Annotated in this window: 51 protein-coding genes, 4 tRNA genes and 1 pseudogene (1 of these 56 only partly in view); 24 read left to right on the plus strand and 32 right to left on the minus strand. The window is 61.9% G+C overall.

Annotated features, from left to right (window positions below; translation table 11 throughout):
- The 9 genes from M1D88_RS12960 to M1D88_RS13000 all read right to left on the minus strand — a co-directional run.
- On the minus strand, nt 1-429 hold the beginning of the coding sequence (locus M1D88_RS12960) for a GTPase (RefSeq protein WP_458111235.1). 1188 nt of this gene lie to the left of the window's left edge; the window shows 429 of its 1617 coding nt (coding positions 1-429); its start codon is at nt 427-429; its stop codon lies beyond the left edge, outside the window.
- A complete protein-coding gene (locus tag M1D88_RS12965; RefSeq protein ID WP_458111236.1) occupies nt 426-2216 on the minus strand; it encodes a dynamin family protein in 1791 nt (596 codons plus the stop codon). The genes M1D88_RS12960 and M1D88_RS12965 overlap by 4 nt, the downstream gene beginning before the upstream one ends.
- 158 nt (nt 2217-2374) lie before the next feature.
- A tRNA-Glu gene (locus M1D88_RS12970) sits at nt 2375-2450 on the minus strand.
- Nucleotides 2451-2574: 124 nt separating this feature from the next.
- Nucleotides 2575-2646: transfer RNA gene (locus M1D88_RS12975), tRNA-Gln, on the minus strand.
- Between the two features lie 136 nt (nt 2647-2782).
- Nucleotides 2783-3511, minus strand: coding sequence for an HAD family hydrolase (locus M1D88_RS12980; protein WP_458111237.1), 729 nt, complete (start codon nt 3509-3511; stop codon nt 2783-2785).
- The gene (gene gltX, locus M1D88_RS12985; protein ID WP_458111238.1) at nt 3511-5034 is read right to left on the minus strand and encodes a glutamate--tRNA ligase; all 1524 of its coding nucleotides are present in this window, start codon (nt 5032-5034) and stop codon (nt 3511-3513) included. Before gltX ends, M1D88_RS12980 begins: the two co-directional genes overlap by 1 nt.
- A gap of 136 nt (nt 5035-5170) precedes the next feature.
- Nucleotides 5171-5947 (minus strand): fumarylacetoacetate hydrolase family protein, encoded by a 777-nt coding sequence (locus tag M1D88_RS12990; protein ID WP_458111239.1) that lies wholly within the window; start codon nt 5945-5947, stop codon nt 5171-5173.
- Nucleotides 5948-5986: 39 nt separating this feature from the next.
- Complete coding sequence (locus M1D88_RS12995; protein ID WP_458111240.1) at nt 5987-6790, minus strand: MBL fold metallo-hydrolase; 804 nt, start codon at nt 6788-6790, stop codon at nt 5987-5989.
- Nucleotides 6784-6921 carry a hypothetical protein gene (locus M1D88_RS13000; protein WP_458111241.1) on the minus strand — a complete coding sequence of 46 codons (138 nt, stop codon included), beginning with the start codon at nt 6919-6921 and terminating at the stop codon, nt 6784-6786. Before M1D88_RS13000 ends, M1D88_RS12995 begins: the two co-directional genes overlap by 7 nt.
- Here M1D88_RS13000 and M1D88_RS13005 point away from each other — a divergent pair.
- On the plus strand, nt 6908-7501 hold the full coding sequence (locus M1D88_RS13005; protein ID WP_458111242.1) for a hypothetical protein: 594 nt from the start codon (nt 6908-6910) through the stop codon (nt 7499-7501). The two genes, M1D88_RS13000 and M1D88_RS13005, sit on opposite strands and share 14 nt — an antisense overlap.
- A 135-nt stretch (nt 7502-7636) precedes the next feature.
- On the opposite strand, the gene M1D88_RS13010 is transcribed toward M1D88_RS13005, so the two are convergent.
- The 4 genes from M1D88_RS13010 to M1D88_RS13025 form a co-directional block, all read right to left on the minus strand.
- Nucleotides 7637-8749 (minus strand): branched-chain amino acid aminotransferase, encoded by a 1113-nt coding sequence (locus tag M1D88_RS13010; RefSeq protein ID WP_458111243.1) that lies wholly within the window; start codon nt 8747-8749, stop codon nt 7637-7639.
- A gap of 109 nt (nt 8750-8858) precedes the next feature.
- Nucleotides 8859-9911 (minus strand): 3-isopropylmalate dehydrogenase, encoded by a 1053-nt coding sequence (locus M1D88_RS13015; protein ID WP_458111244.1) that lies wholly within the window; start codon nt 9909-9911, stop codon nt 8859-8861.
- Between the two features lie 73 nt (nt 9912-9984).
- Nucleotides 9985-10701 (minus strand): class F sortase, encoded by a 717-nt coding sequence (locus M1D88_RS13020; RefSeq protein WP_458111245.1) that lies wholly within the window; start codon nt 10699-10701, stop codon nt 9985-9987.
- A 158-nt stretch (nt 10702-10859) separates the two neighbouring features.
- Nucleotides 10860-11564 carry a hypothetical protein gene (locus M1D88_RS13025; protein ID WP_458111246.1) on the minus strand — a complete coding sequence of 235 codons (705 nt, stop codon included), beginning with the start codon at nt 11562-11564 and terminating at the stop codon, nt 10860-10862.
- A gap of 760 nt (nt 11565-12324) precedes the next feature.
- Between M1D88_RS13025 and M1D88_RS13030 the strand changes: the two genes are divergently transcribed.
- Nucleotides 12325-12900 (plus strand): FtsX-like permease family protein, encoded by a 576-nt coding sequence (locus tag M1D88_RS13030; RefSeq protein WP_458111247.1) that lies wholly within the window; start codon nt 12325-12327, stop codon nt 12898-12900.
- A 209-nt stretch (nt 12901-13109) separates the two neighbouring features.
- Here M1D88_RS13030 and metG read toward each other — a convergent pair whose 3' ends face one another.
- The 8 genes from metG to ilvD all read right to left on the minus strand — a co-directional run bounded on the left by metG (nt 13110) and on the right by ilvD (nt 25844).
- On the minus strand, nt 13110-14669 hold the full coding sequence (gene metG / locus M1D88_RS13035; protein ID WP_458111248.1) for a methionine--tRNA ligase: 1560 nt from the start codon (nt 14667-14669) through the stop codon (nt 13110-13112).
- Nucleotides 14670-14733: 64 nt separating this feature from the next.
- Nucleotides 14734-15492 carry an ABC transporter ATP-binding protein gene (locus M1D88_RS13040; protein WP_458111249.1) on the minus strand — a complete coding sequence of 253 codons (759 nt, stop codon included), beginning with the start codon at nt 15490-15492 and terminating at the stop codon, nt 14734-14736.
- Nucleotides 15489-18284: an FtsX-like permease family protein gene (locus M1D88_RS13045; protein WP_458111250.1), complete on the minus strand. Its 2796-nt coding sequence runs from the start codon at nt 18282-18284 to the stop codon at nt 15489-15491. The genes M1D88_RS13040 and M1D88_RS13045 overlap by 4 nt, the downstream gene beginning before the upstream one ends.
- A gap of 207 nt (nt 18285-18491) precedes the next feature.
- The gene (gene serA / locus M1D88_RS13050; protein WP_458111251.1) at nt 18492-20081 is read right to left on the minus strand and encodes a phosphoglycerate dehydrogenase; all 1590 of its coding nucleotides are present in this window, start codon (nt 20079-20081) and stop codon (nt 18492-18494) included.
- Nucleotides 20082-20205: 124 nt separating this feature from the next.
- Nucleotides 20206-21231 carry a ketol-acid reductoisomerase gene (gene ilvC / locus M1D88_RS13055; RefSeq protein ID WP_458111252.1) on the minus strand — a complete coding sequence of 342 codons (1026 nt, stop codon included), beginning with the start codon at nt 21229-21231 and terminating at the stop codon, nt 20206-20208.
- A gap of 83 nt (nt 21232-21314) precedes the next feature.
- Entirely contained in the window at nt 21315-21827 is a 513-nt protein-coding gene (gene ilvN / locus M1D88_RS13060; RefSeq protein ID WP_247043049.1) for an acetolactate synthase small subunit, read from the minus strand.
- A gap of 2 nt (nt 21828-21829) precedes the next feature.
- Nucleotides 21830-23731 (minus strand): acetolactate synthase large subunit, encoded by a 1902-nt coding sequence (locus tag M1D88_RS13065; RefSeq protein WP_458111253.1) that lies wholly within the window; start codon nt 23729-23731, stop codon nt 21830-21832.
- 391 nt (nt 23732-24122) lie between these two features.
- Complete coding sequence (gene ilvD / locus M1D88_RS13070; protein ID WP_309105487.1) at nt 24123-25844, minus strand: dihydroxy-acid dehydratase; 1722 nt, start codon at nt 25842-25844, stop codon at nt 24123-24125.
- Nucleotides 25845-26158: 314 nt separating this feature from the next.
- Between ilvD and M1D88_RS13075 the strand changes: the two genes are divergently transcribed.
- From M1D88_RS13075 to M1D88_RS13085, 3 genes are all read left to right on the plus strand, one after another.
- A complete protein-coding gene (locus tag M1D88_RS13075; protein ID WP_458111254.1) occupies nt 26159-27205 on the plus strand; it encodes a sunset domain-containing protein in 1047 nt (348 codons plus the stop codon).
- A 123-nt stretch (nt 27206-27328) separates the two neighbouring features.
- Nucleotides 27329-28450, plus strand: a complete 1122-nt coding sequence (locus M1D88_RS13080; protein ID WP_458111255.1) for a PQQ-dependent sugar dehydrogenase — start codon at nt 27329-27331, stop codon at nt 28448-28450.
- Between the two features lie 141 nt (nt 28451-28591).
- Nucleotides 28592-28667, plus strand: a tRNA-Lys gene (locus M1D88_RS13085).
- 142 nt (nt 28668-28809) lie between these two features.
- Here the strand turns inward: M1D88_RS13085 and M1D88_RS13090 are convergent.
- Both M1D88_RS13090 and M1D88_RS13095 read right to left on the minus strand, forming a co-directional pair.
- The gene (locus tag M1D88_RS13090; RefSeq protein WP_458111256.1) at nt 28810-29190 is read right to left on the minus strand and encodes a DUF5655 domain-containing protein; all 381 of its coding nucleotides are present in this window, start codon (nt 29188-29190) and stop codon (nt 28810-28812) included.
- Between the two features lie 82 nt (nt 29191-29272).
- Nucleotides 29273-29755 (minus strand): MarR family winged helix-turn-helix transcriptional regulator, encoded by a 483-nt coding sequence (locus tag M1D88_RS13095; protein ID WP_458114522.1) that lies wholly within the window; start codon nt 29753-29755, stop codon nt 29273-29275.
- A 97-nt stretch (nt 29756-29852) separates the two neighbouring features.
- Between M1D88_RS13095 and bcp the strand changes: the two genes are divergently transcribed.
- From bcp to M1D88_RS13135, 8 genes are all read left to right on the plus strand, one after another.
- The gene (gene bcp, locus M1D88_RS13100) at nt 29853-30326 is read left to right on the plus strand and encodes a thioredoxin-dependent thiol peroxidase (protein WP_458111257.1); all 474 of its coding nucleotides are present in this window, start codon (nt 29853-29855) and stop codon (nt 30324-30326) included.
- A gap of 77 nt (nt 30327-30403) precedes the next feature.
- Nucleotides 30404-30485 (plus strand) — tRNA-Leu (locus M1D88_RS13105).
- A gap of 244 nt (nt 30486-30729) precedes the next feature.
- Nucleotides 30730-31404: a fasciclin domain-containing protein gene (locus M1D88_RS13110; protein WP_458111258.1), complete on the plus strand. Its 675-nt coding sequence runs from the start codon at nt 30730-30732 to the stop codon at nt 31402-31404.
- A gap of 252 nt (nt 31405-31656) precedes the next feature.
- Nucleotides 31657-33333, plus strand: a complete 1677-nt coding sequence (locus tag M1D88_RS13115; RefSeq protein WP_458111259.1) for an ABC transporter substrate-binding protein — start codon at nt 31657-31659, stop codon at nt 33331-33333.
- 79 nt (nt 33334-33412) lie between these two features.
- A complete protein-coding gene (locus M1D88_RS13120; protein ID WP_458111260.1) occupies nt 33413-34918 on the plus strand; it encodes a malate:quinone oxidoreductase in 1506 nt (501 codons plus the stop codon).
- A gap of 66 nt (nt 34919-34984) precedes the next feature.
- Nucleotides 34985-38188: an efflux RND transporter permease subunit gene (locus M1D88_RS13125; protein WP_458111261.1), complete on the plus strand. Its 3204-nt coding sequence runs from the start codon at nt 34985-34987 to the stop codon at nt 38186-38188.
- A 134-nt stretch (nt 38189-38322) separates the two neighbouring features.
- The gene (locus M1D88_RS13130; protein WP_458111262.1) at nt 38323-39480 is read left to right on the plus strand and encodes an LLM class flavin-dependent oxidoreductase; all 1158 of its coding nucleotides are present in this window, start codon (nt 38323-38325) and stop codon (nt 39478-39480) included.
- Nucleotides 39480-39941 (plus strand): MarR family winged helix-turn-helix transcriptional regulator, encoded by a 462-nt coding sequence (locus tag M1D88_RS13135; RefSeq protein ID WP_458111263.1) that lies wholly within the window; start codon nt 39480-39482, stop codon nt 39939-39941. The genes M1D88_RS13130 and M1D88_RS13135 overlap by 1 nt, the downstream gene beginning before the upstream one ends.
- 16 nt (nt 39942-39957) lie before the next feature.
- Here the strand turns inward: M1D88_RS13135 and M1D88_RS13140 are convergent, their stop codons facing one another.
- Nucleotides 39958-40764, minus strand: coding sequence for a transglutaminase-like domain-containing protein (locus tag M1D88_RS13140; RefSeq protein WP_458111264.1), 807 nt, complete (start codon nt 40762-40764; stop codon nt 39958-39960).
- Between the two features lie 73 nt (nt 40765-40837).
- A complete protein-coding gene (locus tag M1D88_RS13145; RefSeq protein WP_458111265.1) occupies nt 40838-41656 on the minus strand; it encodes a hypothetical protein in 819 nt (272 codons plus the stop codon).
- Between the two features lie 89 nt (nt 41657-41745).
- Here M1D88_RS13145 and M1D88_RS13150 point away from each other — a divergent pair, with 89 nt between their 5' ends.
- From M1D88_RS13150 to M1D88_RS13160, 3 genes are all read left to right on the plus strand, one after another.
- On the plus strand, nt 41746-42408 hold the full coding sequence (locus M1D88_RS13150) for a DUF1684 domain-containing protein (protein WP_458111266.1): 663 nt from the start codon (nt 41746-41748) through the stop codon (nt 42406-42408).
- A gap of 110 nt (nt 42409-42518) precedes the next feature.
- Nucleotides 42519-43112, plus strand: a complete 594-nt coding sequence (locus M1D88_RS13155) for a DM13 domain-containing protein (RefSeq protein ID WP_458111267.1) — start codon at nt 42519-42521, stop codon at nt 43110-43112.
- A gap of 25 nt (nt 43113-43137) precedes the next feature.
- Nucleotides 43138-43980 (plus strand): fumarylacetoacetate hydrolase family protein, encoded by an 843-nt coding sequence (locus tag M1D88_RS13160; protein ID WP_458111268.1) that lies wholly within the window; start codon nt 43138-43140, stop codon nt 43978-43980.
- Here the strand turns inward: M1D88_RS13160 and M1D88_RS13165 are convergent.
- Genes M1D88_RS13165 through M1D88_RS13185 form a run of 5 tightly spaced genes read right to left on the minus strand, consistent with a single transcriptional unit; the run spans nt 43977 to nt 49834 of the window.
- Nucleotides 43977-45149, minus strand: coding sequence for a cysteine desulfurase family protein (locus M1D88_RS13165; protein WP_458111269.1), 1173 nt, complete (start codon nt 45147-45149; stop codon nt 43977-43979). The genes M1D88_RS13160 and M1D88_RS13165 overlap by 4 nt on opposite strands.
- A gap of 6 nt (nt 45150-45155) precedes the next feature.
- Entirely contained in the window at nt 45156-46121 is a 966-nt protein-coding gene (gene nadC / locus M1D88_RS13170) for a carboxylating nicotinate-nucleotide diphosphorylase (RefSeq protein ID WP_458111270.1), read from the minus strand.
- Nucleotides 46118-47821 (minus strand): L-aspartate oxidase, encoded by a 1704-nt coding sequence (gene nadB / locus M1D88_RS13175; protein ID WP_458111271.1) that lies wholly within the window; start codon nt 47819-47821, stop codon nt 46118-46120. The genes nadC and nadB overlap by 4 nt, the downstream gene beginning before the upstream one ends.
- Entirely contained in the window at nt 47818-49128 is a 1311-nt protein-coding gene (gene nadA, locus M1D88_RS13180) for a quinolinate synthase NadA (RefSeq protein WP_458111272.1), read from the minus strand. Before nadA ends, nadB begins: the two co-directional genes overlap by 4 nt.
- Nucleotides 49115-49834, minus strand: a complete 720-nt coding sequence (locus tag M1D88_RS13185; RefSeq protein WP_458111273.1) for an NUDIX hydrolase — start codon at nt 49832-49834, stop codon at nt 49115-49117. Before M1D88_RS13185 ends, nadA begins: the two co-directional genes overlap by 14 nt.
- A 289-nt stretch (nt 49835-50123) precedes the next feature.
- Between M1D88_RS13185 and M1D88_RS13190 the strand changes: the two genes are divergently transcribed.
- The 8 genes and pseudogenes from M1D88_RS13190 to M1D88_RS13225 all read left to right on the plus strand — a co-directional run bounded on the left by M1D88_RS13190 (nt 50124) and on the right by M1D88_RS13225 (nt 56551).
- Nucleotides 50124-51530 carry an amino acid permease gene (locus tag M1D88_RS13190; protein ID WP_458111274.1) on the plus strand — a complete coding sequence of 469 codons (1407 nt, stop codon included), beginning with the start codon at nt 50124-50126 and terminating at the stop codon, nt 51528-51530.
- 71 nt (nt 51531-51601) lie between these two features.
- Nucleotides 51602-51802, plus strand: a pseudogene (locus M1D88_RS13195) (biotin/lipoyl-containing protein); the annotation flags it as partial.
- Between the two features lie 4 nt (nt 51803-51806).
- Nucleotides 51807-52634, plus strand: coding sequence for an alpha/beta fold hydrolase (locus M1D88_RS13200; RefSeq protein ID WP_458111275.1), 828 nt, complete (start codon nt 51807-51809; stop codon nt 52632-52634).
- 11 nt (nt 52635-52645) lie between these two features.
- Nucleotides 52646-53350, plus strand: coding sequence for a phosphoribosyltransferase (locus M1D88_RS13205; protein WP_458111276.1), 705 nt, complete (start codon nt 52646-52648; stop codon nt 53348-53350).
- Nucleotides 53351-53622: 272 nt separating this feature from the next.
- The gene (locus tag M1D88_RS13210) at nt 53623-53907 is read left to right on the plus strand and encodes a hypothetical protein (protein ID WP_458111277.1); all 285 of its coding nucleotides are present in this window, start codon (nt 53623-53625) and stop codon (nt 53905-53907) included.
- Nucleotides 53908-54331: 424 nt separating this feature from the next.
- Nucleotides 54332-54742, plus strand: a complete 411-nt coding sequence (locus M1D88_RS13215) for a hypothetical protein (protein WP_458111278.1) — start codon at nt 54332-54334, stop codon at nt 54740-54742.
- A gap of 183 nt (nt 54743-54925) precedes the next feature.
- Nucleotides 54926-55456 (plus strand): hypothetical protein, encoded by a 531-nt coding sequence (locus M1D88_RS13220; protein WP_458111279.1) that lies wholly within the window; start codon nt 54926-54928, stop codon nt 55454-55456.
- 528 nt (nt 55457-55984) lie between these two features.
- Nucleotides 55985-56551 (plus strand): hypothetical protein, encoded by a 567-nt coding sequence (locus M1D88_RS13225; protein WP_458111280.1) that lies wholly within the window; start codon nt 55985-55987, stop codon nt 56549-56551.
- 33 nt (nt 56552-56584) lie between these two features.
- On the opposite strand, the gene M1D88_RS13230 is transcribed toward M1D88_RS13225, so the two are convergent.
- Both M1D88_RS13230 and M1D88_RS13235 read right to left on the minus strand, forming a co-directional pair.
- Nucleotides 56585-56827 carry a hypothetical protein gene (locus M1D88_RS13230; protein ID WP_458111281.1) on the minus strand — a complete coding sequence of 81 codons (243 nt, stop codon included), beginning with the start codon at nt 56825-56827 and terminating at the stop codon, nt 56585-56587.
- Nucleotides 56828-57005: 178 nt separating this feature from the next.
- Nucleotides 57006-57197, minus strand: a complete 192-nt coding sequence (locus tag M1D88_RS13235) for a hypothetical protein (protein WP_458111282.1) — start codon at nt 57195-57197, stop codon at nt 57006-57008.
- Between the last annotated feature and the right edge of the window lie 30 nt (nt 57198-57227).

The raw sequence follows: 57227 nt of genomic DNA on the forward strand, positions 1-57227 counted from the left end.
GGTGGAGTCAAAGTCCGGAAGGTCAAGCAGGATCAGCCCGGTTGTTTCATCGGCAAACCCCGGTACAGCCGACGCATGGTGACGTTGGCTGACCTCCAGCCAGTCAAGGAGGGGTTCACTTCCCGGGACGCCCCAAACGCTCGCCAGGGGTTCTGACGTCGTTGGCCGCCGGGCAGCCGCCGTCGCAATCTCCGCTCCCCCGACAGCGTTGAAGAGCGAAGATTTTCCGCTGCCGGTTGCTCCGAAAAATCCCACCACCGTGTGGTCGGTCGAGAGCGAACGACGCGAACTTGCCCGTTCCAGCACCTCGAACACGGCATCCAGCGATTCGTCGGATAAGACGCCCTCCGCCAGCGCGCGGGCGTCATTCAGGGCCTCCAGCCTGCGGTGAAGTTCTGAAGCTTCCCGCGCTGCACCGTGACGGCTCATCCGGCAGCCGCAAGCGTCTCAAGTGCTTCCGCACGGGCCTGCAATGTCTGGGGAGAAACGCCGCCGTCGCTCTCGAGCCTTACCAGGAACCTTTGCTGCTCGGCCCGAAGCAGCTTTTCGCAGCGTACGTGCAGGTCCTCCCGCGCCGTCCGTGCGAGGCGCCTCACGGCGTCCTCACCGAAAACAGCCTCCAGCAGTTTTTGCCCTACGACTGCGGTACCGCCGGCAACACCGATCTCCAGGCCTGTCAGGCCGGCAGTCATGGAAAACACAACAATCATAAGCGCCGCCCCGAGTCCATTCACGCCAAAGGAAAGCCACCGGGCCTGGGTGCGCCTTCCCTGGCCCTCGGTCCTGATCAGTTCCATCAGCGCGCCCTGCCAGTCCCGGATCTCAGCGGCCACCTTGTCCCCGAAACCCGGACTCGTGCCGCTCAGGTCATCGGTTCCCAACAATTGGCGGCCGGCCGGGTCAGAGCGCCAGCGCCGATCTGAATCTTCGGCAGCATTAGCCGCTTCGTCCATGATCACGGCTTGAAGACCTGTTTCGATTGCGGTCTCCACCTTGACTGCCGGAGCCGGCTCACCGCGAAAGTAGGCACCGATCCTGTCGCGGGCGCGGCCAATGTTCTGTTCAAGCGTCCGGAAGAACTCCCCCGTGCCAACAAAGTCCTGCCATCGTGCCAGCACCTCGCCCCTGAGCAGGGCTCCGTCCCGGGTGGCTTCCAGAATCCTGGCAACGGCGTCAGTGTAGGCGTCTCGTACGTCGTCCGCCAGAGCCTCCGCCGCCCGCTGTTGATCTTCCACGGCCTTGCCTGCACCAGCAACGCGCACAGCCAGTCCTTTGACAGTTCCGTTGAGAGTCCTGCGTGCAATATCGGCCCGCCCTGCAGCGTCTGCGGCGAGGTCCTGCAGCCAATTCCTGATGGGCTCTACGGTGGCTTGCGGCAGCATCCCGAGACCGTCCAATTCCACTTCCGGAACAATGAAGAGCCTGGCTTGGCCCAATCCTTCGCGCTGGAGCATGGCACGGAGGTCGGTGCTGACCTCCGTCTCGGCCGAAGCCGGGACCCTGTCCAGGACGACAGCCACCAGTATGTCCCGTGAGGCGGCATCAAGGAGGAGTTTCCATGGGACCGCGTCGGCGTAGCGGTTGGCGGTGGTAACAAAGATCCAGAGGTCCGCTGCAGCCAGCAGTTGACCTGCGAGCTGGCGGTTCGCATCTGAGATGGAGTCGACGTCGGGAGCGTCAAGTACTGCTATTCCCGTCGGCACCGAGGGATCACCCACCAGGACGAGGGACGAAACCGGCCCCGGCTCCGGGGTCTGGCCTGCGTGGCCCGCCTGGCTTGCCCGGAGGGGGGTGGGGAGGACTGTGCCTCGGATCCGGCTCAAGTTCGGCAGGACGCGTTGGCCTTCAAACCACTCGGCATCAGCGGGATGGTGGAGCAGAATGGGCTGGCGCGTCGTGGGACGAATGGCGCCCGCGCGGGTAACTGGGTGTCCCACCAGCGCGTTGACCAGGGTTGATTTCCCGGCACCGGTGGAGCCGCCCACTACGGCAAGCAGTGGCGCATCCAGGCTGCGATACCGGGGCAGGATGTAATCCTCAAGCTGCGCCAGGGAATGCAGGACCGCCATCCGCGCCTCGTCCGCGCCAGCGAGGGCGAGGGGCAGCGCTACGGCCGACAGCTCTTCGTGAACGCCTTCAAGGAGTTCAATCGCCGCGGCCGTCCGTTGAACCGGCGTAGGGCTCCCGCCAGCACCGGTGATTTCATTGGAGGTCACATCAACATCATGCCAGCCTTGGAAACGATTTCCGATGAGCCTGATGAAAGGGGAGATTCGCGCTTTGGCGCGTGATGGAGCGAACAGGCGTAAGCGCTGACTTGGGGACCTGGATACAAAGACTAAGGGCCGGAAACCCTTGAGTTTCCGGCCCTTTGTGGTGACCCCAGCGGGATTCGAACCCGCGTTACCGCCGTGAGAGGGCAGCGTACTAGGCCGCTATACGATGGGGCCGTGTACTTCCGTGGCATTTCTGCCTCGCGCACCGAAAGATTGTTTCATACTTTCCGCGAGCGTTTCAAATCGGTAAAACCGGTTGAAGTTCTGAAATACCGCTATTTCCAGTGATATTTCAGAGCTGGGATACCAGGACTCGAACCTAGAATGACGGTACCAGAAACCGTAGTGTTGCCAATTACACCATATCCCAATAGAACTTTCGGGCTGGATCTGCGGGTCAAAACCCGCGCTCCCAGCGCCTCAGCACGAGTAATTACTTTACCCGAGAGTTTTGGCTCGCACAAATCGGCAACACCGCGCCGCAGAGTCGTGCCGCCGGAAGCGGACTAAGGCAGCAGTTCAGCGAGGGTGCTGACTTCCCTGCCGGTGAATTCCGTGGCCGGCTGGCCGGTTCTGTTGAGCCACACTCCGAGCAGGCCGGCCGCGGTGGCTCCTTCTGCATCAAGCAAAGGATTATCACCCACGAACAGTGTTTCCGCGGCGGGAATTCCCAGAAGCCGGACGCCCTCAAGGTAGATCGCAGGATCGGGCTTCGGGACTCCGACGGTGTCCGTGCCGACCAGCAATCGGATACGTTGCAGCCCGGCGTTGTCCAGCTTTGCCCTTTGATAATCATGGACATTGTTGCTGACGGCGCCATAGGGAATCCCGGCGGCATCGAGTGCGTCCAGGACGGGTTCGACGTCGGCAAAGGCGCGGACGTAGCCGGGCTGGATCCGGGCATAGGAGGTGAGCCAGTTGCGGGCTTCCTCCCCCTCCCCCAGATTCACCCCGAAATGCCCCAAGGCAGCCCGCCCTCGAAGAAGCCTTTGCTCGTTGAACGTCAGTTCCCCAGCCAGATATCGGTCGAAAAAATGGGTGGTCTCATGGGTGAAGATCCTGCCGAACTTCTCCCACCCGGCCTGGTCCAGCCCGGGCAGGAGGTGCTCACTGACATCACGCAGGGCGGTCGTCATGGAAAACTCGAGATCGACCAGGGTGTCATCAATATCAAACAGGACGCCCCTAACTGCTCCGAATTCCGTGTGCAAGGCCCCTCCTGCTGGCTGATTCATCAGCCGCGGAAGGCCTGCAGGCGCTTCAGTGAAGACTCCTTGCCCAGTATGACCATGGATTCGAACAGGGGCGGCGAAATGCGCCTGCCGGATACCGCGGTTCGGACGGGACCGAAAGCGAGCCGGGGTTTAATCCCCATCCCTTCGACCAAGGCCTCCTTCAAGGCAATCTGGATATTTTCAGCAGTCCAGCCCGTGACGGGTTCGAGCGCTGCAATGGCGGCATCCAGCACCTCGGTGAGGTTCTGCGGCAGTCCCTTGCGGGCGTCGTCCGCGACGTCGATCGCGTCGTCGTTCTTGAAAAGGAAGGCCAGCATCTCTGGCGCTTCCCCGAGCAGGGCAATCCGCTCCTGGATCAGCGGTGCCGCCTCGCTGAGAACCTCCTCCTCACGTTCAGTGAGGGATTCGCCCACAAGACCCGCTGAGCGGAGGTACGGAACCAGGCGGTTCCGGAAGTCGTCGGCTTCCAACATGCGCACGTGGGTGCCGTTGATGGCCTCGGCCTTCTTGATGTCGAACCGCGCCGGGTTTGCCAGAACGTCGTGCACATCAAAGTATTCAATGAGCTGGTCGACAGTGAAAATGTCTTCATCCGCTGACAGGCTCCAGCCTAGGAGGGAAAGGTAGTTCAGGAGTCCCTCGGGGATGAAGCCGCGGTCCCGGAGCAGGAAGAGGTTGGACTGCGGATCGCGCTTGGAGAGCTTCTTGTTGCCCTCACCCATGACGTAGGGCAGGTGGCCGAACTCGGGAAGGTACTGGGCAACACCGAGCTTCATGAGTGCGTTGATCATTACCACCTGGCGGGGCGTTGAGGACAGCAGGTCCTCTCCGCGCAGCACGTGGGTGATCCCCATGAGGGCATCGTCCACGGGGTTAACCAGCGTGTAGAGCGGTGAGCCGTCTGCCCGGACGATCACATAGTCCGGGATGCTCCCTGCCTTAAAGGTGATCTCGCCTCGAACCAAGTCCGTGAACGTCACGTCCTCGTCCGGCATGCGCATGCGCAGCACAGGCTGGCGGCCCTCGGACTTAAACGCCGCAATCTGCTCCTGCGTGAGCTCACGGTCAAAGTTGTCATAACCCAGCTTGGGGTCGCGGCCAGCTGCCCGGTGGCGTGCTTCGACCTCCTCCGGGGAGGAGTAGCACTCGTAGGCGTGGCCGCCCTCAATGAGCCGGGAGACGACGTCCTTGTAAAGATCTAGCCGCTGGGACTGGCGGTAGGGCTCGTGCGGCCCTCCGACCTCAACGCCTTCTTCCCAGGTGATGCCAAGCCACTTCAGCGCTTCAAGCAGCTGCTGGTAGCTCTCCTCGGAATCGCGCGCTGCATCCGTGTCCTCAATCCTGAAGACGAAGGTGCCCTTGGTGTGCTTGGCGTAGGCCCAGTTGAACAGGGCTGTACGGATGAGCCCGACGTGGGGCGTACCGGTGGGCGAAGGGCAGAAGCGGACGCGGACCTTCGAAGCGGAATCGGTGGGGGCGGCAGCAGCGTCGAGGGCGTCGTTGGGCACGGAAGGAGTAGTCATAGTGCGTCCAACTTTACCGCCCCTGCCGGGGACGTCGTCCGCGGACCCCAGAGTGTGCCGTCGCTTCACTCTCTCAGCGGCTCAGCCGCATCAGTCAGCGGCCTCGCCGCATCAGTGAGGGGCCTCGCCGCATCAGTCAGCGGCGGACTATCGGGTTGGAGAGGCGGCCAATGCCCTCGATCTCGACTTCGTAGCGGTCGCCCGCCTGGACCAGGCCGACGCCGGCAGGAGTGCCGGTCATAATGACGTCACCCGGCAGGAGAGTAAAGGCCTGCGACACGATCGAAACGAGCTCGCGGACCCCGCGGATCATCTGGCTGGTGCTGCCGTCCTGACGCAGTTCACCATTGAGCCGGCCCTGGATGGAAATGTCCTCGGTGTCCAGTTCGGTTTCGATCCAGGGACCCAGGGGAGCAGAGGTGTCAAAGCCCTTGGCCCTGGCCCATTGCAGGTCCGTCTTCTGGACATCCCGCGCCGTGAGGTCGTTCCCGCAGGTGTATCCAAAGATGACGTCGTCCACCCGCTCCTCCGGAACGTCCTTGCAGATCCGTCCGATAACGACGCAGAGTTCAGCCTCGAAAGATACTTCATCGGAGAACTCGGGCAGCACTACGGGGTCATTGGGCCCGATGACCGACGTGTTCGGCTTCAAGAAGAGCAGCGGATGAGCCGGGATCTCGTTGCCTAACTCGCGGACATGCTCCACAAAATTGCGGCCCACGCCAATTACCTTGCTCCGCGGAATGATGGGGGCGAGGAGACGGACATCCTCCAGCTTGTGCCTGACGGCCGTGCGCTCCACTCCATGGAAGAAGGGATCGCCGTTGATGACAGTGATCTCCTCGCTTCCAGGCTGGCCTTCAACAACGCCGTAGACGGGATCAGAATCAACAACAAACCGGGCGATACGCATGGTTTCCAGCCTACCGTCTCCGGCCACCGCGTCCGGCGCTCAGCCGTGTCCGGCGGATCCACGGAGGTAGTCCAGCTGCGCCGCAACCGACATTTCAGCCGCCCTCCGCACTGAAGGTCCGACGTCGGAATACACCAAATCCGCAACCTCGCCCACCGAGGCATCGAGGCCAAGCCGGTCCAGTGCGTCCCGGATCTGATCCAACCGTTCCTGACGGTGGTCGCGATAGGCGCGGACGATCGCATCCATGGAAGGCAGTACGGGACCGTGCGCAGGCAGGACGGTGGCGCCCCCAAACGCCTCAAGCCGGTCCAGCGACTTGAGATAATCCCCAAGTCTCCCGTCGGGATAGTCCAGCATGGTGGTGCCACGGCCCAGGATGGTGTCGCCGGTCAGGACAGAGCCGTGCGGGCCGTCGTCGGGGAGGTGGAAGCAGACAGAGTCCGAAGTGTGGCCGGGGGTCGCCAGGAGCCGGACTGTCAGCCCGGGTGCCGTCACCGTATCGCCATCCTGCAGCGGGAGGCCGCCGCCATGGCAGTGGGCGGGGCCGGCAGCACGCACGGGGGCACCCGTCAACTCATGCAGCCGGGCCGAGCCGGCCGTGTGGTCAGCGTGACGGTGGGTAACAAGGATGAGTTCCACGCCGCCGGTCCCGGCAAGAGCCTGGAGGTGGGCTTCGTCCAGTGGGCCGGGGTCCACCACAATAGCGGCCGGGCTGCCGGCAGCGCGCAGTATGTAAGAGTTGGTGCCCTCCAGGCTCATTGGCCCGGGGTTGGGGGCCAGGATGAACTGCGTCAGGGCAGAGCTGCGGTGCACGATGGGGCCGGAAGCTGAAGTCACCATCCCATCTTTGCATCGACCCCGGTATAGCCACCGTCCGCTGCGCCGGAATAGACACCCGGCGGCCCGGGTTGATCTCCAGTGAAGACCATCTCCACCAGGAAGCCGGAACCAGCCAATATGAGCACAACCACGCTTGCAGAACTCCTCGCCGAAGCTGATGCTGCCGGCCACGATCATGCCGCAACAGAGAAGAACAGCGGACTCAAGCACATCCACAACCACGCTACGGGCAGCATTGTCTGGTTCCCCACATGGAAGAAGTTCCGCGAGACCGCCGATTGGAGCGAGGCGGTGGAAGGTGTCGCCGAGGATCTGCCGCCAGGCTCAGAGTCCCGGGAAGAATGGGCGGCCAAATACCTCGCGGACGATCTCGCCAAACTCCTGGAACGCGCCGCGGCCTCCAGCGACGTTCATATTTTCGTCCAGGAGAACCTCGCCCAGCACCTGACCCGGACCTGGGCTGTGGCGGATGCCGTGGCCAAGGCGAACAAGACGGATCTGCCCAATGGCAGCACCACGCCGTCCATCTTTGCCGACTACCCCTATGATGTTTACGCGCAGGACGGCGGCGTCTTTGCGACCACGCTCTGGAACGACGTCATCGACGCCCGCCGCAACCAAGCCCTGGCGGATGAAGCGGCCCGGAAGGCTCTGAAGCCGGTCTCGCGTAAGGCATTGAAGAACGCAGCCCGGAAGGCCGCCCGGCGCTGAGGTCCAAGGCCAGTCTCGGGTCAGGCAGGGGTTAAAGGTCGACGGCGGCTGCCCGGCACTGTGTTTTTGTTACCGCAGTGCCGGCCACCCGCCGTCGTACCTACATCCCTTACATCCCGGCGGTGAGAGCCGCGGCTAGGCCAGCCGGGTCAGCCAGCCGTGCGTGTCCTCGACCGTTCCGGTCTGGATGCCCAGCAGCTTTTCGCGGATCGCCATGGTGGTCTCCCCCGCCGTCGCGTCTTCAGACCCGATGAATTCGGTAGCGTCCTTCAGAACGCCGATCGGAGTAATGACGGCGGCTGTGCCGCAGGCAAAGACTTCGGTGATCTCGCCTGAGGCCACGCCGTCACGCCATTCGTCGAGGGTGATCTTGCGTTCGCTGACCTGGCGGCCCATGTCCTTGGCCACCTGGATAACGGACATCCGGGTGATGCCTTCCAGGATGGTGCCGGTGAGTGCCGGTGTCACCAGGGAACCGTCCTTCAGAACGAAGAAGACGTTCATGCCGCCCAGTTCCTCAACTGCATTGTCATTGAACTGGTCAAGGAAGAGGACCTGCTTGCAGCCGTGGGCTTCGGCTTCCTGTTGGGCGATCAGGGACGCCGCGTAGTTGCCACCGCATTTGGCGTCACCGGTGCCGCCACGGCCTGCGCGTGCGTACTCACGCGAGATCCAGATAGAGACGGGTTTGAGTTCTCCGCCAAAGTAGTTTCCGGCCGGGGAGGCTATGACCCTGAACGACACTTCGCGGGCAGCCCGCACTCCGAGGAAGGCTTCGGTGGCGATCATGAACGGGCGAAGGTAGAGGGCTTCGCCGTCGCCGGAAGGTACCCATTCCTTGTCCGCTGCGACGAGCTCGCGGATTGCTCCCAGGAAGTACTCCTCCGGAAGTTCCGGGAGCGCCAGGCGTCGGGCGGACTTGTTCAGGCGTGCTGCATTCGCCTCAGGCCGGAAGGTCCAGATGGAGCCGTCTGCGTGGCGATAGGCCTTAAGGCCTTCGAAGATTTCCTGGCCGTAGTGGAAGACGGCGGCGGAGGGGTCCAAGGTAATCGGCCCGTAAGCCTCCACGCGGGGGCTGTGCCAGCCGCCCTTCCCCTCGGCGTCGACGCTGTAGTCGACGACGGCGGTGTGGTCGGTAAAGAAGTTGCCAAATCCTGGGTTCGCCAGGATGGCTGCACGCTCTTCAGCTGACTTCGGGGTTGCCGAAAGTTGCTGGGTGAATTCGACGCCATGGGCAGTCTGAGTCATGTTTCCTCCACGGTTGGCTGCCTGATGGTGAACGTGGTTCAGCCTCGGACCACGGCAGCGGTTTGGTGATTCGAAACTAGCTTACGCCTGCTGGCCGGACGGGCCGGACCTACAGGGCGGCCGCAATCGCGTCGCCGATTGCGGAGGTACTGCGGGCTCCGCCGTCGCGGCTTTCGACGTCGGCAATTACTGCCGCTTCGACCTTCCGTGCCGCCTCGGAGTAGCCGAGGTGGTCCAGCAACAGCGCCGCAGACAGGATGGCCGCCGTCGGGTCCGCCTTTTGCTGTCCAGCGATATCCGGGGCAGAGCCGTGAACGGGTTCGAACATGGAAGGCGCTGTGCGTTCCATATTGAGGTTGCCCGAAGCTGCCAGACCAATGCCGCCCGTCACGGCCGCCGCGAGGTCGGTGAGGATGTCGCCAAAGAGGTTATCCGTCACAATGACATCAAAACGGGCGGGGTCGGTGACCATGAAAATCGTGGCGGCATCCACATGCAGGTAATCGTGGCTGACCTCGGGGAACTCCTGGGCGACAGCCTCGACGGTGCGCTTCCACAAGTGACCGGCGTACACCAGCACGTTGTGCTTGTGGACCAGGGTGACCTTCTTGCGCGGACGCTCGCTGGCCCGGCGGAAGGCATCGCGGACGACCCGTTCCACTCCGTGGGCTGTATTCAGCGAGACCTCAGTAGCCACCTCGTGGGGCGTTCCACCACGGAGGGTGCCACCGTTTCCTACATAAGGGCCCTCGGTACCCTCCCGGACCACGACGAAATCGACAACTCCCGGGTTGGCGAGCGGACTCCCCACTCCCCCATACAGCTTGGACGGCCGCAGGTTGACGAAGTGATCGAGGCTGAACCTCAGCTTGAGCAACATCTCGCGTTCTATAAGACCGGACGGGATCCGGGTGTCCCCGGGCGCCGCTCCCACTGCGCCAAAAAGGATGGCGTCCCGGGTTCGCAGGTCCTCGAGAACCTCATCCGGAAGAGTTTCGCCGCTCTCCAGCCAGTGCTGCGCGCCCAGTTTGTAGTGGGTCTGCTCAATGGCGACACCTTCGGTGGCCGCCACTTTCTCCAGGACCTTCAGGGCTTCGGCAATGACCTCAGGGCCGATGCCATCGCCGGGAATGACAGCAAGATCAATGGTGGATGCGCTCATGTCTTCAGGGTAGCCAAGCCATCCACATAATGGTCAAGTTGTCTCAAAATGCGAACAAGCGTGCCTTTTGGAGCTAGATGGCAGGAGCAGGCGAAGCAACCACCACAACATTCCTGCCCCAGGGATCTTGTGAATAACAACTGACCAGGACAAGGCGGTTGGGCACCACAGCCCAGATCGGGCTGTCTTTGAGCGCGGACTTCGAATAGGTAATGACCGACTCCACCCGATAAGCAATAACACCAGTTGCGGTGGTCACCGTTAGTTCATCACCTTCATGTGCCGCCGAACTCAAGTGGTTGAAGGGGGCGTCCCGGTCCAGCCAACTGTGACCGACGATATACGTAGTGTCGGTCGACCCTGCACCAGGCAAACCGAAGGGAGTGAGCCAGTAGCCTTCCGTCGTTACAGGCGGTTCGATGCTCTGGCTGTCAGCATGGGGCTCCAGGGGGTGGATCACCACGTCCATCTCTGCTTTGGGATACCTGACGCGCAAGGGAGCAGACGAAACAGGAAGCGACGCCACGCCCTGCTCGGGCGACGGCGCAACCTCAGGTCCCGCTGGTGATGGCGTGTCCGAAGTCGGAGGGGCGAGAGCCGATGCAGGCGTTTCCGGGGTTCCCATTGCGGCAGGGTGTTCTTTCGCCTCGGTGCTTACCGCTCCGCTGGTGGTTGGAGAAGGGACGCCGCTAGTAACGTCGTTGCCATTGTCACGGCCATAGGCACCGGCAGTTCCATGGGCAAGCCACGCGGTCAGGAGGCCAGCGGCGCAGATGGCAAGGATGAGCATATCCCTGCCCCTCAGAAGCAGTCCGCGTCTAAGAGCCCTCCGACTGTGCCGAATCCTGCATTGACTTGCCATGGGTCACTCCTGTGATCCGGAAGTGGAGCGGCGGGCGCCACGAATACTTTCCGTGACACCCGCCGTCGCTGTCTGCTGCGTTCTGGCTAGCTGTGAGCTCCCCTGGCCCTGGCTCCGCCCCTCCAGAGCACCAGCGCTGCCACAGTGGTAAAGAGGCCGGTCAGTCCGGTGAGCCAGGTGGGGATGCCCGCGACAGTCTTGCCATCGCCGGCAGCTGTCTGCACGTTGTAGCCCCGCTTTTTCACTGAATCAGCGACCGCTGTCGTACCCGTGCCCGCCCCGGCTGGAGTAGTCGTTACCGTCGCCTCCACTGTTGGTTCAACTGTTGGCTCAACCGTCGGCTCAACCGTCGGCTCAACCGTCGGCTCAACCGTCGGTTCGACTGTGGGTTCAACCGTCGGCTCAACCGTCGGCTCAACCGTCGGTTCGACCGTCGGCTCAACCGTCGGCTCAACCGTCGGCTCAACCGTCGGCTCAACGGTTGGTTCTGCAGTTGTCTTCACGCATTTGTTGGCCAGCAGCGCGATGTTTGCCGGTGTCAGATTCTGGCCGTTTGGCATAATGTCCCCGGAGTTTGCCGGCACAATATCGTTGGTATCACCAACGTGGGCGCTAAGCGCGTTTAGATTGATGGTCTCAAAGAGATACGGATTATCTGCTGAGCCCGTGGCGTGGCAGATGCTGATCTTTTTCTCATCCTTCGTGTTATCCGGCGGAGCAGCGTTCGCGGCAACCGTGGCGCCCATCAGCCCGAGGCCCAGTACCCCCAGGGTGGCAATAGTTCGTTTCATTTCGGTCCCTCCATACCAAATCCGATTCGAACCGACCAGACTTTGCGGAGTAACCGTCTTCGAGACCAGGAATGAATAAACTATTTGAGACCTCAAACAGCGAAATGAAAAGTGACAGTTACTCCCCAGAAAGTGCCATCAGTTCGCTTGCCTTTTCAGGCTAAATTTGTGCTTCCAAATAATCCCGAGTAATGGGTACGCGTTAATTCGACGTCTCCGGAGCCTCGAATACTTGGTTCGGGGGCATGTCACTCAATTCCAGTACGTGCTTCTACTTGGAGACCCAGCACAAACCCTCCCTCACCGTTGTCACGCAAGTGGAGGGGCATCACCCAAAACCCGCGCAACGTGAATGGGCGTCACCCAAAAATCTGCGAGACGTGAGGGAGCGTTCCTCTGGGCGGAATGGGGACCACGGTATGAGGCCGGACGTAGCCAAGGAAATAGAGTTTCACAGTGGATAAACGTCACCTACTTTCTAGCTGGGTCCGGAACAACCCGTTCAAAGTGGACCTCATTGCCACCGGGCTCCTGTTTCTGGCCTTCGGTCCTGTTTAGCTGGTCGCGGACCGGCCGCTTCTGTTTTGTTGTCCTGCTGCCACCTGGTCCCCTTGGCATGGCGACGCACCCGGCCTGTAGCGGCAGCCGGAGCGATCGCCGTCGTATGTCTGGTGCAGTGGGCTTTCGCTCTGGAACCCGTGGTCGGACAGTTGGGGAAACCCCAAAGGCCGTCTTCGCCTCATCGGAGGATTGTTGGCACTTGGGTGCGGGCGCGGCCCTGTGGCTGCTGTTGGATAAGGAGATCTCGGGTGATGCAGTTCGTGACGTCCAGCAGTCTGTGGCAACAGCCCTGGGGGTACCGGCAGCGTCTGTCAGCGGCGCGGTGATTGAACGGGTGACCTTCAACGAGATCATGGATGCCCTGCTGTTGGTGGTTACCGGTCTGCTGGGCGTGGCAGTGGTCATCGCCCTGATGGGCGTCGCAGGCACTCTGTCCCTGTCCGTCCTGGAACGCACCAGGGAAAACTCGCTCCTGCCTGCCATTGGACTGACGCTTGGACAGCTTCGGGGAATGCTGGCCATCGAGGCAGTGCTGGTGGCCGGCGTGGCAGCGGGGGCACAGTCCTCGGGATTGTCTATGGCTGGCTCGGTGCCAAGTCCGCCCTCGGCAGTGTGGCAGATGTGGTCCCGGGAGTCCCTTGGCTACCGCTGTTGGCCGTCTTCGGCGTTGCGATCGTCGCGGGGTTGCTGGCCTCGGTCGTGCCGGCACGGCGGGCCGCCCGGCTCTCACCCGTGGAAGGACTGGCCACCACCTGACCCCCAGGACGCTCCGTGACATCCCGCGGCAAAAAAGCAAACCCTCCGTCACATCTTGCGGTAAAACGGTAAACGCTCCGTCACTAACTGACGGAGCGTTTACCTCAAAGGCGCGAAACGTGAGGGAGCGTCCGCCAAAAACCCGCGAGAAGTGAAGGAGCGTTTACCTTAAAGGCGCGAAACCTGAGGGAGCGTCCGCCAAAAACCCGCGAGAGGTGAAGGAGCGTCCTAACCCTCGACGGGCTCTTCGTACTTCGGAAACACCGGCGCCGGGGCCGGGAGGTCGGTACCGGGCACGATCGGCGTCGTGATGGCGGAGAACTGCCGCGCTTCCCCTTCCGGCTGGCCGAGGGTATCCAGCAAAGCAGCGGACGCCGTCGGCATTACCGGCTGCACCAGAACGGAGACAATGCGAAGGACCTCCAGCGTGACATAAAGGACCGTGTTCATGCGTTCGACGTCGGTCTTCCGCAGCACCCACGGTGCCTGCTCCGCGAAGTAGGCATTGGTATCCCCGAGGACAGCCCAGATAGCCTCCAGTGCACGGCTGAATTCCTGCTTCTCAAAGGCAGTCCTGGCTGCTTCGAGCAAGCCGTTGGCCTGGCCAAGCAAAGCCCTGTCCTCGGCCGTAAATTCACCGGGAACAGGTACCTGGCCGCCACAGTTTTTCGCCACCATGGAGAGTGAGCGCTGGGCGAGGTTGCCGAAGTTGTTGGCCAGATCAGCGTTGGCGCGCCCCACGATGGCGTCGTGGCTGTAGCTGCCATCAGCACCAAAGGGAACTTCCCGGAGGAAGAAGAACCTTACCTGATCAAGTCCGTACTGCTCCACGAAGTCTGACGGCGCCACGACGTTGCCCAAGGACTTGGACATCTTCACACCGTTGTTGTTCAGGAAGCCGTGGATCATGACCCGCTTGGGCAGTTCCAGCCCCGCGCTCATCAGGAAAGCGGGCCAGTAGATTGCGTGGAAGCGGCTGATGTCCTTGCCGATCATATGCAGATCCGCAGGCCAGAACTTGCGGAAGGACTCCGAATCAACATCCGGGTAGCCCACCCCGGTGAGGTAGTTGGTCAGCGCATCCACCCACACGTACATCACGTGCTTGTCGTTCCCCGGGACCGGGACACCCCAGTCAAACGTGGTGCGGCTGATCGAGAGATCCTCCAGGCCGCGTTTGACGAAGCTGATGACCTCGTTGAAGCGGTACTGCGGTGCGCCGAACTCCGGCTGCGCCTCGTACAGCGCCAGCAGCCTGTCCTGGTAGGCCGACAGGCGGAAGAAGTAGCTTTCCTCTGCCGTCCAGGTCACTTCGGTATCCGTTTCGCGGGAATAGCGGATGCCGTCGTCCTTCACCAGGGTGTCGTCCTCGACGTAAAACGCTTCATCGCGGACGGAGTACCAGCCCTCGTACTTCGAGAGGTAGATGTCGCCGTTGGCTTCCATCTTTTTCCAGATGGCCTGGGAGGCTGCGTAGTGGTCTGCATCAGTAGTGCGGATGAACCGGTCGTAGGAGATTTCCAGTGCAGCGTGCGCGCCTTTGTAGACCTCGGAGTTCCTGTCCACCAGCTCCTTGGGAGTGATGCCTTCCTTCTCCGCAGTCTGGGCGATCTTCATGCCGTGCTCATCCGTGCCGGTCAGGAACATCACGTCATAGCCGTCGAGCCGCTTGAAGCGGGCCATTGCGTCAGTGGCAATGTACTCGTAGGCGTGGCCGATGTGCGGCACCCCGTTGGGGTACGTGATGGCCGTAGTGAGGTAGTACGGAGGCTTGTCTGAGGAAGTCACTGGCGGAAAATACCTTTTAGTGCGAAGGGACAATGGGCCGCTGGTGTGCGCGCCTACTGCAAATCTAGATCAGTTCGGTCAGGGTATCGCTCTGCCGGACCAGTTCGTGGTCATGTGAAGCGACCAGCACAGCGATTCCGTCCGATGTTGTGTCCTTGAGGATGCTGATGATGCGGTTGGCTGAAGTACGGTCCAGGCTGGCCGTCGGCTCATCCACCACCAGGACACGCGTTCCGAGGATCAGTGCACGGGCGATAGCAACACGCTGACGCTCGCCACCTGACAGCTGGGCAGGGCGGTGGCGCATTCGCCTGCCGAGACCGACGAGGTCCAGGAGGTCCTTTGCCATGTCCCTCCGCTGGTCCACCTCTCCGTCCGGAACGGCAGGGAGAAGCACGTTCTCCAGGGCGCTCATGCCATCAATCAGTGCCCCGCCCTGATCCACGTAACCGATCAGAGCGCGACGGCGGTCGGCGATTTCGTCGTCCCCCATGCTTTCCAGGGACTGGCCTTCCCAGTAGACCCGTCCCGACGTCGGCAGGGTGAGGCCGGCGCCGACGGTCAGGATGCTGGTCTTGCCGGAGCCGCTTCGCCCGGCAACGCAGTGCATCTCACCGGCGTGCAGGACCAGGTTGAAGCCCTCCACGACGTTGACGGCTTCCGCGCCGCCCTTCTGCCCGCCATAGCGGATGGTGATGTTGCTCAGCTCGAGGGGTGTGCCGTGGTCCTCGGCCTTCAGGATGGTGTTGGCGCGGGTCTGGAGCGAACCGTCACCGATGTCGGTTCCGGAATAATCGTCGTCAAAGTTCAGGTCGTTAGTCATCGGACCACTTTCGTTGCAATTGGAATCCAGCAAAGTACAGCCAGCAGTCCGGCGAGGCCGGCCCACAAAGCAGCGTAGGGGGCCAGCAGGATACCGATCCCCAAGGCGCCAAGAACGCCCAGTGGAAGGGCCACTGAGCCCACCAGGGCATTTTCGAAGAACCGGACCTGGCCGAGCATGTCCGGGTTCCACCCCATGGCCTTCAAAGTCCCCAAGTATTCTCGTTTTGCCTGAAGTTCGAATCGGCCGGTCACCAGTGTCAGCAACAGCCCGACCACCACACCCGACAGGGCAAGGATGATGCTCGGAAGCGCGATGCTTGCCGCCGCGATCCCGCTGAGTGCGCTGGCACCTGCTGCCCGGGGAATATCGATCAGCAAGGCAATCAGGCCGCCTACCGCTGCACCGAACACTCCGACTGCCACAGCCAAAGACAACGTATTGAACCTGTTGGTGGTCAGCTGGCGGTTGGCGAAAGTGAGCGGCGAGTCAACAGGGATGAGCCGCTCGTCGTGCTGGGGCTCCTGGTCCACCTCCTCGCGGTGCCGAAGCTGGCGGGCCGCGAAGTAGGCGGCAGCCAGATACAGCGTCAGGACAGACGCCGAGACGATGGCCGTGGCAGGGTTCCAGGTCACCAGGGAGAGGATAGTTCCGGCGATGGCCAGCAATGCAGCTCCTACGCCGAATTCAGCCAGTACCCAGGAACGGATCCTGCGTTGGGTCCAGCCCATGGCACGAAGCGTTCCGGCTTCCGTTCGGCGTTGCCGGATGTAGCTGACGGTGGACGCTCCGGTCAGCAACGCGGCACCGCACAACGTCAGGAACAGCAGTGTGAGGTTGGTCCCCGTGAGGGAGCCGGAAACGGCATCGGCCGCATCCTGCCGGACCCAGGATTGCTTAACTGTGCCCAGATCGGATTCCTTGCCCGCGTCATCCTTGGAGTAGCCGGGAACAAAAATGTTTGCGTCTTCACGGGCGGAGCCGGCCACAATGGTCGCGTCAAGTCCCATGTCCCGGATTTCTGCGGCAAGCTTGTCGACGTCGGGCTGCGCCTGCTTCCAGCTGCCCGGCGCCTTGGCACGGACACGGACGGCATCGATGACGGAGGCGTTCTGGTCGTACCCCCGTGCCGCGGCAAGGCCATAGTAGTCGGTGATAGCGCCGGCGGACTGGCTGACCAGACCGGTGGCGCTCAGGGACGGCTTGAGCTGCGCTGCCGGAACATCCTTGCCCTCGGCGTCTTTTACGAGCGTCATGGGTGAGGGATCGTAACCACCCAGGGGCAGCCTGTTGACGTCGCCGGCCGCTTCCTGAACCTTGGCGGCGTCGAACGTTCCGTACACCATGGCAAGCGGAGGGGCGAGCTTCTTGCCCGTCTCCAGGCTTTCCCGGTAGGCACGTTCATCCACTGGTTTGCGCTGGGTCTGATCGACGGGTGCGCCCGCGGCGTCCTTTTCCGGGAGGCGGTTTACGGTGACCCATTCGCCGGGGACGGCTGTCTTTTCCTGCGCGCCGTTGCCCGCGGTGTCACCGTCGGTGTACTTGGGAGCCGACGCAAAGTCGGTGGTCCACTGCGCCGGGTTGTAAAGGCCCTGGCTGAAGTTGCCGGAGTTGCCCAGGAGCTGCGAGTAGTCCTTGGAGCCAGGCCATGACAACGCGAAGGGAGACTTGGAGACGAACGGCAGGTAGTCCTTGTCCAGTGACCTGGTGACAGTGCCGACGTCCTTCACCACGTTGCCGGATCCGTCGATTTCCTCGATCTTGACCGAGTACTTCAGGTCAAGGGAAGTCCCGGAACGTACGATCAGCGGGATGGCCTGGGAGTCATCCGTCAGTTGGCCGTTCCGCTTGGCCTGCTGGTACTGGGTCATCAACGGGGCCCAGTACTTGAGCTTTACACCCAGGAAATCAGGGCCTTCTTCAAGCTCCTGCATGCTGATTCCGGTGGTGAAGAGGCTTTCGAAGTGGCGGCCAATCGCTCCCGCGTTGCGGGCATCGGCCGGGGGTGCCTTCTCAAGGGGCGCCAGGAAGTCGCCGGCACTTCCCAGGAGTGCGCGCTCAGAGATCGGGTCAACCGCGACGACGGATTCGGTCACCTGGGGTGCCAGGGGCAGGGACACCGAGAGGTTGAAAAGATTGTGCTCTGAGCCGCCGGCAGGGGCGGGGAACTTGATGCCTGTCTCGTCCTCCGGACCGGCAATGCGGATGTTCTTTCCGCCGGGCGTCTCTTCCTCAACGAGCTTGGCCTTGCCCAGTGACCCTTCGGCCATGGACTTGAACAGCGTCTGCTCTGAGTGGCCGTCCGAGCTCACAGCACTCGCCGTCAGCCGGTAGGTCTTGGCCTCATCGGTCAGCACAGACTCTGCTGCCGGCCATTTGCTGGGGTCGGTGCCTCCGGGCTCTGCCGCTGTCGCTGTGCCTACCAGTCCGGCATTGAAGCCAAGGTAGTCCATGGCGTCCAGCCGCGGCGCCTCAAGGTTTTGGCTCACCCTGGAAACGAGGCTAATGGGGGCGGCCACGGAAGTTCCGGAGAGCTTCCGGAGGGCGTCCAGTTGATCAAAACTGATTCCGCCCTGGCCGTTGGCGATTTCCGGCTGCATCAGTGAACCGCCGGCACCCGCCTTGGGTTGGACGAGGATGTCGTAAAGTCCTCGCGAATTCTCGTCGACTGTTCGGTTGAGCGCCGCTTGTGACTGTCCCTGGACGAGGACGGACAGGCACATGGCGACGATCAAAATGGCCGCGGTCAACATCAGCACTCTGCTTCTGATGAACCTCTGGACGGCGTTCATTTGGCTCCTGAAAGCTGGATTGCGTGCGCGCACACCACTGTTCACTCCAAACGGATGTGAAGGTGTCCCCTGCCGGATGTGCAGAACAAGATTAGCCGGCCCGCCGGCTGGGATCCCAAGAGGGCCTCAATCGGAGAAAGCAGACCGGCCAATCATACGTGCCAGAAGTTACAACTCTGTCACTATTGGTTCACCTGAGGCGCGGCCTCAGTTTTCGAGGTCAACCTCGCGCACCATTTCGGCGCCGATGCCGGCCTTGATCGCGTCAAGAACCTGCTGCGGAACGGAGCTGTCGATGGTCAGGAGCGCAAGCACCTGGCCGCCTTCAGTCTGCCGGGCGACCTGCATGCCGCCGATGTTGATGTTGTTCATGCCCAGGATGTGCCCGATGGTGCCGATCACGCCGGGACGGTCAGCGTAGGAAACCACTACGAGGTGCTCGCTGATGGGGATTTCGACGTCGTAGCCGTTGACTCCCACCAGTTTCTCAACCTGCTTGGGTCCTGTCAGCGTTCCCGCCACCGAGATCTGGCTCCCGTCGCTCAGGGCGCCGCGCAGGGTCAGGACGTTGCGATAGTCCTCCGCTTCGGGAGTGGTGATCAGGCGGGTGTTGATGCCGCGCTGTTCGGCGATAACGGGCGCGTTGACGTAGGAGACCTGCTCGGTCACGACGTCGGCGAAGATCCCCTTGAGAGCTGCAAGCTCCAGGACCTTGACGTCGAGCGCCGCGATTTCGCCGGCGACCTCAACATCGATCTGGGTCAGGGAGTCGTGCGTGAGAGCGGTGAAGATCCTGCCCAACTTTTCGATGAGGGGGATGCCGGGGCGGACGTCGGGGGCGATGATGCCACCTGCAACGTTGACGGCATCCGGGACCAGCTCACCGGCAAGGGCAAGCCTGACCGACTTCGCCACGGAAACGCCTGCTTTTTCCTGTGCTTCATCAGTGGATGCGCCGAGGTGCGGTGTGACCACGACGTTGTCCAGTTTGAAGAACGGCAGGTCGGTGCTGGGCTCCTTGACGAAGACGTCGACGCCGGCGCCTGCGATGTCGCCGTCCTGCAGGGCTGTGTACAGTGCTTCCTCATCGATCAGGCCACCACGTGCCACGTTGATGACGTAGGCGGTTGACTTCATCTTCTTGAAGGCGTCAGCGCCCAGCATGCCGACCGTTTCGGGTGTCTTGGGCATGTGGATGGTGATGAAGTCGGAGTGGGCCAGCAATTCATCCAGGGTGACCAGCTTGACGCCGAGCTGCGCTGCCCGGGCCGAGGTGATGTACGGATCGTAGGCGAGGATTTCGGTTTCGAAGCCTTGGAGGCGGGCAGCGACGAGCGCTCCGATCCGGCCGAGGCCGATGATGCCGACCTTCTTCTCAAAAAGTTCGATTCCCGAGTACTTGGAGCGCTTCCATTCGCCGTCCTTGAGGGCGGCGCTGGCCTGCGGGATGTGGCGGGCCAGGCTGAGGATGTGGCCAACGGTGAGTTCCGCGGCGGAAACGATGTTCGACGTCGGGGCGTTGACCACCATTACGCCGGCCTGGGTGGCAGCTTTGATGTCGACGTTATCGAGCCCGACGCCAGCACGGGCAATCACCTTCAGGTTCTTGGCCGCGGCGATTGCCTCGGCGTCCACCTGGGTGGCTGAGCGCACGAGGATGGCGTCGACGTCGACGATCGCAGACAGCAGCTGGGAACGGTCGGCGCCGTCGGTCTGGCGGATTTCGAAGTCCGGGCCCAGGGCCTCGACTGTGGCGGGCGAAAGTTCTTCGGCGAGCAGTACTACGGGTTTTGACACGGCTGATCCTCTGCGTTGCAGTCCGGGGGGTATAACAAGTCTAGGCCGACAGAAAGGCCGGGCCCACATTGTGAAGTGTGAGCCCGGCCATTTTCCGGTGCCTCGGCTATGCGAAAAGCATGGCCTAGCGGGCTACGGAGCCCTCTGTGTAGTCATCGCTGGTCTTGATCCAGGAGAAGAGCTTCCGCAGTTCACGGCCAGTGGACTCGATCGGGTGGTCTTCACCCTTCTTGCGCAGCTCTGCGAACTCCGGAGCGCCGGCGTCCTGGTCGTCGATGAAGCGCTTGGCGAAGGCACCGTTCTGGATATCCGCAAGGACAGCCTTCATGTTTTCCTTCACCTCGGGGGTGATGACGCGCGGCCCGGAGACGTAGTCTCCGTATTCGGCGGTGTCGGAGACGCTCCAACGCTGCTTGGCGATGCCGCCTTCCACCATGAGGTCAACGATGAGCTTGAGCTCGTGCAGAACCTCGAAGTAGGCAACCTCGGGCTTGTAGCCGGCTTCAGTCAGGGTTTCGAAGCCGTACTGGATGAGCTGTGATGCGCCGCCACAGAGAACAGCCTGCTCGCCGAAGAGATCCGTCTCGGTCTCTTCGGTGAAGGTGGTCTCGATGACGCCTGCACGGGTGCCGCCAATGGCCTTGGCGTAGGACAGGGCCAGTTCCTTGGCCTTGCCGGAAGCATTCTGCTCCACGGCGATCAGGTCGGGAACGCCGCGCCCGGCTTCGAATTCGCGGCGCACGATGTGGCCCGGCCCCTTGGGGGCAACCAGGGCGACGTCGACGTCGGCCGGGGGCTTGATGTAGCCGTAGCGGATGTTGAAGCCGTGCCCGAAGAACAGGGCGTCGCCGGCCTGCAGGTTCGGGGCGATGTCTTCGGCGTAGACGTGGCGCTGGACCTGGTCCGGGGTGAGGACCATGATGAGGTCGGCTTCGGCAACGGCGTCGGCAACGTTCAGGACGCGCAGTCCCTCGGCCTCGGCCTTGGCACGGGACTTGGAGCCTTCCTTCAGGCCGACGCGGACGTCAACGCCTGAATCGCGGAGGCTGAGGGCGTGGGCGTGGCCCTGGGAGCCGTAACCGATAACGGCAACGGTGCGTCCCTGGATGATCGACAGGTCGGCGTCGTCGTCGTAAAACATTTCAGTCACTTGGGTGTCTCCTTTTGAGTGGATTCTTTGGTGTTGCTTGTAGGTGGAGCTTGTCAGTGGTGGTGGAGCGCCTTCCGCAGTGCCTAAGCGCTGCGCAAGGCCCTGTCACTCATGGAGCGGGATCCCCGTCCAACGGCCAAGGTGCCGGACTGCACAATTTCGCGGATTCCGAAAGGTTCCAGCACGGAAAGCAGTGCCGTCAGTTTTTCGGGATGGCCGGTTGCTTCAATGACCACTGAATCTGTGGAGACGTCGACTACTGAAGCACGGAACAAATCTGCAGCGTGGGTCACCTGCAAACGGGTTGCGGCATCCGCCCGTACCTTGACCAGGATGTGGTCGCGCTGCACGGAGGATTCGGAAGTCAGCTCAACAATCTTGATCACGTTGACCAGCTTGTTCAACTGTTTGGTGACCTGTTCGATGAGGTCACCGTCGGCGTCGACCACAACGGTCATGCGGGACATACCCGGCACTTCGGTGGGGCCAACGGCCAAGGAATTGATGTTGAAGGCGCGGCGGGCAAAAAGGCTGGCCACGCGGGTCAGCACACCGGGCTTGTCTTCGACCAGAACGGACAGTGTGTGGCGGCTCATGATCAGTCCTCCTCTTCCCATTCCGGGGTCAGGTTGCGGGCAACCTGGATCTGGTCGTTGCTTACTCCGGCAGGGACCATCGGCCACACCATGGAGTTGGGGCTGACCACGAAGTCGATGACGACGGGCCTGTCATTGATTTCCAACGCTTTTTGGATTGTGGCGTCTATATCCTCGTCGCGTTCGCAACGGAAGGAAGCACAGCCATAGGCCTCCCCCAGCTTGACGAAGTCCGGGATGCGGACCGTGTCGTGGCCGGTGTTGAGGTCTGTGTTGGAGTAGCGGCCCTCATAGAAGAGTGTCTGCCACTGCCGCACCATGCCCAGGGAGGAGTTGTTGATGACGGCCACCTTGATGGGGATCTTGTTGATCGCGCACGTCGCAAGTTCCTGGTTGGTCATCTGGAAACAGCCGTCTCCGTCGATGGCCCACACCACACGGTCGGGTTCGCCAACCTTGGCGCCCATTGCAGCAGGCACTGCGTAACCCATGGTGCCGGCACCACCGGAGTTCAGCCACTGGTGGGGCCGCTCATACTTGATGAACTGCGCTGCCCACATCTGGTGCTGCCCGACGCCAGCCACGTAGATGCCCTCAGGACCGGTCAACGCGCCGATGCGCTCAATAACGCGCTGCGGTGCGCTGAGGCCGTCTTCGGGTTCGGTCCAACCCAGCGGATAGGTTTCGCGGAGGTTGTTCAGGAAGGCCCACCAGCTCTGCAGGTCCGGGGTTCCGGACGCCTCGAACTGGGTGCGGACGGCTTCTGTCAGCTCCGGAATGATCTCCTTGACTGAACCGACTATGGGAACATCGGCCGTGCGGTTCTTGGAGATTTCAGCGGGATCGATGTCGGCATGGATCACCTTGGCGTTGGGCGCGAAGGTCTTCAGGATCCCGGTCACCCGGTCATCAAAGCGGGCCCCGAGGGTGATCAGCAGATCGGACTGCTGGAGCGCCGTCACGGCGGAAACCGTGCCGTGCATGCCGGGCATGCCAACATGCTGGGGGTGCGAATCCGGGAAAACGCCGCGCGCCATGAGGGTGGTGACCACCGGGGCGCCGGTCAGTTCCGCGAGTTCGAGCAGCTCCGCTGAGGCATGGGCCTTGACGACGCCACCGCCCACATACAGGACAGGTTTGCTGGCGGCAGCAATAAGCCTTGCGGCCTCCCGGACCTGCTTGTTGTGTCCGCGGACCACGGGACGGTAACCCGGCAGATCGATTTTGGGCGGCCAGGAAAAGGTCATCTTGCCCTGCTGGGCGTCCTTGGCAACATCCACCAGGACCGGACCGGGGCGACCGCTCGAAGCCAGGTGGAAAGCGGCGGCCATAACATGTGGGATCTCGTTCGGATCCGTTACGAGGAACGAATGCTTGGTGATGGGCATCGTGATCCCCACGATGTCGGCTTCCTGGAAGGCATCAGTGCCGATGACTCCGCTGGATACCTGGCCGGTGATGGCAACCATAGGCACGGAGTCCATGTGGGCATCCATGATGGCAGTGACGAGGTTGGTGGCTCCCGGGCCGGAGGTGGCGATACAGACGCCCACCCGTCCCGTAACCATGGCATAGCCTTGCGCGGCGTGGCCGGCTCCCTGTTCGTGACGGACCAGAACGTGGTTCATTCCGGAAGCCATCAAAGGGTCATAGGTAGGCAGGATCGCGCCACCGGGCAAACCAAAAATATCGTCGACGCCGAGTTCTTCGAGCGAACGCACAATAGCTTCTGAGCCGGTCATCACCGTTGGGGGTACAACGTTGTTCGGCCCAAGGACAGGAGAGGCGGCTGCAGCAGTGTCGACGCCCGCTTCAGTAGGGCGGTCGACGCGTTCTGGGGCCTTGGGGGCTCCAGCGGACTTTGTAGCCATCAGCGAGGGGCTGATCGGCGATCCTTTGCTCATCGGACTCTTCCTTAGTGGATCTTGAATTATCGGTTACAGCGTGTGGAACTTCGGGATGATGCTTCGCGGCAATAAAAAAACCCCTCAGCCTGGTGGGCTCTTCGAGGGGTTGCGCGTGACAGTTCGTTACCAGTCGGGCTATTTAGCCACGCGCTTGGTAAGTACGACGACGTCGGTAACGAAAGCGATCATGCGTTCAGTGTTCCCTCTGGTGAGAGGCGTGTCAACGCGACTTCCCACGATCTCACCATGTGGACATCATTGTCCACTTATTGATCCTTCCCTAAGGGATCAAACCGCACCGGCCCGCTGTGGGCGGCAGGGCTTAATAAGGGTGATGCCGAGGGGCCCCTTGCGGAAGGCGCTCAGCGCCCCCCGCAAGGGGAAGGCATCACCCGCAGTATGCGCCGGTGGAGGCGCTGTGCACCAGCTTTGCGTACTTGGCCAGCACTCCCTTGGTGAACTTCGCAGGCAGCGGAGCCCAGCCCTCTTTGCGTGCTTCAAGCTCGGCAGGATCAACCAGGAGGTCGAAGCTGCGGGCTGCGATGTCCACGCGGATCCGGTCACCATCCTTAACAAAGGCGATGGGGCCGCCGTCGACTGCTTCCGGTGCAACGTGGCCGATGCAGAGCCCGGTGGTACCGCCAGAGAAACGGCCGTCGGTCAGGAGCAGCACATCCTTGCCGAGGCCGGCGCCCTTGATGGCCCCGGTGATCGCGAGCATTTCCCGCATGCCCGGACCGCCCTTGGGTCCTTCATAGCGGATCACCACGACGTCGCCCTTGTGGATCTGGCCCTTGTCCAGTGCGTCGAGTGCTCCCTGCTCGCGCTCGAAGACGCGGGCCGTTCCCTCGAAAACGTCGGCATCGAAACCGGCACTCTTCACAACGGCGCCCTCGGGGGCCATGGTGCCGTGCAGGATGGTGATGCCGCCGGTCTTGTGGATCGGGTTGTCCAGAGCGCGGAGGATCTTGCCGTCCAGGTCCGGCGGGTTGATGGCTTCGAGGTTTTCGGCAACGGTCTTCCCAGTCACGGTGAGGCAGTCACCGTGCAGCAGGCCGGCGTCGAGCAGTGCGCGCATGATGACGGGAACCCCGCCGATCTTATCGACGTCGGTCATGACATAGCGGCCGAACGGCTTCAGGTCTCCCAGGTGCGGGATCTTGTCACCGATCCGGTTGAAGTCTTCGAGCGACAGCTCTACTTCGGCTTCCCGGGCGATCGCGAGCAAGTGGAGTACGGCGTTGGTGGAGCCGCCGAAGGCCATGGTGACGGCGATGGCGTTTTCGAACGCCTTCTTGGTCATGATGTCTCGGGCAGTGATGCCAAGCCGGAGCAGGTTCACCACAGCCTCGCCAGACTTACGGGCAAATTCATCACGACGGCGGTCGGCCGACGGCGGAGCGGCGGATCCCGGCAGGGACATTCCCAAGGCCTCGCCAATGCAGGCCATGGTGTTTGCCGTGTACATACCGCCGCAGGCACCTTCGCCCGGGCAGATGGCCTTTTCAATGCGCTCGAGGTCTCCGAGGCTCATCTTCCCGGCCGCGCAGGCGCCAACGGCCTCGAAGGCATCAATGAGCGTGACTTCCTTCTCAGAGCCATCTTCAAGTTTCACCCAGCCGGGCATGATGGAACCGGCGTAAAGGAACACACTGGCCAGGTCCAGGCGCGCTGCGGCCATCAACATGCCGGGCAGCGACTTATCGCAACCGGCCAGCAGGACCGAGCCATCGATCCGCTCTGCCTGCATAACGGTCTCCACGGAGTCAGCGATGACTTCGCGGGACACCAGGGAGAAGTGCATGCCTTCGTGGCCCATCGAAATTCCGTCGGAAACGGAGATGGTACCGAACTGCATGGGGAAGCCCCCACCAGCGTGAACGCCTTCCTTAGCGCCCTGGGCGAGCCTGTTCAGGGAGAGATTGCAGGGAGTGATCTCGTTCCACGAACTCGCGACGCCGATCTGGGGTTTGGCGAAGTCGTCATCCCCCATACCCACCGCACGGAACATGCCGCGCGCAGGGGCGGCATGGATTCCATCGGTGACGACCCGGCTGCGGGGCTTGATGTCCGGCTTGATTTCTGTCGCGGTTTGGGTGGTCTCACTCATGGGTCAAAGTCTATGGCTCCTGAGAGGGCGCTATCGACCTGCCGCCCGGAGTTAAGGCCAAAAACGGGAATATTTCCACCGCATTCTGGACCAACGTCTCGCATTCTGAGACGCGAGGGCAGGAGAGCTGCCGAAATATTGCTTTGGTCACGTTAGGCGTCTTAGTTCTCCAGGAACAGTTGGTTCCTTCATGACTTCCCCGGGGCTTTCCGAGATGAAGCTTTGTTGACAGCGTTGACAAACCTAGACAGTCACCTTGACGCGGACGTAACGTCGAGCATCGGCACGTTGGTTATTGAGGGAAAGGCTTTGCTATGGATTGGCTTATCTGGGTCATTGTCATCATTCTCATCGTGGCCGTTGTGTGGTGGCTGCTCAACCGCAACAGCGGACGCTCCGCCATGGCTTCAGACCGGACTGCTGCTTCAGAACAGCGAGCGGAGTCGTTGGCTGCCCAGTCCCCTGCCGCAGCGCCAGCCCCCGTCTCACCAGAACCAGCCGCCGCAGCGCCCGCCCCCGTCTCCGCCCCAACGCCTGCCAGAGAAACTGAAAGTTCCGGAAGCTCCGCCTACCCTGCGCCGTCAGAACCAACTGCCACAGCCGCCTCTGCTGCGCCCAAGGCTGCAGAACCAGCGCCCGCAACCGATCCAGGCCACAGCGAGGCTGACTGGGCAGAAGCTGCGGCGCCCGATGGCGGAGATGTAGACGACTGGGACGCCGGCGTCGAACCAACAAGAAGTCACTCTGCGTCCGCTGCCCGCATGGAAAAGGACAAGGCAGAAGACGCAGACAAGGCTGAATGGGAAGCCCAATGGTCAGAGGGCAGCACGTCAGCACCTGGCCAGCCCGTCCCGGCTGCGGATGAACACCGCGAGCACCGCCACGACGAACACCACCACGAACACACGGGGACGCATGCACCCACGCTCCCTGGTGCTGAGTCTGCTGCTGCAGAATCAGCAGACGAAGAATCAGCGCAGAAAGAGGCCGCACCGGGAGAACCAGCCGCAACCGAGGCATCGGCGGCCCAAGCCACCCCAGCCCCTGACACCCCCTTTGATCCTGATGAGGAAACCTGGCAGCGGGCTGAATCTTCAGCCGTGACGGAGTCCTCGCTGAGCCACACAGCAGAACCCAGCAGCCATTTGGCGGTGGACCAGCCCTACGGTGAGGGTTCAGCCGCCGCTGCTGCCGACGGTTCAGGCCCCGAGGGGTACACCGTCAAAGGTGATGCAGAGACCATGACGTACTTTGAGGAGACCAATCCGGCCTACGAAGAGGCCCCAGCCGGCGTCTGGTTTGAATCCGTAGCCCACGCCGAGGCAGCTGGATTCCGCCCGCCACGCCGAACCCGGCTCTGACGATGCCCTTCGGCTTCTCCACCTGATTTCGGAGTAAAGGACATGCCTTCGGGAGGCGCATTCTTCCCGTTCACGAGAGAGGGAGCGGTGACCCGTGCCGGCAGAAGGTCGAGGGTGGCCAGCATGGCAGCAGCTTTGCTGACGCTCTCGCTCACCGTTTCCGCTTGTACCGCCGAAGGAAATGGTGGCTCTCCGACGGGCAACGCCACTTCGCCAGCCTCAACCGCCACTCCCGGAGAGTCAGCGGCCACTCCCGTTGAGTCAGCGGCCACCACTCCCGCACAGCCACCGCGGGTGGCGCGGAAGATCGACGTCGGGCTTCACCTGCCATGGTCGACAGTTTTCCTTCCCGACGGCACTGCAGTGATATCCGAACGGGACAGTGCCCTCCTCAAGAGCGTCCGGGATGGACAGAGCCGGGAAATCGGGCAGGTCCCGGACGTGGTCCCGGGTGGTGAAGGTGGCTTGCTGGGCCTTGCGTTGTCGCCCGATTTCAGTTCGGATCGATACCTCTACGTGTACTTCACCGCCCAGGATGATAACCGGATTGCCCGGCTTCGCCTCGACGAAGCCGGTGAGCGGGGCCTGGAGGCCGGAACGCCGGAAATCATCTTTTCCGGAATCTCCAAGGCTTCCACCCACAATGGCGGGCGCATCCGGTTCGGCCCAGACGGGTTCCTCTACGTTGGCACCGGAGACTCCCAGCGCCGCGATCAGCCGCAGAATCCCAACGCCTTGGGCGGGAAGATCCTCCGTTTGACGCCCGAGGGCCGCCCGGCACCAGGGAATCCCTTCGGAGACAACCCGGTGTACAGCATCGGACACCGTAACGTCCAAGGTCTTGCCTGGGACAGCGAGGGACGGTTCTGGGCCAGCGAATTTGGGCCCGACGTCGACGACGAACTGAATCTCGTGGTCCCCGGGGGCAACTACGGTTGGCCAAACGTCACAGGAAATCCGGGCCGCAGCGGCTTTATCGATGCCGCCGTGGTGTGGCCGTCAACTGCTGAATCATCACCCAGCGGCCTGGAAATTACCGGCTCCACGGCCTACCTTGGAGCGCTGAGGGGTCAGCGGGTTTGGGCGGTGCCGCTGATGGGCGATAAAGCCGGAGATCCGGTGAGCTATTTCACACGGGAGTACGGGCGGATCAGGGATGTTTCACTCGCACCGGACGGAACCTTGTGGGCCCTCACAAACAACCAGAACCCTGATTCCATACTGGTTCTGGACGTCCCCGGGTAGCCCCCCACGACCGGTCCCCGCCGATTTCACACGGCGCCAATTCTCGTGTAGAGTTTCATGTCGTTGCGAAGAACAACTTTCATGTCGTTGCGAAGAACAACGGAGGAAATAAACCGCCTCCCGAAATGCGAAACAACAGCTGCACCTCTAGCTCAACTGGCAGAGCAATTGACTCTTAATCAATGGGTTCCGGGTTCGAGTCCCGGGGGGTGCACCAAGCCGAACCCCGTCCTGCAGGCCATCTGGCCAGCGAGGCGGGGTTTTGTTTTGCCCCAAAATCCGACGCGCAAACGGCCTCGGGACGCGCAAACGGTCTGGTGACACCCATATTTGGATGTCACCAGACCGTTTGCGTGTCCTCAGGCATTTTCCGCCGCCTCGTAGGCCTCGCGCAGCCACTCGTTCAATTCAGCGTCGAGCTCGGCCGGATCCTGCAGCTCAAAGTGGTGCATCCATACCCCCGGGGACGGATGCGCGATTTCCTTGATCCTCGGTGATTCCAGTTCCCGCGGAAGCACGAGCGACAGAACGGCCGGAACGGTTGAGGAGACATAATGTCCCGGTCGCCAAAGATAGGCGAATCCACGCCCTCTGCGGAAAGCGATCTGACTTTTTGAAACCTGCACCTGGACAGCGCCGAGGCGGTTGGTGCTTGAAGCAACAGCCTCGTAGATAGCCAATCCAAGGGGCGACCCATGAAAAAACTCGGTGGGATCAGCCGGAACAGAAGACTGACTCATGCTCCTCTACCTCGATTGCCCCCATAGTCGTCGATCGACGGCCGCGGGAACTTCTTCCCGTGCCGTGACTCAGACAGGCGGCTTAGACAACTTGGTTAACATCCACAGGAATGGCGGATTCGGCACTGGCAACAATCGCCTTGGTTTCCGGGGACGAGAAGCGTTTGGCGAGCTCCACCACGACTGCGCGCAACTCCTGTCGGAGGACATCGGGGTCGATGGATGCCGATGCCAGCACTGAACGCTCCATGTCCGCGGCCGCTGAAACAGCCTCGCTTCCACGATCCGTCAACGTGACTACGTGGCTGCGCCGGTCAGAGGTGCTGCGTTCCCTGCGGATGTGCCCGTGTGCCTCGAGCCGGCTGAGTGTCTTGCCCATGGTTTGCGCCTGGACCCGGACCAGTTGGGCAAGTTGCGCCTGCGTCATGGGGCCGTTAAGGGACAGCACTTCCATGGCGATGACCCCGGCGTGCGTCAATCCGATGGCACCCAGTTTTTCATTCCATGAGTGTTCGACCAGACGCGCCGCCGTGGACAATAGGCGCCCAGTGGGCCAGCGATCCATATCAGGCATACAACTTAGTATAGCGAGCGTCCGATTCGGTCCTTGACTCCCAAGGTCATTAGGCTTGAGTGTCCTAAAAGTTTCGAAGGAGAAAAAAGTGGTTGAACGTCTCATACCGGGAGCCAAAGCACCCGAATTTACCTTGAAAGACAGTACGGGCAAGGACGTCAGCCTCTCCGAATACCGCGGCCGCAGCACCGTGGTCTACTTCTATCCAGCGGCGTCGACACCCGGCTGCACCAAGCAGGCCTGCGATTTCCGTGACAACCTGGCTTCCCTGCAGGCGGCCGGTTACGAGGTCCTTGGCATCTCCCCGGATCCGGTCAACAAACTCGCACGGTTCGCAGACCAGGAGGGGCTCGAGTTTCCCCTGCTGTCCGACGAGGACCATGCGGTGGCCGAGGCCTACGCAGCCTGGGGCGAGAAAAAGAACTATGGCCGCACCTATGACGGCCTCATCCGTTCTACCGTCGTCGTCGACCCCGAGGGCAACGTTGCAATTGCCCAATACAACGTGAGGGCAACGGGTCATGTCGCAAAGCTGCGCCGTGACTTGAAGCTGGACAGCTGATCCGGACGATACAATAAAGGCTGGCATCCGCCGTCGGGCTTCAAGCGTTCACGCTAAGACCTCGACGGCGACGCCAAGCGCGAGTGGTGAAATTGGCAGACACGCAGGATTTAGGTTCCTGTGCCTTCGGGCGTGGGGGTTCAAGTCCCCCCTTGCGCACTGCGAGTTACATGTTTGGAGCCCCGGTCTTATGGCCGGGGCTCCCGCAATTTAAGGGCTCAGGCCCGAACGAAAAGGACACGGAAAAAAAGATTCTCCTCTGTACCCATCCGCCGGCCTTAAAAAGCCGAATACCCAATGAGGCACCAAGCAAGAGACGGTGTCCGCCAGTCGGATTCACGGCAAGAACAGACAGAAGACGGTCTGGCTCAAGTACAGATCGCCCCTATCAAGGAGAATCGAAATGCAGTCCATCAAGCGCAGGTCTTTCACCGTTGCAGGTGTTGCTGCCGCAGCCCTGTTCAGCCTCACTGCCTGCGGCGGAACCGCCAGCACAGCTCCCGGCTCAGCGGCTCCTGAAGCTTCCGCCTCCAGCATGGCGCCTTCACCCAGCGCGACAGCCACCGAATCAAAGATGATGGATCCCGCGGCAAACCTCGTCGGTGCCGGCTGTGCAGGCTACGCCGCCCAGGTGCCGGACGGCGCCGGTTCGGTTGCAGGGATGGCCCTTGATCCCGTGGCTGTCGCGGCTTCCAACAACCCGATCCTGACCACCCTCACCGCGGCCGTTTCGGGCAAGCTGAATCCAAAGGTCAATCTCGTGGACACCCTCAACGGCAGCGAGTTCACTGTTTTCGCTCCCGTTGATGATGCCTTCGCGAAAATCGATGCTGCCACCATCGAGACCCTCAAGACCGACGACGCCCTGCTAAGCAAGATCCTGACCTATCACGTGGTGCCCGGTCAGATCTCGCCTGATGAAATCGTGGGAACCCACACCACGGTCCAGGGCGGCACGGTAACAGTGGCTGGATCCAAGGACGCCTTGAAGGTTGATGACGCCGGTGTCATCTGCGGCGGAGTCCAAACCGCCAACGCCACCGTTTACATGGTGGACTCTGTCCTGATGCCCAAGTAACCGGCATCCCCGGCAGTCAACCAGCCTCCTGCCACGGCACCGGGCTGACTCCCCGGGCCCATCCAGGAGCCAACAGGGTCCGCACCCAGGTGTGGACCCTGTTGGCTGTGTGCCGCTTATCGGACGGCGTTTAGGCACCGCACCTTGTGACGGGCGACGACGACGGAAACCGCGGCAGCCGCTGCCGGTCAATTAGACTAATGACTGTTCTGCAGTCCGCGGAGCGCCCAGCCGTCCCGAGGTGATTACCGAGTGCCCAGAAGTAAACCGCGCAGCGTCGGAGGAAGCATTGGCGCCGCGCTTTTGGCGTTGCTGCTCGTCTCCTGCACCGGGGCACCGGTGCCCACACCCTCGCCTTCGCAGTCCTCCAGCCCGGCGCTGGCCACCAGCGGACCCACGGCCACTTTTACCTTCGGCACAGCCGCCCAGCCCCTCGGGCTGGACCCCGCACTTGTCTCAGACGTGGAAGCCTTCCGGGTAACCCGCCAAGTCCTGGAGGGCCTCGTCGGGGTTGACCAGACAACCGGGCTCCCCACTCCCCTGCTTGCCACCGAATGGAACGAAACGGACAACGGCAGGAGCTACACCTTCAAGCTCCGGAACGGCGTGAAGTTCCAGGACGGCAGCCCCTTCGATGCGAAGTCGGTCTGCACCAACTTCGACCGCTGGTTCAACTTTCCCGCGTCCTTGCGCAAGCAGGCCCCCGGGAGTTCCTTCAACGGCGTCTTTGAAGCTCATTCGGACCAGGCTTCGCTGTCAATCTATAAAGGCTGCTCAGCAATTGCCCCGGACAACGTCCGAATCGACCTCACCCAACGCTTCACTGGATTCCTCCAGGCACTGACCCTCCCGGCCTTCGGGATCTCCTCCCCGAAAGCGATGGCCGAAGGAACCGCCGACGTCCTGGATCAAACCCGCGAGGGCACAGCAATCTCCAAGTATGCCGCCCACCCCGTGGGCACCGGCCCCTACAGTTTTGCCGGCTGGGATAACACCAAGGTCACTCTCGTCAGCAACAAAGATTATTGGGGCGACAAGGGCCAGATCGGCACCATCAACTTTGTCACCTACGATCACCCGCAGGCGAGGCTGCAAGCTCTGTTGGATGGAAAGATTGATGGCTACGACGCCGTCACTGTGGGCAACTTTGATCAGCTGGTTAAGCAAGGCAAGCAGATCATCCAGCGCGATCCCTTCTCAGTGATGTACCTCGGCATGAACCAGGAAATACCGATCCTCCAGAACCTCGAGGTACGCCAGGCGATTGAAATGGCGCTGGACAAGGACACGCTGATCCGGAAGTTCTACATCGATAACACGGCAGAAGCTGCACAGTTTGTTCCACCCAAGCTGAACGGATTCAACAACGATGCGCCTACTCTCGGATACAATCCGGAGAAGGCCAAGGAACTGCTGGCCAAGTCCGGCTACAAGGGCGAGCAACTCAAGTTCTACTATCCACTGAACGTAACCCGGCCTTACCTTCCAACCCCTGAAAAGATCTACGCGGAGATCAGCAGGGAACTGACAGCCGTCGGGTTCAACATCAAACCCGTACCGGTCGAATGGTCCGACGGGTACCTGCAAAAAGTACAGTCCCCCGGCGACCATGCACTGCATCTTCTCGGCTGGAACGGTTCGTACTCTGATCCTGACAACTTCGTGGGGCCGCTCTTTGGTGAAAAGAACGGTGAGTTCGGTTACCAAGACGCCCAGGTCTTCTCGAAGATTGAGCGGGCACGGGGGCTCCCCGAGGGGCAGGAGCGCACCGATCTGTATCACACCATCAATGACCAGATCGCTGCGTCGGTCCCCGCTGTGCCGATCGCGTTCCCCATTTCGGCCCTGGCGCTCTCCGACCGGGTGCTCAAATACCCCGCCTCCCCCGTCTTAAATGAGGTTTTCACAAAGGTCGAGCTAAAGCCTTGACGGGCGCCGGCAATTTCAGTAAGTAGCCTGCCCGGGGATATTCTGTGACAGCCAGAGCCGCTGCTATCGGAGACTGATTGTGACTTTCATTTCCAAGACAAAAAAAGCCGACGTCGTCCTGATTGGCGGCGGCATCATGAGTGCCACTCTTGGCGCCTTCATCAAGCAGCTCGAACCGAATTGGACAGTTTCCCTTTTCGAACGCCTGGACGAAGCCGGGCTGGAGAGCTCCGGCCCCTGGAACAATGCGGGCACCGGCCACGCCGCACTGTGTGAGCTCAACTACACCCCCGCAGCCAAAGACGGCTCCGTGGACCCCTCAAAGGCCCTTCACATCAATGAGCAGTTCCAGTTGTCGCGCCAGTTCTGGTCGCACTTGGTAACCAACTCGTTGATCGGTTCGCCGAAGAACTTCATCAACACCGTTCCCCACATGAGCTTCGTCATTGGCGAGGCCAACGCCGGCTTCCTGAAGAACCGTTACAACGCCTTGAAGCCGAATGTGCTCTTCCGCAACATGGAGTACTCCGAAGACCAGGCCCGGATCGCCAAATGGGCTCCCCTCATCGTCAAGGGCCGTGATTCCAAGCAGCGTGTGGCCGCCACCCGCGCAGCGGAGGGTACCGACGTCGACTTCGGGGCCCTGACCCGCGACCTGATCACCTATCTGGGCAACAACGGCGTGGAGATCAACTACGGCCACGATGTCACCGGGATCCGTCGCGCGTCCGGCGGCGGCTGGGACCTCTCCCTGAAGTACCCGAAGTCCGGCGAGCACGGAAAAATCCACGCGAAGTATGTCTTTGTGGGAGCCGGAGGCGGTGCGCTGCACCTGCTGCAGGCCTCGGGGATACCGGAAAGCAAAGGGTTTGGCGGGTTCCCGGTATCAGGGCAGTTCTTCCGCTGCACCGATGAGAAACTGGCCGCCCGGCACAGCGCGAAGGTCTATGGACAGGCATCGGTAGGAGCACCGCCCATGTCCGTGCCCCACCTGGACACCCGGTTCGTCCAGGGCAAACGGTCCCTGCTCTTCGGCCCTTATGCGGGCTTCTCCACCAACTTCCTGAAACACGGCTCCTACCTTGACCTCCCCCGCTCCATCCGGCCCCACAACATCATCCCGATGCTTGCCGTAGGCAAGGACAACATGGACCTGACCGCTTACCTGATCAAGGAAGTCGCGAAGCGCCACGGCGAAAAGGTTGAGGCCCTTCGCGAGTACTATCCGGAAGCAAAAGACGGAGATTGGGAACTCATCACCGCCGGCCAGCGTGTTCAGATCATCAAGAAAGATCCGAAAAAGGGCGGTGTGCTCCAATTCGGCACTGAAGTGATCGCCGGCCGCGACGGTTCCATCGGTGCCTTGCTCGGCGCATCGCCTGGTGCCTCCACTGCTGTACCCATCATGATCGAGCTCCTGCAGAAGTCCTTCCCGAAGAATTTCAAGGGTTGGCAGTCAAAGCTCAAGGACATGATGCCCGGGTACGGGGTGAAGCTAAACGACAATCCCGAGCTCGCTGTTCAGCTTGAAGAAGAGACCGCCAAGGCGCTCCAACTGGAAACGGTAAACGCGACGAAGAGCTGATCCGGCAGGGGATGCGGCGGGCCGTGCGTTCGATCTTTGTCCGTCAATCCACCAGGAGATTATGAGATGTTCCGGCTGGCAGAGCTCTCGCTGGCAAACCGGGCCCTGATCGCGCTGATCACTGTCTTCGCGTCGGTATTCGGAGTGATCACGATGTCCTCCTTGAAGCAGGAGCTCATCCCGTCCATCGAGTTCCCGCGGATCACCGTCATTTCCTCCATGCCCGGCGCCTCACCGGAGGTAGTGGACAAGCAGGTCAGCGGCCCCTTGGAGACGGCGTTGAATGGGGTCGAAGGGCTGGAATCAACGTCTGCTACGTCCCGCAGTGGTGTATCGCAGATCAATCTTGTCTTCACCTACGGATCGAACCTGGACCGTGCCCGGAACCAGATTGACCGGGCCATCTCCAACGCCAAACGGGCTTTGCCGGAAGACGTCGAGCCGCAGGCCATTGCGGGGAGCATCAGTGATTTCCCGATTGTCTTTCTGGCGGTGTCCTCTGACAAGTCGCTGAGCGAACTGAACGCCGACCTCCTGCGGCTGAGCGTTCCTGCCCTGCAGAAGATCGACGGCGTCAGGGGCGCCGAGGTGACCGGCGGAGCAACCCAGCACATCCAGATCCTTCCCCGGCCCGATGCCATGGCCGCCAAGGGTGCCACGCTTCAGTCGATCAGTGATGCTCTGAAGAACAACGGCGCCCTCGTGCCCGCGGGAACCATTGAGGAACAAGGCAAGTCGCTCTCCCTGCAGATCGGCAGTCCTGTTGATTCCCTCGATGCCATCAAGGCCCTTCCCCTTGGTGGTGCCAGGGACGCTGCGACCATCGGCAGCGTGGCGGGCGTCAGCATTAAAGACGACACGCGGACCTCGATCACCCGGACCAACGGCAAGGAAACCCTTGCGCTGTCAGTTACCAAGAAGCCCGACGGCGACACTGTAGCAATCTCGCACGCAGTCAATGATGCGCTCCCCCAGCTTGAGGCGGAGCTCGGTGCCAACGCCACCTTCACCCCCGTTTTTGATCAGGCACCGTTCATTGAAAAATCCATCAAGGACCTGACCACTGAGGGGCTGCTCGGCCTCGGATTCGCCGTCGCCGTCATCCTGGTGTTCCTGCTCTCAGTGCGCTCGACGCTGGTGACAGCTGTCTCCATTCCCCTCTCCCTCCTGATCACGTTCATCGGCCTCTCCGGCACTGGATACTCACTGAATATCCTGACCCTGGGGGCCTTGACCATCGCGATCGGCCGCGTGGTGGACGACTCGATCGTGGTGATAGAGAACATCAAGCGTCATTTGAGCTACGGCGAGCCGAAGATCACTGCCATCATCACCGCCATCCGGGAAGTTGCGGGGGCCATTACTGCCTCGACCCTCACCACTGTGGCAGTCTTCCTTCCCATCGCCTTTGTGGGGGAATTAGCCGGCGAGCTCTTCCGCCCGTTTGCCCTCACCGTCACCATTGCCCTGTTGTCCTCCCTGCTCGTATCCCTGACAATCGTGCCCGTCCTGGCCTACTGGTTCCTCAAGGGCTCTCCCTCTGCGGCGGATCCGGGAACCGCTGCCGAAACTGCGGCCAAGGCCCACGAAGCAGAGCAACGCACTATCCTGCAGCGGGGCTACCTGCCCATCCTCCGGAAGACGCAGAAACACCCAGTGGTAACGCTGGTCGCAGCGGTGCTGGTGTTGGGTGCAACGGCAGCCATGACTCCGCTGTTGGCGACCGACCTCCTGGGCAGCTCCGGCCAGAACAGTATGAGCATCCGTCAGCAACTTCCCGGGGGCACCAGCCTTGCCGATGCAAGCACCGAGGCCGCAAAGGTTGAAGATGTCCTGGATGACATCGACGGAATCAAAGATGTCCAGGTCACCACGGGCAATGCCCAGGCGGGCTTCGCTGCACTCCTCTCCACAGGTGCCTCAAACTCAACGTTCACTGTGGTCACCGACGAGAAGGCTAAGCAGTCCCTTCTCCAGGAAACAGTTCGTGAGCGCCTGAAAGAAGCCGGCGTCTCAGGAAAAATCTCCGTAGCAACCCAGCAGGGGGGCCTCGGCACGTCATCGACCGTGGACATCACCCTCAAGGCGTCGAACTCCGGAGACCTGCGGACTGCGAGCGATGCCATGGTGCAGGCCATGGAAGGCGTCCCGGGAAGCACAGAGACGGTGACCAATCTGGCCACAACCCAGCCCGTAGTACAGGTCAAGGTGGACCGGGCAAGGGCCGTCGCCGCAGGACTCAACGAAGAACGCGTCGCCGGTGTCCTGGCCTCGACCATCAGTCCCATTCCGGCAGGAACTGTCCGGATCAATACGAATGACTTTCCTGTCCAGATAGGCCTCGGCACACAGTTCAAGAGCATTGACGGGGTCAGGAACATCCCACTTCCCGGCGGCAAGGGGCTGACGCTCGGCAGTATCGCTTCAGTCCAGCAGGTGGACTCCCCCGTCTCCATTACCGCCAGCGGCGGGCAGCGGACGGCGACTGTCTCCATCACGCCGTCGGGGTCCAATCTTGGTGCCGTCAGCGGCGAGGTCCAGAACAGGCTTAAGACCGTTCAGTTGCCGTCAGGGGTCACTGCCGAGATCGGCGGCGCCACGACGCAGCAAGCCGAGTCCTTCCAGCAGTTGGGGCTTGCGCTGCTGGCTGCCATCGCGATTGTGTACGTGATCATGGTCGCGACCTTCAAATCACTGGTGCAGCCCCTGATACTGCTCGTTTCCATTCCTTTTGCAGCAACGGGCGCTATCGCCCTCCTGCTTCTGACCGGAATTCCCCTTGGCTTGCCTTCACTCATCGGGATGCTGATGCTGGTGGGCATTGTGGTCACCAACGCCATTGTGCTGATAGACCTCATAAACCAGTACCGGCAACCACGGGACGGCCGGCCGGGCATGAACGTGCCAGACGCCATCACCCATGGCGCCCGCCAACGCCTCCGGCCGATCCTGATGACAGCCCTGGCCACGGTCTTCGCGCTGACGCCCATGGCATTGGGCTTTACCGGCGGCGGCGGATTCATCTCACAGCCCTTGGCGATCGTCGTCATCGGCGGTCTCCTGTCTTCCACAGCCCTGACTCTCGTCCTGGTGCCGGTTCTCTACCGGCTGGTGGAGGGCCGGCGCGAAAAGAAGTCCCTCCTGTTGGCCATGAAGCAACGGCCCGCCTTCACCCCGGCAGCAGATGTCGATGCTGAATTCGCCGACTGGACGACAGGCAAGATCGCCAAAGTCAGTGGACGGCGGGCTGCTCCGGGCGAGCCGAGCTAACACTCCTGGTCCCGGCCCCCACCCGGGAATAATTCCTTCCTCCCTGCGTTGTACCCGGCGATAGATGCAAATGCATGTATATCCGGTATACTGGGATCAGTTTTCCGGAACTTCATGAAACTGAAAGGGACATCATGCAGATCGGCGTATTCAGCGTCAGCGACATCACTACCGACCCCACTACGGGCCGTACTCCCACTGAGAACGAGCGCATCAAGGCGGAAGTGGCCATCGCCAAGAAGGTCGAAGAGATCGGCATGGATGTCTTTGCGATCGGGGAGCACCACAACCGGCCCTTCTTCTCCTCCTCGCCCACCACCACACTGGCGTACATCGCAGCCCAGACGGAGCGGATCATCCTCTCCACGGCCACAACCCTGATCACCACCAATGATCCCGTGAAGATTGCCGAAGACTACGCGATGCTCCAGCACCTTGCCGACGGCCGGGTGGATCTGGTGATGGGACGAGGCAATACGGCACCGGTGTACCCGTGGTTCGGCAAGAACATCCAGGACGGCATAGAACTGGCGATAGAGAACTACAGCCTGCTGCGCCGGCTCTGGGACGAGGACACTGTCAACTGGTCCGGTAAACACCGCACGCCCCTGCAGAACTTCACGTCCACTCCCCGGCCTCTCGACGGCGTTGCACCCTTCGTCTGGCACGGATCGATCCGCAGCCCGCAAATTGCGGAAGTGGCGGCTTACTATGGCGACGGCTTCTTTGCGAACAACATTTTCTGGCCTAAAGAGCATTACCAGCAGCTGATCGGTCTTTACCGTGAGCGTTATGAGCACCACGGACACGGGAAGGCGGACCAGGCCATCGTTGGACTGGGCGGACAGTTCTTCATGCGCAGGAATTCCCAGGATGCCGTCAAGGAATTCCGGCCATACTTCGACAATGCACCGGTATACGGCCACGGACCGTCGCTGGAAGACTTCACATCACAGACCCCGCTGACGGTTGGAAGCCCCCAGGAAGTCATCGAGAAGACCCTCACCTTCCGGGAATTCTTTGGCGACTACCAGCGGCAACTGTTCCTCATTGACCACGCGGGCCTGCCGCTGAAAACCGTGCTGGAGCAGCTTGATCTGTTCGGGGAAGAAGTCCTTCCCGTCCTTCGCAAGGAATATGCGTCCCTTAAGCCTGCCCACGTTCCCGAGCCTCCGACCCATGCTGCCCGGGTCGCTGCCCTGCCGGCGGCACAGGACAAGAAATCATCCGTCTCTGCCGCGGCTCTGCCTCAAACGGCGGGGACGGCAGCAGCCTCAGCAAAGGAGGCGTGATGGCCGACCGTCCAGCCGAATCGCCGGTCCGCCTTGCAGCGGAAACCTGGGAGTCTCTCTTCCGCGCCCAGGTTGCCGTGATGCGGCGACTGCAGTCCGGACCTGCTTTCAAGTCAATAGCCCTCAATGAATACGACGTCCTGTTCACGTTGTCGCGCTGCCCCTCGGGCTGGCTCCGGCTCAATGAGCTGAACGACCATATCCTGTTGAGCCAGTCCAGCCTGAGCCGGCTGGTGGAGCGGCTGGAGAAGCGCGGCCTGGTGGAGCGTATGCCCGCTCCCGACGACGGCCGGGGGGTCCTGCTGAAGCTCACCGAAGCGGGAAGTGATCTGCAGAAGCAGATCGGCAGGATGCATGTACGCGATATTGAGGCGCTGATGACGCCGTCGCTGACTGCGGCTGAACAGCGCGAGCTGCTTCGGCTTACTGAGAAGCTCCGAGGTGCTGTCGCCCGGCACTAGCCGCCCAGGACGGGCACTACCGAAGTACTACAAGCTTTGACGGGTCTTCCTCCGGCAATATTCCGTCCACCACAGCGGTGACGCCCAGCTCCCTGAGGGTGAGGCTTCCTCCGATTGTAGAGAGGAAGGCTGTGTCGGAGGAGTCCCGGCCTGCCGTGATGCGGAGCATGCTCTCGCGCGGCGCCAACCCTGTGGGGTCAATGATGTGCCAGGCCCCGTTGAGATGGGCCTCCACCACGGCATGGAAATCCATGGGGCTCAGTCCGGGAGCGTAGACGGCAGCGAGGCGGCACGGCACGTTTTTGGACCGCAACAATGCAATGGCCAGGTGAGCGAAGTCCCTGCAGACACCCCTACGGTGCAGCAAGGTCTCCACTGCCCCGTCGGTTCCCCGCGAGGATCCACTGATATAGCGCAGCTCGGTGGATACCCAGTTCCGGACAGTGTGCAGGAGTTCTTCCCCCTGGAGCCCGCCGAATTCGGCGTAGGCGGTGGGCAGGAGGCGATCGGATTCCGCATAGCGGCTGGGCCGGACGTAGCGGATGAGATCCATAAGGGTGGGCTCCTGCGGGATCGCCTGCCCGGACACGGTGGCGGCATAGTCGACGGTTACTTCGGAGGGATCAGCAAGCTCAAAGTAGTGGAACCTTCCGCCGTGATCATCGGCCAGTTCCGTGACCGGAACGTTCTGGCCGCCCGCTGTCACGGACAGCGTTTCTGTCACCGAGGAATAGCCTGGATTGCTGGCCACGGCAACAGCCAGAGCAACTTTCGTCTCGGCGGTGGTCTTGAAGACGAGCCGGGCGGCGACCGAGCGTTGCATGTATCTCCGGAGTATGAAGTGGAAGCAGAGCAGCCCTCAAACCGCCAGCCAGAAGCAGAGGCAAACGGTGGGACTAGTTATTGATCTTCAGAGACATTAGCATCCGCTGGACGTTGGCGAATTCAGATCCCTCGTTCACGTACTTGGCCGCCTGATCCAAGGTGTCAAAGGATTTCGCCGGTGCCACCTTTTCATCCGTGGCGAAGGCCTTCAGCGCAGTGAGATCCCCGAAGGAATAGTTGCCCTTGCCTGCCGGACCCCGGACGACGTTCTGCAGGGTGCAGGCCTTTCCGTCCGCGCCGCCGACCATGTTGGTGATGCCAAATGAACCGAAGAACTTGTACCCCTGGATGACGCGGAATACCACTCGCGGCGGAATAGTGCCCTCCCCGTCAGCATGTGGCAATTCCACCGGAACGCTGCTGACAACCACGTAGGGCTTGGCCGTTGGAGCGGCGCAATCCACCGGAGCCGCCGCAGGCAACCCTGTCTGCAGGGTGGCAAGATAAGCACCTTTGGAATCCTTCACCTCGATCTTCAGTGCACCGGGCAGAGAACCATCCGCGGGTGGCAGGGACTGCGTAATCCACTCCTGCGGCAGCTCAAAGCTCACCGTTTTCCCGGGATCGTTGAAGACCTTCCAGGCGGAAGCAGTTGCGCCGACCACCGGAGTCTCGCCTCCCGACGGGGTGGCCTCCGCAGTTGAGGTTCCGGATACGGCGGTTTCCGTTGGATTTGCAGTGGGGGCCTGGGATACGGAACCTGAGGGACTCGCGCCGGCCGTCCACGCCGGAGTGCCTTTTCCGTCGTTGCTGCAGCCAGCCATCGCCGCTGCCGCCACGAGCAGCACTGAGGTTAGCCGGAGCGATGCGGAGATTCCCGTCCCTGTCATACATCCCAGCGTAGCGGTCAGGGGGACCCGCGACGGTCGGCGGCGCAGCGTTTCGCGGAGGGGATGCCAAAGGCGACTAGGCTGGGGGAATGGCGAATTTGCAAGAAAATCGGGGCGGCGGCAAGATCACAGAAATCTCCGCCGTCGACGTCGCAGACTGGCGGCTACGGACGTTCGCCCTTTATGACAATGTCAGGCGGATTGCCGCTGACAACCCCGCGGAAGCGCATTCCTATTGGCGGCAAGAGCGTGACCGTATGTTCGGGACGCACCCCGCCTCACCTCTGACGGCCGCCGATAAGGCCGTTTTTGGCGGCCTCCGGACAGCGGATTACGATCCCATCTACCGCTTCAACGTCCCCCTGACGAAAGAGGGCGCGGGCCGGGAGATGAGCGTCGATAATGGCACCGATGGTCCGGTGCATTTTGTCCGGCTCGGGACCTTTGACTTTCCCGAGATGGGCCAACTGGCAGTCTGGAAGATCCAGGGCTACGGCGGAGGCATCTTCGTACCCTTCCGCGACGCCACCGCCGGGCAGAGCGGCGGCAGTTACGGTTCCGGGCGATACCTCCTCGACACCATCAAGGGCGCCTACCACGGCATCCGCGGGTCTGGTCCCTCGGCAGAATTCATCCTGGACTTCAACTTCGCCTACAACCCGTCATGCGCTTACAACGAGGCCTGGGCCTCTCCGCTTGCGGGGCCGTCCAACCGCCTCGCGGTGGAAATCCCCGTGGGCGAGCTCTCCTAGGCCGGCGGACTCTCCCCCACTCTCTCCGGCAGGCAAACTCTCCGGGGTTGTCAGCAAACGGTAAGACTTTCCCGGGGACAGAGCATTCCCTCCGCACCTACCGTAGAGACATGGAATTCCTCAAACGCCGCAAAGTCCTGGCTGTGCTCATTCCCTGCACGGTGGCTGTGCTGTTGATCGGCGCCTACCTCTTCCAACCCTGGCGGCTCTTCACAAGCAGCACGCTTAATGAGGCCCTGCCTGAGGCCGTACCCGCTGCCTCCTCCCCCTCGAACACAACCACAGTTTCGCCGTCGGGCCCCACGGAAAGCATGCAGCCCACTCCGTCCGCCGCGACCGCAGGGGCCCCAGCCTCGGAAGCTGCACCTGTTGTGGTGGCCCGGGGCGATTTCCAATCCCAGGAGCACCCAACCAGCGGTACGGCCAGCCTCCTGACGCTGGCAGACGGGACGCAGCTGGTGCGGCTGGAGAATCTGGCCAGCAGCGATGGGCCAGATGTCAAGATCTGGCTCAGTGAACTAGACGCCGGCGGTGACTGGTTCAAGTACCGGGGAGGCAAATACCTGGACCTCGGCCATATCAAAGCAACCCATGGCACCCACAACTACGTCATTCCTGCCGGCGCAGACCTGAGCGGATTGGACACGGTGGTGCTCTGGTGCGACAGGTTCAGCGTCGCCTTCGGATCCGCTGCCCTGGCCTAGTGCCGGCCGAGCATAGGATGTGGGGATGATTCCAGGTTCATCCCGCCGCATCGCCCGCGTCCGCCCCTTGGTCCGGGAATCACCAACGCCACCAGCCGAACAGTACTTCGTGGCCAACGACTGTCCCGACTTCAGCTCTGCGGAAGGGCGGCGCTGGACCGTCATTGCCTCGCCCTTTCCGGAGTCATTGGCTAATGCGGTAAGCCCGGCGCGTACCGGTTGGACTGCAGGCCAGGAGGTCAGCGAGGACACCTTCCGCTTCCTGGCTCCCAGCGTTCCCGCCAATGTTCTGGGGATGGCCCACAATACGGGCCCGTCGGGCCGGGCCCTTCCACCCCAGGCGTTCCACAAGGCAGCCACGAGCGTCATAGGACCGGGCGACACCATTGAACTACCGGAGGGAGGAGAGCAGGTTGACCCGGAAGCCGAACTGACAGTCGTCGTCGGGCGTAAAGCGCGCGGACTGACCCTCAAAAACGCCCGCGCTGCTGTACTCGGATACACGATCGGCAACGACGTGACCAGCCGGGACCATCAGAAAACGGATCAGCTGTGGATCAGCGCCAAGAGCCAGGACACCTTCACCCCCGTTGGACCATGGCTGGTCACCTCCCTGGATGACTCTGCGGTATCCATGGGGATCACGCACAACGGTCGGACGCTTGGGGCCGGGAGCTCAGCTGACCTCGGGTGGAAGGTGGACGAGATTTTGGTGTACCTGACTTCTTTTATGACCCTGCATCCGGGCGACCTCGTCCTCACCGGGTTCCCGGCCGAATCTGTACCACTCCAGCCCGGCGACACCGTCACGTGTCATGTGGAGGGGATCGGCGAACTCACCAATCCAGTAGGTGTCCGGGAACGTTAGCGGCCGCTGAGGGAACGGACATTCCCGACGGCGGCGCCCACCGCCGCCGCCGCTTCCTCCAGTTCAGCGGCGCCCACCGTTGAGTCGAAGCTGAACCGCACTGCAGTTTGGGCAACTTCTGCCTCTATCCCCAGGGCGAGCAGCACCGGGGACGCCGCATCCGACCCAGCGGCACAGGCAGATCCGCTTGAGCACACCACGCCTTGACGCTCCAATTCCAGCAGGACTGACTCTCCGCTGGTGCCCGGGAAGCAGAACGATGCGATGGAGGGCAGCCGCTCCCGGGGATGACCAGTCAGGATGGCACCCGGGACGAGCTCCAGGACGGTCTTGATGAATTGATCGCGGAGCCCTGCCATCTTGGCCGCCACAGGCTCTGCGGCAGTTCCCTGCTCAGCCGTGCCAACGAGTGTGAGTGCTTTTGCCAGGGCCACCGCTCCCGCAACGTTCTCGGTACCCGAGCGGCGTCCACGCTCCTGGCCTCCACCGTGGACCAGTGGTTCAGTCCTGGTCCGGCTCCGGAGATAGAGTGCCCCGTTGCCCTTGGGTGCACCGAGCTTGTGGCCGGAAATGCTGAGGGCATCCACGCCCAACGCCTTGGTGTCCAGGGAAAGCCAGCCTGCAGCCTGCACCGCATCTGTGTGGAACGGTATGCCATGCCTGTGTGCCTCGGCAGCCAAAGCAGCCACCGGCTGAATTGTCCCGATCTCGTTGTTCGCATACATAACGCTGACCAGCGCGGTTTCGGGCCGCACGACTTCTGCGAGCGCCTCAGGTGTCACCTGCCCGTAACGGTCCACAGGCACCACATCAACGACGAACCCGTGGAACCCTTCCAGGTACCTGGCAGATTCCTCCACTGCCGGGTGCTCTATGGCGCTGATGGCTACCCTGTTGTGGCGTGGGTCAGCGGCCTGGCGCGCCAGCGAGATCCCTTTCACGGCCAGGTTGTCCGCCTCCGTACCTCCTGAGGTGAAAGTTACTTCGCCGGGACGGCAGGCAAGGGAACGCGCCACGGTTGCCCTTGCGTCAGCGAGCGCGTTGGCGGCAGCTTCACCGAGCGTATGGTGGCTGGAGGGGTTGCCGAATTCACCTGTCAGGTAGGGCCACATGGCTTCGAGCACTTCCCGCCGGACCGGTGTTGTGGCTGCCGCGTCGAGGAAAATCATGACGGTTCAGCGGTTCCCGGAACCAGAGGTGGGGGTGAGGCCGGGACTAAGGTCCAGCTCAACGTCCAACCCGAGATCCAAGGCGGCCACGGTATGGGTGAGCCCTCCGATGGAGATGACGTCCACCCCTGTTGCGGCGATGCCGGCCACCGTTTCCAGGGTTACGTTGCCGCTCGCCTCGATCCGGGCGCGCCCGTTCACCAGAGCGACTCCAGCGGCGAGGTCGGCCGGGCTGAAGTTGTCCAGCATGATGGTGTCCACTCCGGCCGCGAGCACAGGTTCGATCTGCTCCATGGTGTCCACCTCCACCTCAAAGTGGGTGGTGTGCCCCAGCTGTGCCTTGGCTTGGCACAGGAGATCCGTCAGCTTCCGGGAATCACCGCCGGTAATTACGGCCAGGTGGTTGTCTTTTGCCAGCACTGCATCGGACAGGCTGAAGCGGTGGTTGGCCCCACCGCCGCAGCGGACCGCATAACGCTCCAGGACGCGAAGCCCGGGGGTGGTTTTCCTCGTATCGGTGATCCTTGCCTTCGTTCCGGCCACCAGGTCCACAAACCCTGCTGTTTTGGTGGCAATCGCGCTCATCCGCTGGATCAGGTTCAAGGCAACGCGTTCGGCGAGCAATACCGCCCGGGCGTTGCCTGTCACCCGGGCAAGGGACGTGCCGGCGGTAAAACGCTCCCCGTCAGCAACCAGGAGTTCGACGACGGCGTCCGGATCAGTGAGCCTCATCGCGGCGGCGAACACATTTCCTCCACTGAGGACGCCGGGAACCCTGGCATTGAGCACAGCGGTTGCCCGGGCTTCCTCCGGGATGAGGGTCTGGGACGTGATGTCGCCATAGGGAGCGTCCTCTTCCAGGGCGGAGCGAAGGACTTTCAGGACGGCGGCATCCGGAAGGCTCCCCTGGACGGAGCTGCCAGTACCGCAAACGGCATCGATCGGAGTGAAGGCGTGGGCAGTGGAGGTCATGAGCTGATCCTTTGCATCGGAAGAGTGGTGGCTCCCTGACCACGCAAGTTCTGTGGGGTGTCGGCGCGGTAGTGCGCACCAACAGACTCTTTCCGTGACCTCGCTCCGGCAACGAGCAACTGTGCTGCCAGCAGCAGGTTCCGGTCTTCGAAATCACGTACGGCCAGCGCATCTGTCCGGACCAAGCCTGCGGCCCAGACCGCCAACTGCCGTGCTGCCTCATCCAGCTCAGCACCGGTACGCAGGACGCCGGCTGCCCGGGTCATCAGGCGGGACAAGGCACCGCGGCTGAAGTCATCGGATTCGAAGCCAGTGAAACCCACCTCCGCGTCATCCGGCGAAGCAGGCTCGATGTCTACGCTGGCGTCGCTCGCGGCAAAGCCGGCATCAGTGGTGTCAAAGCGGGCCGGTTCGGCAGCGTCAAGATAGGCCTCGACTGCGCGCCTGCCAAAAACGAGGCCTTCCAGCAGGGAATTGCTGGCGAGCCGGTTGGCGCCCTGGGCACCCGTGCAGGCAACCTCACCCGCAGCGTAAAGTCCCGGGATTGAGGTATGGCCCCAGAGGTCTGTGGCGACGCCTCCCATCCAGTAATGGGCGGCCGGGGATACGGGCAGCACTTCCGCCGTCCAGTCGTAACCGGCAGCACGGGTGGCAGCTGTCAGCGTCGGGAAACGCCGCGCCAGGAATCCGGGCCCCTTGGAGGCTTCGACGCCGCGGACATCCAGGTAGACCGGGCTGTCCGCCGGCGCCCCGGTCCTTGCCAGGTGGAGGGCAATGCTGCGGGAAACAACATCGCGGGGGGCCAGTTCGGCGTCGGGGTGGTAATCAGGCATGAACCGGTGGCCGGCCGCGTCCGTGAGGACCGCGCCTTCACCACGCACCGCTTCGGAGATGAGCAGCGCGGGTGGACCGCCGGGCCGCTCCGTTGCTGCAAGCGTGGTGGGATGGAACTGGAAGAACTCCAGGTGCCGGACAGTTGCGCCCGCACGCCAGGCCGAGGCCAAACCGTCGGCAGTGGCCACATCCGGGTTGCTCGTGCGGGCAAAAAGCCGGCCGGCGCCGCCGGTAGCCAGCAGCACGGCGTCGGCCTCGATGCTGGTGAACAGTCCGTTGTGGAGGTACTTCACCCCCGATACGCGTCCGTTCGACGTCGTCAGTTCGGTCACGAAGGCGTCCGTCACCAACCGCAGCCTTCCGCTGACTGCCCGCTCGAGGACGGCGGCGATAAGTCCCCTGGCGATGCCCGCGCCGGTCGCGTCCCCACCGGCATGCAGGATCCGGGGTGCGGAGTGGGCCGCTTCCAGCCCCAGGGCAGGATGTCCGGCGTCATCGCAGTCGAAGTCCACCCCGAAGCGCTTCAGCCCGGCGATATCACGGACGGCTTCGGTGCAGAGCACGCGGACGGCTTCGGGGTTGTTCAGGCCCGCGCCGGCGGCGAGAGTATCCGCGATGTGCGCGGCAACAGAGTCACCAGGCGCCGCTTCTCCGGGCTCCAGGACTGCTGAAACTCCACCTTGCGCGTAGAAGGTGTTGCTCTGTTCAAGGGTTCCTTTCGTCAGGAGCACCACGTCAGTCCCGCGGCCATGGGTCCGGGGCGCGTCGGCGGCCAGCAGGGCAGCGTAGAGTCCGGCTATACCGCTTCCAACGACGACGAGCGTGCGCTCCCGTCCGGAGTTCCGCGTTGGCTCCTGCCCATTCATGGACGGGCCGCCAGCATCCGTTCCAACGCCAGGCGTGCCGGGCCTGCAACGGCGTCGTCGACTGTGATCCGGTTGAGTACTTCGCCGTTCACCAGTCCCTCAAGGACCCAGGCGAGGTAACCCGGGTGGATCCGGTACATCGTGGAACACGGGCAGATAACCGGGTCCAGGCAAAAGATGGTGTGCTGCGGGTACTCGGCGGCAAGCCTGTTCACCATGTTGATTTCGGTACCGATGGCGAAGACCGTTGGCTCAGTGGCGGCCGCGATGGCCTTCCGGATGAAGTCCGTGGACCCGGCCGAATCGGCGGCGTCGACTACCTCCATGGGGCATTCGGGGTGCACAATCACCTGCACTCCGGGAAAGTCGATCCGTGCTTTTTCGATCTGACCGACGTTGAAGCGCTTGTGAACTGAGCAGAAGCCGTGCCAAAGGATCACCTGGGAGTCCTGCAGGGCGGTTTCGTCGTTACCACCGAGGTCCTTGCGGGGGTTCCACATGGGCATCCGGTCCAGGGGCACGCCCATGGCCTTGGCAGTGTTGCGGCCCAGGTGCTGGTCCGGGAAGAACAAAACCCGCTGGGCGCGCTGGAATGCCCAGTCCAGCACGGTGGCTGCGTTAGAGGATGTGCAGACGATTCCGCCGTGGTCCCCACAGAAGCCCTTGAGGGCAGCGGAAGAATTCATGTAGGTCACGGGGATGACGGGAACACGGCCGTCGGCGTCGGGCTCGCTGCCGAAGATTTCCTCCAGCTGCTCCCAGCACTCTGTCACGGAATCGATATCAGCCATGTCTGCCATTGAACAACCGGCGGCGAGATTGGGCAGGATCACAGCCTGATCCGGCTTGGAGAGGATGTCGGCCGTCTCAGCCATGAAATGCACGCCGCAGAAAATGATGGCTTCGGCTTCAGGCTTGGTCAGGGCGGCATTGGCCAGCTGGAAGGAGTCACCCACAAAGTCGGCGTATTCGATAACTTCGTCCCGCTGGTAGAAGTGGCCGAGGATCACAGCCCGCTCCCCCAAAGTCGCTTTGGCGGCCCGGATCCTGGCGTCCAGCTCAGCGTCACTGGCCAGTTTGTACTCCTCCGGCAACTGCCCCTGCCTCGGGGTGGCACGAGGTGCGACGTCGGCGCTTGAAGCACCGGGACCATAGGCGGGCGTACCGGCCAGGGCCTCCGCGAGGTCGTAGTCCCAGGGGCCCTTGGCCAGGGCAGGGCTGCAAGTGGAGGCTTTCGCCGCCGCGAACGTTCCTTTTTCGGCCTGTTCACGGGTGATGAGCTGGATGGTTGTGTTAACGCTGCTCATGATTGCTCCTGTTATCTGGGTCTAGGCCTGGGTGGCCGATAAAGCGGTAAAGGCGTGGGGGACGGTGTTTTCCGCCCTGGAGGTATTCACCGGTTTCCTGAATCTCAGGGGTGGATTTGAGTTGCCGACGGAAGTTGGCCGGATCGAGTTGCCTGTCCAGGACGGCCTCATAGACCTCCCGCACTTCTGCCAGCGTGAAGTATTCACCAAGCAGGTGATAGGCAATGGAGCCGTAAGCCATCTTGTTCCTCAGCCGCCACAGCGCGTAGTCCACGATGGCGTTGTGGTCAAAGGCCAGCTCCCCCAGCCGGTCGGCACGGAACCACTTCACGTTTTCAGACTCATCAGCAAGGGCGGCCTCTGTGGGCTGGACGAGCGCCCAGTAGACGATCGACACCACCCTTTGAGTGGGCGAGCGGTGGAGGCCTCCGAAGGCGTACAGCTGCTCCAAGTATCTTGGGGCCAGTCCGGTGGTTTCCTGAAGGTTGCGCGAAGCAGCGTCCTGGAGGGATTCGGCATGGGAGAGGGGGCCGCCTGGCAGGGCCCAGAGTCCTTTGAAAGGCTCGCGGATGCGCCGCACCAGCGGAAGCCACAGAGTCGGGCGGCCCGACTGCTCACTGGGACGAAGGGCGAAGATCACCGTGGAAATGGCAAGTGAGGGTGGGGCCGCCTGGCGTTCTGAGACATTGGCTGCATTCGTGTACATGATTCCCACCCCCTACGGCGCCCTGTGCTGGCCGGATTAGTTCCCGGCCGAACCGGGCTTCACTGGAACAGTTATAGTCACATTGACTAGAACTCATCGTAAAGGGTGGAGGCTTCAAAACAAAATGTTTCGGATTTTGCCGGACACGTTCGCCCGCCTCAGACCTGAGGCGTGCCCATAGCCTGCTCGGCGGCAGCTTCAAGCAACACGCGCGCGGAGAAGGAAAGGGGGTAAATTCGGTAGGTCCCATAAGGACCCGAAACCCACCGACCCCCAAGAAGGTTCGCCCATGACAACGAAGTCCACCGCGGAACGCCCTCCCTCCAAACACCCGGCCAATGAACGCCCTGCCGCTGACCTTGGTCATTCCCTCCGTCCGCGCCAGCTGACCATGATGGGACTAGGAAGTGCCATCGGCGCCGGCCTGTTCCTCGGTTCCGGCGCGGGCATACAGCTGGCTGGACCTGCCGTCCTGATCTCCTACCTCGTGGCCGGCACCCTGATCATTGTGGTGATGTGGGCTCTCGGAGAAATGGCCGCAGCACATCCCGACAGCGGAGCCTTCTCCGTCTATACCGAACGTGCCATGGGCAAAACAGCGGGAGCGACCGTCGGGTGGCTCTGGTGGCTCCAGCTGGTAGTGGTTATAGCCGCGGAAGCCCTTGGAGCGGCGGCACTGTTGTTCTCGGTGTGGCCCGTTATCCCCGTATGGGCCCTTGCATTGGCGTTCATGGTGCTTTTTACCGCCATCAACCTCGCCGGAGTGAAGAATTTCGGCGAGTTCGAGTTCTGGTTCGCGATTCTCAAAGTCACGGCAATCGTCCTGTTCCTGGCCATAGGCGCAGCCCTGCTTCTGGGCCTGTTGCCCGACGTACCCTCGCCCGGCTTGTCCGTCATCGGTGCAGACTTCGCCCCCGCGGGCCTCGGCGGCATCGCGGCCGCCCTCTTTGTGGTCATTTTCGCGTTTGGTGGAACCGAAATCGTCAGCGTTGCTGCGGCCGAGACCGAGGACCCTGCGCACAGCGTTGGCGTAGCGATCCGGACAGTGGTGTGGCGCATCCTGGTCTTCTACATTGGATCGGTTTTGGTGATCGCCGCAGTCCTGCCCGTTCGCTCCCCCGGCCTGCAGTCGCCGTTTGCGGGAGTGCTCGACGCCGCCCGCATCCCTGGTGCCGGTGCAGCCATCACGCTGGTGGCAGCAGTCGCGCTTCTCTCCGCTCTCAACGCCAACTTGTATGGGGCATCACGCATGGCCTACTCGCTGTCGCAGCGCGGCGAGGCCCCCTACTTTCTATCGAAACTGACGCCAGCGGGGGTTCCGGTGCCTGCGGTTCTGGTCTCGGTGGCCTTCGGCTTCGCCGCCACGGTGCTGGAACTGCTCTTCCCTGGGCAGATCCTCCCGGCCCTCTTCCAGCTGGTGGGTTCGACTTGCCTGGTGGTGTGGGGTTCGGCTTTGGTGTCCCAGCTGATCCTCCGCAGGAGGGCGGACCGGGAGGGAACAGAACTTCCCTTGCGGATGAAAGGGTTCCCGGCCCTGACCATCCTCGGACTGATCCTTTTGGCCCTCATTTTGGCAGTCGGCTTCTGGGCAGAAGCCAGCCGCATTCAGCTGTTCAGCACCATTGTCCTGATCGCCGCCATCGCAGCTGCATCCCGGATAGGCACAAAAATCAGACTGGCCCGCCAAACAGCCTGAGACTGCACAGGCACTGTTTGCGCACGTTCCAGGCCTCAAGGCGGTCTCGCCGTCGAACCCGCACGAGGCCCAAATCCGCGGTTGAACTCCCGAGTCCGCAGGCGGGTAAAGTGGTGCGTATCCACGGCGGGCCAGGCGACAAAATCAACGTCGGCGAACCCCTGATCGTGTTTGAGGTGCCGGACAACACCGCTGGCATCGTGGGCACTGTCCCGAAGGAAGAGGCACCGAAGCGCCGGGTTCGCCTGAGCGCCGTACTTGATGAGGACTGACACGATGAGCGGCAGGCACACCGGCGAACAGCATTCCCACACGGTCGAGGGTACGGACCCCCAGCTGTACGTGGCACTCCATGAGCCAGAGCGCGACGCCGGTCTGCGGCCCATCCTGCTGCTCCATGGATTCTCCTCATCCAGCAAATTGAACTGGGAAGACACCGGTTGGCTGCAGGCCCTTCTTGCAGCGGGGCGCAAAGTCATCACGGTTGACCTTCCGGGCCACGGCCGCAGCGGCGCGCCTGAGGATCTGGACTCATACACGCCCAGCCGGATCCGTGCGGATCTCCTGCAGATAGCGTTCGACGCCGGCGTCCGGCCTGTGCAGGATGGTGACCCTGCCAGCGGACTGGATCTGATCGGCTATTCCCTTGGGTCGCGTCTGGCGTGGGAGTTCGGTGCCACGCAGCCGGAGATCGTCCATCGGATCGTCATGGGCGGTCCGAACACGGCAGACCCGCTGGCGGCTTTCGATCTCGTGGCTGCACAGAATTACCTGGCCGACGGGACTCCCATCGCCGACGACTCCACCGCCCGGCTGCTAAAAATGGCGCTGGTGCTTCCCAGCAACAACATTTTTGCGCTGCTCTCGTTAGTGCAAGCCATCAAGGCTGAGCCTTACGATCCGGCCGAGGCAGTCCCCCATGTGCCAATCCTCCTCGTGGCGGGCGAGAACGACGACCGCGCGGGGACCATGCCTGACCTGGCCGCGATCGGTTCAAAATCCGGAGCATTGGTGGAGCAGCTGGTGATTCCAGGACGAAACCACACCAGCGCTCTCACAAGCCGCGTCTTCAAACAGGCGGCCATCGAGTTCCTCTCCGTCTGACAACTCCCCCGATGAACACGCGCTACGAGGACCGCGAGGAAGCAGGGAGGCGCCTGGCGGCTGCCCTCCCCCAATTCCGTGAACGGCCTGACACCCTGGTCCTCGGCCTGGCCCGCGGGGGCGTACCGGTGGCCGCAGCATTGGCTGCTGCGCTGTACCTGCCCTTAGGGGTCATGCTCGTCCGAAAACTGGGAATCCCGGGCCATGAGGAAACAGCCTATGGCGCCCTTGCCCTTGCCCCGGCAGCCGCTGACGAATCGGATGCCGGCCAGCCGGCATCCGAGGGAAGAGTGGTACGGATCATCAACAGACCCCTGCTGGCCCAGATGCTTGAGCACGGTGTCCGGCAGGAGTTGTTGAACCAGGTGGAAGACCGCGAGCGCGCGGAGCTTCTACGCCGCGCCCGCAGCTATCCCGGCCTGAAGCTGGATCTGAAGGGGAAAACAGTTATCCTCGCCGACGACGGACTGGCTACCGGGGCAACCATGCGGGCAGCAGTAGAGGCTGTCCGCGGTTCCGGCGCTGCAACAGTGGTGGTGGCAGTACCTGTTGCCTCGGTGGAAGCTCAGGCTTCCCTTGAGCGGGTCACCGACTTCGTCCTCTGCCTCCACCTGCCAGGAAAGTTCCGGGCAGTGGGCGCTTTCTACCATCACTTCGAGCAGTTGAGGGACGACGACGTAGTGGGCCTGCTTCAGCAAGGACTCAGTGCCGGCTGACCCTTCACCGTCCTGGCGGCCCGATGACGTTTCCCGCTGCCATGTCAAAAACCCTCCCAGTAAGGTTTTGAAACCTTTTGTTTACGGACATGAGTTATGGCAGGGCCTAGCTGTGCTTTCCGTAAGAAATCGACAGGCGGATAGCAAGTATTCAAAAACGGTCGTTTTTGAATACTCCATTCGGCATGAACTGGCTACATGCCTTCTGCCGATGTTGACACTTGCTTCCCAGAGCAGCACGATGAGTCAGTCATGGCGACCAGGGGGCATGGATGACTAGAAGCAGCAAGGCGACGTGGCAGGCCTTCTATTCCATGAACGGGCCCTTTGCTGTTGCGCAGGGATTTATGTTCGTGATGCTCATCGTGTTGGCCATATTCCAGCCTGCAGTAGATCGTCCGGACACCTATCCTGCTCTGGCAATAGTCGTCCTCCTTATTCTCGTCGCCGGTGGTTTCATGGTCGCGGGAATGTTCAGGTTCCTGCGGCTCCGCAAATCAGCCAGGGAAGATCGACGCCGTATAGCAGCTGGGCTCCCCCTGGACCCAGAGGACTAAAGATGACGGCTGCAGCCTGTCGACGTCCAAAAAACCCAGGTTGACGAGGAGGCTGTTCCCCATGGGGTTGAGACCCGCAGCTAACGGTCGTTTTGACGTCGGCGGCGTTGGCGCCTGATGTAACGTGCTTCCGAGATAGTGGCATGCCGCGTCGTCCCTGCCGGCCGTTGCTGTTAGCGCCCCCTCATCGTTCATTTTCACAGTGCGGGTCATACGTACATGGCCGAGACCCGGCATCACTCGGATCTCGTCAGCGGCTTTCAGCGGCACGCTGATCGACCGGCTTACGGGACGATATGCGGTGGGATTCTTCCGGGACAATCTGACACCTCTGCGAGACGGCTTAGGGCCATTGACGACCACTTACCCAGGTGCGAAATTGATAGCAGCGCACAGAATTATGCGCTCTCCCGAGGGGGACACGGTGAACGGCAAGCAGTCCATCAGCTTCACATTTCCGGAAATCCAAGAGTTTTGGGATCGTGCGGTCAGAAGGACGTTGATCAGCTCGGCACTCTGGCTGATGCTTTTGCTCGCCACTATCGGGACGAGACAGGGGATGGGCGAAGGCCCTTACCTGGTTGTCTTCCTTGTGTTTGGCGGACTGCAATTAGCATTGTCACTCTCTTATTGGAGCCGGGAAAACAAGATGCTTCCGCGCCTTAACGAGAGATTGGCCGTCGAATTTATGCTGCGCACGGGCACCCCCACAGCCCCGGAAGACCTAGACATCCTTCAGGCTAGGCAGACCGTGACTGCGCGTGATGAAACTGGCGCCGCGCAACGCTGGATCCTAAAGCGCCAACGTGACGTGTTCACGCTCGCGGCGGCATGAGGAAACATGCCCACGCAGATCCTCTATAAAAGGGGGATACCAAAAGCTACTCAGCAAGGCTGGCTAAGAGGTTCCCCGCTGAGGGAACCGTCCCACTCAACGTTCGTCCTTAGTACGGCCACTGTCTAGTTTCCTTTCACGGCCAGTGGATATTCGTCCATACAACAGGATTAGGCTCTCAACATGTTGATCCAAGGTCAGCTTGACGGAGATCCACCCCGCACGCCCGAAGAGGCGAACTTCCTAAGCGGACTCACTCGCGCAGTTTCCGCTTGGTCCCTTCCTGGCATTCAGCTCGGCTCGTTCACGGTGGTCGCCCGCATGATCCCCATAGTCGTGACTCTCAACGTCCCGGGGATCGACGTCTCGCACGGCACCTGTACGCTCCAAGTCGGCTACTGGAACGACGGCCCCTACGGCCGAGCCTTGGAAGGTGAATGGGGCGATAGCCACCTCCTTGATAACCATGTCTACGACAGTGACGGCCTCACAGTCTTCGGTCTGAACGAGGCACCGGAGATGTACGGAACATTCGCTGCCGGCTGGCTGCAACGCCAACTTCAGCGGCCGGTGGAACGTGTTGATTGGCTCCGCGGCGAGCAGGTCCAGGAGTCGGTATGGCGCCTCGCTGACTCAGGAAAAACAATTGCACGGAGGGGCTGGTCAGTACGTCGTCCTGGCAAGGAACCTAGCCGGATCCAGAGAGTACGTTGACTCAAGGAGCACATCTTCTAGGGCTGGCCTCATAGCCCGATGAGGGTTCCTCATGGCGACTATGACGCCTCTATTTCGCGGCGGCATAGCGTGGTTAGACTCCGGTATGAATAAAAGGGAGATCCGCGCATGGCTTTTGCTCGGAGCAATCGCCTTGATCGCGCTAGGGTCCCACCTTCTATTCCGAGAATCGGAGGTCTGGACCTGGGTCGTCCTAGGGATTGCAGGGATCGCTCTTTTTCTCAGTCTCGCTGTACTCGTGAAATCCCTGCGCAGACAGAGCGCTGAGTATTGGCATGAGCACCATCCACCCGCCTAGAGCGGAGTCTCGACGCCCGGTGGCTATAAATATTCAGCACCCATACCGCTCGCCGCTAAAGGTTCCTCCAATGGAACCCCCGTCGTTTACAGAGCTCCAGGGTCGGTGCGATGCTGAACCCACTACGGCCAACTGTGCTGTGGGCCGAATGGGGGCAAGCGTAAATGCAATGGAAAATTCCGAAACGACGACCTCCCTGGCCGCACGACATGGTGATTACGGCCAAGGATGATCCTCACCACCTGACTCTCTTGCTCTTTGTCCGGCAGGCCTGGGCGCTTGCTGGAGATGTGGACATCCCGCCCCTGGATCCTGTGCCTGACTGTGGTAGCTCCCGGATGCCTGCGTCAGCTGATGCAGAGACGTGGGACAAGCGCTGGAAAAGGGCTTGGGACCAAGCTTGGGCCTGGTACGAGATTGAGGATCCGACGCACCATCCCACGCCTTTAGAAATGCGAGAGGCCGAGGATCCTGATCATGGATTGAGCCCTTTCATGGCGCCCTCTTGGATGCAGCGCTATGGGTGGGAAGGCCTGGATAGCGACGCCTACCAGGCTTGGGACCGAAGCCTTATCCCCAAGTTTCCCCACGGTGGGGAACGTCAAAGTCTCCAGGAGCTCATCCCGGCGTGGGAGAGCGGACTCGACACCATCATTGTTCTGCCTTACAAGGGGTACTTTGCGCAGCGACTGAATCGCCGGCACCTCGTTGTGTCCGCTGACGTCCGGAACCACCGTGAGGACTACAGCAGGGCGTTAAAAGAGAGCACACTCTAAAACGACCCATTGAGGGTTCGGCTTGCGGGCGGATCATTTGCGGCCATCGTCGTCGCGCTGGGACTGCTTACCTCGGATCAACTCGTCCCGATACTTGTCCACTTCCCGTGCCTTCTTGTTACCTAAGTAGCCACCCAGCAAGGGACCTAGTCCAGCACCAAGCCCGACAATCGCGTACTGCCACCCAAACATCAAGCCGGCCACGACCCCGATAACGATTCCGAGACAGGCAAACAGTGCGACAGACTTCCCAGAAGGGCCTCTATTCCCTGACATGCCACCTCCCATCTAAACGGATATCGCGCAATTTGATGCAAGCCTCTGCCAAAGCTCCATCAGACACAAGGGGTTCTCCGAGCTGGGCGATGGCAAGTCCCGCCAGGAACTACTAAGCGAACGGAAAACGTCCTGTTGAGGGTTCGGATTGTGCGACAGGGTAGCGCAAGAGGCGTTCTCACATCCTCCTCTTGAAATAGCTGGCCAGCACGGGAACAACAACGATGGTGACTAGTACAAGGGGAACTACCAGCGTCAGAACTCCACCTTGAGGGAGTAATGCTTTGAGCAAGAGCGCCAGCAAGATGCCGCCAATCAAGGCAACAGAGAAGGTTGTTATCACCCTGCGGAAACTGACTTCCGTCGCCATGGAGAGCCTTTCAGTCCTACCCTCGTCCGA

The sequence above is a fragment of the Arthrobacter sp. R1-13 genome (genome assembly GCF_054161475.1).

Coding starts and splice junctions, on each gene's coding strand:
- M1D88_RS13145 (WP_458111265.1), bottom strand. CDS start 41,656: ATGACAGGGACGGGAATCTCCGCATCGCTCCGGCTAACCTCAGTGCTG.
- nadB (WP_458111271.1), bottom strand. CDS start 47,821: ATGAATGGGCAGGAGCCAACGCGGAACTCCGGACGGGAGCGCACGCTC.
- M1D88_RS13230 (WP_458111281.1), bottom strand. CDS start 56,827: ATGTCAGGGAATAGAGGCCCTTCTGGGAAGTCTGTCGCACTGTTTGCC.
- M1D88_RS13010 (WP_458111243.1), bottom strand. CDS start 8,749: ATGACTCAGACTGCCCATGGCGTCGAATTCACCCAGCAACTTTCGGCA.
- M1D88_RS12990 (WP_458111239.1), bottom strand. CDS start 5,947: ATGCGTATCGCCCGGTTTGTTGTTGATTCTGATCCCGTCTACGGCGTT.
- ilvN (WP_247043049.1), bottom strand. CDS start 21,827: ATGAGCCGCCACACACTGTCCGTTCTGGTCGAAGACAAGCCCGGTGTG.
- M1D88_RS13015 (WP_458111244.1), bottom strand. CDS start 9,911: ATGAGCGCATCCACCATTGATCTTGCTGTCATTCCCGGCGATGGCATC.
- gltX (WP_458111238.1), bottom strand. CDS start 5,034: ATGACTACTCCTTCCGTGCCCAACGACGCCCTCGACGCTGCTGCCGCC.
- M1D88_RS13040 (WP_458111249.1), bottom strand. CDS start 15,492: ATGACTAACGACCTGAACTTTGACGACGATTATTCCGGAACCGACATC.
- M1D88_RS13080 (WP_458111255.1), top strand. CDS start 27,329: ATGGCAGCAGCTTTGCTGACGCTCTCGCTCACCGTTTCCGCTTGTACC.
- M1D88_RS13150 (WP_458111266.1), top strand. CDS start 41,746: ATGGCGAATTTGCAAGAAAATCGGGGCGGCGGCAAGATCACAGAAATC.
- M1D88_RS13125 (WP_458111261.1), top strand. CDS start 34,985: ATGTTCCGGCTGGCAGAGCTCTCGCTGGCAAACCGGGCCCTGATCGCG.
- M1D88_RS13235 (WP_458111282.1), bottom strand. CDS start 57,197: ATGGCGACGGAAGTCAGTTTCCGCAGGGTGATAACAACCTTCTCTGTT.
- M1D88_RS13225 (WP_458111280.1), top strand. CDS start 55,985: ATGGTGATTACGGCCAAGGATGATCCTCACCACCTGACTCTCTTGCTC.
- M1D88_RS13025 (WP_458111246.1), bottom strand. CDS start 11,564: ATGAAACGAACTATTGCCACCCTGGGGGTACTGGGCCTCGGGCTGATG.
- M1D88_RS13065 (WP_458111253.1), bottom strand. CDS start 23,731: ATGAGCAAAGGATCGCCGATCAGCCCCTCGCTGATGGCTACAAAGTCC.
- M1D88_RS12995 (WP_458111240.1), bottom strand. CDS start 6,790: ATGGTGACTTCAGCTTCCGGCCCCATCGTGCACCGCAGCTCTGCCCTG.
- M1D88_RS12980 (WP_458111237.1), bottom strand. CDS start 3,511: ATGAATCAGCCAGCAGGAGGGGCCTTGCACACGGAATTCGGAGCAGTT.
- M1D88_RS13185 (WP_458111273.1), bottom strand. CDS start 49,834: ATGTACACGAATGCAGCCAATGTCTCAGAACGCCAGGCGGCCCCACCC.
- M1D88_RS13155 (WP_458111267.1), top strand. CDS start 42,519: ATGGAATTCCTCAAACGCCGCAAAGTCCTGGCTGTGCTCATTCCCTGC.
- M1D88_RS13220 (WP_458111279.1), top strand. CDS start 54,926: ATGTTGATCCAAGGTCAGCTTGACGGAGATCCACCCCGCACGCCCGAA.
- M1D88_RS13095 (WP_458114522.1), bottom strand. CDS start 29,755: ATGGATCGCTGGCCCACTGGGCGCCTATTGTCCACGGCGGCGCGTCTG.
- M1D88_RS13140 (WP_458111264.1), bottom strand. CDS start 40,764: ATGCAACGCTCGGTCGCCGCCCGGCTCGTCTTCAAGACCACCGCCGAG.
- ilvD (WP_309105487.1), bottom strand. CDS start 25,844: ATGAGTGAGACCACCCAAACCGCGACAGAAATCAAGCCGGACATCAAG.
- M1D88_RS13205 (WP_458111276.1), top strand. CDS start 52,646: ATGAACACGCGCTACGAGGACCGCGAGGAAGCAGGGAGGCGCCTGGCG.
- M1D88_RS13190 (WP_458111274.1), top strand. CDS start 50,124: ATGACAACGAAGTCCACCGCGGAACGCCCTCCCTCCAAACACCCGGCC.
- M1D88_RS13135 (WP_458111263.1), top strand. CDS start 39,480: ATGGCCGACCGTCCAGCCGAATCGCCGGTCCGCCTTGCAGCGGAAACC.
- M1D88_RS13110 (WP_458111258.1), top strand. CDS start 30,730: ATGCAGTCCATCAAGCGCAGGTCTTTCACCGTTGCAGGTGTTGCTGCC.
- M1D88_RS13165 (WP_458111269.1), bottom strand. CDS start 45,149: ATGATTTTCCTCGACGCGGCAGCCACAACACCGGTCCGGCGGGAAGTG.
- M1D88_RS13020 (WP_458111245.1), bottom strand. CDS start 10,701: ATGCTCATCCTTGCCATCTGCGCCGCTGGCCTCCTGACCGCGTGGCTT.
- M1D88_RS13210 (WP_458111277.1), top strand. CDS start 53,623: ATGACTAGAAGCAGCAAGGCGACGTGGCAGGCCTTCTATTCCATGAAC.
- M1D88_RS13200 (WP_458111275.1), top strand. CDS start 51,807: ATGAGCGGCAGGCACACCGGCGAACAGCATTCCCACACGGTCGAGGGT.
- M1D88_RS13075 (WP_458111254.1), top strand. CDS start 26,159: ATGGATTGGCTTATCTGGGTCATTGTCATCATTCTCATCGTGGCCGTT.
- nadC (WP_458111270.1), bottom strand. CDS start 46,121: ATGACCTCCACTGCCCACGCCTTCACTCCGATCGATGCCGTTTGCGGT.
- M1D88_RS13090 (WP_458111256.1), bottom strand. CDS start 29,190: ATGAGTCAGTCTTCTGTTCCGGCTGATCCCACCGAGTTTTTTCATGGG.
- nadA (WP_458111272.1), bottom strand. CDS start 49,128: ATGAGCAGCGTTAACACAACCATCCAGCTCATCACCCGTGAACAGGCC.
- M1D88_RS13130 (WP_458111262.1), top strand. CDS start 38,323: ATGCAGATCGGCGTATTCAGCGTCAGCGACATCACTACCGACCCCACT.
- M1D88_RS13005 (WP_458111242.1), top strand. CDS start 6,908: ATGAGCACAACCACGCTTGCAGAACTCCTCGCCGAAGCTGATGCTGCC.
- M1D88_RS13160 (WP_458111268.1), top strand. CDS start 43,138: ATGATTCCAGGTTCATCCCGCCGCATCGCCCGCGTCCGCCCCTTGGTC.
- M1D88_RS13045 (WP_458111250.1), bottom strand. CDS start 18,284: ATGAACGCCGTCCAGAGGTTCATCAGAAGCAGAGTGCTGATGTTGACC.